The sequence below is a fragment of the Klebsiella sp. NPDC088457 genome (genome assembly GCF_044900465.1).
GTDB lineage: Bacteria > Pseudomonadota > Gammaproteobacteria > Enterobacterales > Enterobacteriaceae > Klebsiella.
The window spans coordinates 1-51,885 of the sequence record NZ_JBJDNH010000019.1 but is presented as its reverse complement, the minus strand read 5'-3'; the positions used below and the strand labels follow the sequence as shown (position 1 = coordinate 51,885).

76 protein-coding genes (1 of these 76 only partly in view) are annotated in these 51,885 nt (G+C 53.5%); 60 read left to right on the top strand and 16 right to left on the bottom strand.

Features of this window, described 5'->3' with window-relative positions; all coding sequences use genetic code 11:
- Positions 1–770 carry the 3' portion of a cytosine deaminase gene (locus ACI2JR_RS13945; RefSeq protein ID WP_132731635.1) on the top strand. It extends 553 nt beyond the left edge of the window, so only the last 770 of its 1,323 coding nucleotides appear in the window; its start codon lies beyond the left edge, outside the window; the stop codon is at positions 768–770.
- On the opposite strand, the gene tsgA is transcribed toward ACI2JR_RS13945, so the two are convergent.
- Positions 767–1,951, bottom strand: a complete 1,185-nt coding sequence (gene tsgA / locus ACI2JR_RS13940) for an MFS transporter TsgA (protein WP_132731636.1) — start codon at positions 1,949–1,951, stop codon at positions 767–769. The two genes, ACI2JR_RS13945 and tsgA, sit on opposite strands and share 4 nt — an antisense overlap.
- Before the next feature lie 276 nt (positions 1,952–2,227).
- Here tsgA and ppiA point away from each other — a divergent pair, with 276 nt between their 5' ends.
- From ppiA to ACI2JR_RS13915, 5 genes are all read left to right on the top strand, one after another.
- On the top strand, positions 2,228–2,797 hold the full coding sequence (gene ppiA, locus ACI2JR_RS13935) for a peptidylprolyl isomerase A (RefSeq protein ID WP_004868429.1): 570 nt from the start codon (positions 2,228–2,230) through the stop codon (positions 2,795–2,797).
- A 107-nt stretch (positions 2,798–2,904) separates the two neighbouring features.
- Entirely contained in the window at positions 2,905–3,072 is a 168-nt protein-coding gene (locus ACI2JR_RS13930) for a YhfG family protein (protein ID WP_132731637.1), read from the top strand.
- On the top strand, positions 3,062–3,664 hold the full coding sequence (locus tag ACI2JR_RS13925; RefSeq protein WP_462478791.1) for a putative adenosine monophosphate-protein transferase Fic: 603 nt from the start codon (positions 3,062–3,064) through the stop codon (positions 3,662–3,664). The genes ACI2JR_RS13930 and ACI2JR_RS13925 overlap by 11 nt, the downstream gene beginning before the upstream one ends.
- Before the next feature lie 32 nt (positions 3,665–3,696).
- Complete coding sequence (pabA, locus tag ACI2JR_RS13920; protein ID WP_132731639.1) at positions 3,697–4,260, top strand: aminodeoxychorismate synthase component 2; 564 nt, start codon at positions 3,697–3,699, stop codon at positions 4,258–4,260.
- Positions 4,261–4,349: 89 nt separating this feature from the next.
- Positions 4,350–5,570: an aspartate aminotransferase family protein gene (locus tag ACI2JR_RS13915; RefSeq protein ID WP_462478790.1), complete on the top strand. Its 1,221-nt coding sequence runs from the start codon at positions 4,350–4,352 to the stop codon at positions 5,568–5,570.
- On the opposite strand, the gene ACI2JR_RS13910 is transcribed toward ACI2JR_RS13915, so the two are convergent.
- Positions 5,560–7,638, bottom strand: a complete 2,079-nt coding sequence (locus ACI2JR_RS13910) for a YccS/YhfK family putative transporter (RefSeq protein ID WP_462478789.1) — start codon at positions 7,636–7,638, stop codon at positions 5,560–5,562. The genes ACI2JR_RS13915 and ACI2JR_RS13910 overlap by 11 nt on opposite strands.
- Before the next feature lie 52 nt (positions 7,639–7,690).
- Positions 7,691–8,323 (bottom strand): cAMP-activated global transcriptional regulator CRP, encoded by a 633-nt coding sequence (gene crp / locus ACI2JR_RS13905; RefSeq protein WP_000242758.1) that lies wholly within the window; start codon positions 8,321–8,323, stop codon positions 7,691–7,693.
- 305 nt (positions 8,324–8,628) lie between these two features.
- On the opposite strand from crp, the gene ACI2JR_RS13900 reads away from it, so the two are divergent.
- Complete coding sequence (locus ACI2JR_RS13900; RefSeq protein WP_462478788.1) at positions 8,629–9,033, top strand: OsmC family protein; 405 nt, start codon at positions 8,629–8,631, stop codon at positions 9,031–9,033.
- Between the two features lie 101 nt (positions 9,034–9,134).
- Here the strand turns inward: ACI2JR_RS13900 and ACI2JR_RS13895 are convergent, their stop codons facing one another.
- Genes ACI2JR_RS13895 through ACI2JR_RS13885 form a run of 3 tightly spaced genes read right to left on the bottom strand, consistent with a single transcriptional unit; the run spans position 9,135 to position 11,215 of the window.
- Positions 9,135–10,004 carry a phosphoribulokinase gene (locus ACI2JR_RS13895; protein WP_462478787.1) on the bottom strand — a complete coding sequence of 290 codons (870 nt, stop codon included), beginning with the start codon at positions 10,002–10,004 and terminating at the stop codon, positions 9,135–9,137.
- Between the two features lie 36 nt (positions 10,005–10,040).
- Positions 10,041–10,259, bottom strand: coding sequence for a YheU family protein (locus tag ACI2JR_RS13890; RefSeq protein ID WP_462478786.1), 219 nt, complete (start codon positions 10,257–10,259; stop codon positions 10,041–10,043).
- Positions 10,256–11,215, bottom strand: a complete 960-nt coding sequence (locus tag ACI2JR_RS13885; RefSeq protein WP_462478810.1) for a hydrolase — start codon at positions 11,213–11,215, stop codon at positions 10,256–10,258. Before ACI2JR_RS13885 ends, ACI2JR_RS13890 begins: the two co-directional genes overlap by 4 nt.
- 227 nt (positions 11,216–11,442) lie before the next feature.
- On the opposite strand from ACI2JR_RS13885, the gene ACI2JR_RS13880 reads away from it, so the two are divergent.
- On the top strand, positions 11,443–11,640 hold the full coding sequence (locus tag ACI2JR_RS13880) for a hypothetical protein (RefSeq protein WP_462478785.1): 198 nt from the start codon (positions 11,443–11,445) through the stop codon (positions 11,638–11,640).
- Positions 11,641–11,663: 23 nt separating this feature from the next.
- Here ACI2JR_RS13880 and ACI2JR_RS13875 read toward each other — a convergent pair whose 3' ends face one another.
- Together ACI2JR_RS13875 and ACI2JR_RS13870 are read right to left on the bottom strand one after the other, a co-directional pair.
- Positions 11,664–12,116 (bottom strand): nuclear transport factor 2 family protein, encoded by a 453-nt coding sequence (locus tag ACI2JR_RS13875; RefSeq protein ID WP_132731647.1) that lies wholly within the window; start codon positions 12,114–12,116, stop codon positions 11,664–11,666.
- A gap of 108 nt (positions 12,117–12,224) precedes the next feature.
- Positions 12,225–14,129 (bottom strand): ABC transporter ATP-binding protein, encoded by a 1,905-nt coding sequence (locus ACI2JR_RS13870; protein WP_462478784.1) that lies wholly within the window; start codon positions 14,127–14,129, stop codon positions 12,225–12,227.
- 173 nt (positions 14,130–14,302) lie between these two features.
- Between ACI2JR_RS13870 and kefG the strand changes: the two genes are divergently transcribed.
- The 4 genes from kefG (at position 14,303) to slyD (ending at position 17,552) form a co-directional block, all read left to right on the top strand.
- The gene (gene kefG, locus ACI2JR_RS13865) at positions 14,303–14,866 is read left to right on the top strand and encodes a glutathione-regulated potassium-efflux system ancillary protein KefG (RefSeq protein ID WP_132731649.1); all 564 of its coding nucleotides are present in this window, start codon (positions 14,303–14,305) and stop codon (positions 14,864–14,866) included.
- Positions 14,853–16,658 carry a glutathione-regulated potassium-efflux system protein KefB gene (gene kefB / locus ACI2JR_RS13860; RefSeq protein ID WP_462478783.1) on the top strand — a complete coding sequence of 602 codons (1,806 nt, stop codon included), beginning with the start codon at positions 14,853–14,855 and terminating at the stop codon, positions 16,656–16,658. The genes kefG and kefB overlap by 14 nt, the downstream gene beginning before the upstream one ends.
- A 14-nt stretch (positions 16,659–16,672) precedes the next feature.
- Positions 16,673–16,873, top strand: coding sequence for a YheV family putative zinc ribbon protein (locus tag ACI2JR_RS13855; protein WP_013364433.1), 201 nt, complete (start codon positions 16,673–16,675; stop codon positions 16,871–16,873).
- Positions 16,874–16,967: 94 nt separating this feature from the next.
- Positions 16,968–17,552 carry a peptidylprolyl isomerase gene (slyD, locus tag ACI2JR_RS13850; RefSeq protein ID WP_132731651.1) on the top strand — a complete coding sequence of 195 codons (585 nt, stop codon included), beginning with the start codon at positions 16,968–16,970 and terminating at the stop codon, positions 17,550–17,552.
- 192 nt (positions 17,553–17,744) lie between these two features.
- Here the strand turns inward: slyD and ACI2JR_RS13845 are convergent, their stop codons facing one another.
- On the bottom strand, positions 17,745–17,963 hold the full coding sequence (locus ACI2JR_RS13845) for a protein SlyX (RefSeq protein ID WP_462478782.1): 219 nt from the start codon (positions 17,961–17,963) through the stop codon (positions 17,745–17,747).
- A 221-nt stretch (positions 17,964–18,184) separates the two neighbouring features.
- On the opposite strand from ACI2JR_RS13845, the gene fkpA reads away from it, so the two are divergent.
- The 11 genes from fkpA to bfr all read left to right on the top strand — a co-directional run bounded on the left by fkpA (position 18,185) and on the right by bfr (position 26,590).
- Positions 18,185–19,003 (top strand): FKBP-type peptidyl-prolyl cis-trans isomerase, encoded by an 819-nt coding sequence (gene fkpA, locus ACI2JR_RS13840; protein ID WP_132731653.1) that lies wholly within the window; start codon positions 18,185–18,187, stop codon positions 19,001–19,003.
- A 368-nt stretch (positions 19,004–19,371) separates the two neighbouring features.
- Complete coding sequence (locus tag ACI2JR_RS13835; RefSeq protein WP_004868391.1) at positions 19,372–20,094, top strand: helix-turn-helix transcriptional regulator; 723 nt, start codon at positions 19,372–19,374, stop codon at positions 20,092–20,094.
- Positions 20,094–20,480, top strand: coding sequence for a sulfurtransferase complex subunit TusD (tusD, locus tag ACI2JR_RS13830; protein ID WP_132731654.1), 387 nt, complete (start codon positions 20,094–20,096; stop codon positions 20,478–20,480). Before ACI2JR_RS13835 ends, tusD begins: the two co-directional genes overlap by 1 nt.
- On the top strand, positions 20,480–20,839 hold the full coding sequence (gene tusC, locus ACI2JR_RS13825) for a sulfurtransferase complex subunit TusC (RefSeq protein WP_132731655.1): 360 nt from the start codon (positions 20,480–20,482) through the stop codon (positions 20,837–20,839). Before tusD ends, tusC begins: the two co-directional genes overlap by 1 nt.
- Positions 20,840–20,846: 7 nt before the next feature.
- On the top strand, positions 20,847–21,134 hold the full coding sequence (tusB, locus tag ACI2JR_RS13820) for a sulfurtransferase complex subunit TusB (protein ID WP_132731656.1): 288 nt from the start codon (positions 20,847–20,849) through the stop codon (positions 21,132–21,134).
- Between the two features lie 124 nt (positions 21,135–21,258).
- The gene (gene rpsL / locus ACI2JR_RS13815) at positions 21,259–21,633 is read left to right on the top strand and encodes a 30S ribosomal protein S12 (protein ID WP_002920115.1); all 375 of its coding nucleotides are present in this window, start codon (positions 21,259–21,261) and stop codon (positions 21,631–21,633) included.
- Between the two features lie 95 nt (positions 21,634–21,728).
- The gene (rpsG, locus tag ACI2JR_RS13810) at positions 21,729–22,199 is read left to right on the top strand and encodes a 30S ribosomal protein S7 (RefSeq protein ID WP_004106370.1); all 471 of its coding nucleotides are present in this window, start codon (positions 21,729–21,731) and stop codon (positions 22,197–22,199) included.
- Between the two features lie 96 nt (positions 22,200–22,295).
- Positions 22,296–24,410 (top strand): elongation factor G, encoded by a 2,115-nt coding sequence (gene fusA, locus ACI2JR_RS13805; RefSeq protein ID WP_132731657.1) that lies wholly within the window; start codon positions 22,296–22,298, stop codon positions 24,408–24,410.
- 70 nt (positions 24,411–24,480) lie between these two features.
- Positions 24,481–25,665: an elongation factor Tu gene (gene tuf / locus ACI2JR_RS13800; protein ID WP_132731658.1), complete on the top strand. Its 1,185-nt coding sequence runs from the start codon at positions 24,481–24,483 to the stop codon at positions 25,663–25,665.
- Positions 25,666–25,845: 180 nt separating this feature from the next.
- The gene (gene bfd, locus ACI2JR_RS13795) at positions 25,846–26,040 is read left to right on the top strand and encodes a bacterioferritin-associated ferredoxin (protein ID WP_132731659.1); all 195 of its coding nucleotides are present in this window, start codon (positions 25,846–25,848) and stop codon (positions 26,038–26,040) included.
- A 73-nt stretch (positions 26,041–26,113) separates the two neighbouring features.
- Positions 26,114–26,590: a bacterioferritin gene (bfr, locus tag ACI2JR_RS13790; RefSeq protein WP_132731660.1), complete on the top strand. Its 477-nt coding sequence runs from the start codon at positions 26,114–26,116 to the stop codon at positions 26,588–26,590.
- Here bfr and ACI2JR_RS13785 read toward each other — a convergent pair.
- A complete protein-coding gene (locus ACI2JR_RS13785; RefSeq protein WP_132731661.1) occupies positions 26,574–27,041 on the bottom strand; it encodes a prepilin peptidase in 468 nt (155 codons plus the stop codon). The two genes, bfr and ACI2JR_RS13785, sit on opposite strands and share 17 nt — an antisense overlap.
- Positions 27,042–27,424: 383 nt before the next feature.
- Between ACI2JR_RS13785 and rpsJ the strand changes: the two genes are divergently transcribed.
- The 31 genes from rpsJ (at position 27,425) to ACI2JR_RS13630 (ending at position 42,247) form a co-directional block, all read left to right on the top strand.
- On the top strand, positions 27,425–27,736 hold the full coding sequence (gene rpsJ, locus ACI2JR_RS13780; RefSeq protein WP_001181005.1) for a 30S ribosomal protein S10: 312 nt from the start codon (positions 27,425–27,427) through the stop codon (positions 27,734–27,736).
- A gap of 32 nt (positions 27,737–27,768) precedes the next feature.
- Entirely contained in the window at positions 27,769–28,398 is a 630-nt protein-coding gene (gene rplC, locus ACI2JR_RS13775) for a 50S ribosomal protein L3 (RefSeq protein ID WP_004868374.1), read from the top strand.
- 10 nt (positions 28,399–28,408) lie between these two features.
- Positions 28,409–29,014, top strand: coding sequence for a 50S ribosomal protein L4 (gene rplD, locus ACI2JR_RS13770; protein ID WP_000424395.1), 606 nt, complete (start codon positions 28,409–28,411; stop codon positions 29,012–29,014).
- Positions 29,011–29,313, top strand: coding sequence for a 50S ribosomal protein L23 (gene rplW, locus ACI2JR_RS13765; RefSeq protein WP_004868363.1), 303 nt, complete (start codon positions 29,011–29,013; stop codon positions 29,311–29,313). The genes rplD and rplW overlap by 4 nt, the downstream gene beginning before the upstream one ends.
- 17 nt (positions 29,314–29,330) lie before the next feature.
- On the top strand, positions 29,331–30,152 hold the full coding sequence (rplB, locus tag ACI2JR_RS13760) for a 50S ribosomal protein L2 (protein WP_002919786.1): 822 nt from the start codon (positions 29,331–29,333) through the stop codon (positions 30,150–30,152).
- 16 nt (positions 30,153–30,168) lie between these two features.
- On the top strand, positions 30,169–30,447 hold the full coding sequence (gene rpsS / locus ACI2JR_RS13755) for a 30S ribosomal protein S19 (RefSeq protein ID WP_001138115.1): 279 nt from the start codon (positions 30,169–30,171) through the stop codon (positions 30,445–30,447).
- A 14-nt stretch (positions 30,448–30,461) separates the two neighbouring features.
- Positions 30,462–30,794, top strand: coding sequence for a 50S ribosomal protein L22 (rplV, locus tag ACI2JR_RS13750; protein WP_002919773.1), 333 nt, complete (start codon positions 30,462–30,464; stop codon positions 30,792–30,794).
- A gap of 17 nt (positions 30,795–30,811) precedes the next feature.
- Entirely contained in the window at positions 30,812–31,510 is a 699-nt protein-coding gene (gene rpsC, locus ACI2JR_RS13745) for a 30S ribosomal protein S3 (RefSeq protein ID WP_002919766.1), read from the top strand.
- A 12-nt stretch (positions 31,511–31,522) separates the two neighbouring features.
- Positions 31,523–31,933 (top strand): 50S ribosomal protein L16, encoded by a 411-nt coding sequence (rplP, locus tag ACI2JR_RS13740; protein ID WP_002919759.1) that lies wholly within the window; start codon positions 31,523–31,525, stop codon positions 31,931–31,933.
- Entirely contained in the window at positions 31,933–32,124 is a 192-nt protein-coding gene (gene rpmC / locus ACI2JR_RS13735) for a 50S ribosomal protein L29 (protein WP_004868359.1), read from the top strand. The genes rplP and rpmC overlap by 1 nt, the downstream gene beginning before the upstream one ends.
- Complete coding sequence (gene rpsQ, locus ACI2JR_RS13730) at positions 32,124–32,378, top strand: 30S ribosomal protein S17 (RefSeq protein WP_004868357.1); 255 nt, start codon at positions 32,124–32,126, stop codon at positions 32,376–32,378. Before rpmC ends, rpsQ begins: the two co-directional genes overlap by 1 nt.
- Before the next feature lie 161 nt (positions 32,379–32,539).
- Positions 32,540–32,911 carry a 50S ribosomal protein L14 gene (gene rplN, locus ACI2JR_RS13725; protein WP_002919748.1) on the top strand — a complete coding sequence of 124 codons (372 nt, stop codon included), beginning with the start codon at positions 32,540–32,542 and terminating at the stop codon, positions 32,909–32,911.
- Between the two features lie 10 nt (positions 32,912–32,921).
- Positions 32,922–33,236, top strand: a complete 315-nt coding sequence (rplX, locus tag ACI2JR_RS13720; protein WP_004106345.1) for a 50S ribosomal protein L24 — start codon at positions 32,922–32,924, stop codon at positions 33,234–33,236.
- Between the two features lie 14 nt (positions 33,237–33,250).
- A complete protein-coding gene (rplE, locus tag ACI2JR_RS13715) occupies positions 33,251–33,790 on the top strand; it encodes a 50S ribosomal protein L5 (protein WP_001096202.1) in 540 nt (179 codons plus the stop codon).
- A 14-nt stretch (positions 33,791–33,804) separates the two neighbouring features.
- Positions 33,805–34,110 carry a 30S ribosomal protein S14 gene (rpsN, locus tag ACI2JR_RS13710; RefSeq protein WP_002919667.1) on the top strand — a complete coding sequence of 102 codons (306 nt, stop codon included), beginning with the start codon at positions 33,805–33,807 and terminating at the stop codon, positions 34,108–34,110.
- A 33-nt stretch (positions 34,111–34,143) separates the two neighbouring features.
- Positions 34,144–34,536, top strand: a complete 393-nt coding sequence (rpsH, locus tag ACI2JR_RS13705) for a 30S ribosomal protein S8 (protein WP_004106343.1) — start codon at positions 34,144–34,146, stop codon at positions 34,534–34,536.
- 12 nt (positions 34,537–34,548) lie between these two features.
- Positions 34,549–35,082, top strand: coding sequence for a 50S ribosomal protein L6 (rplF, locus tag ACI2JR_RS13700; protein WP_041142965.1), 534 nt, complete (start codon positions 34,549–34,551; stop codon positions 35,080–35,082).
- 9 nt (positions 35,083–35,091) lie between these two features.
- Positions 35,092–35,445, top strand: a complete 354-nt coding sequence (gene rplR / locus ACI2JR_RS13695) for a 50S ribosomal protein L18 (RefSeq protein WP_000358960.1) — start codon at positions 35,092–35,094, stop codon at positions 35,443–35,445.
- Between the two features lie 14 nt (positions 35,446–35,459).
- Positions 35,460–35,963, top strand: a complete 504-nt coding sequence (gene rpsE, locus ACI2JR_RS13690) for a 30S ribosomal protein S5 (protein WP_004106339.1) — start codon at positions 35,460–35,462, stop codon at positions 35,961–35,963.
- 3 nt (positions 35,964–35,966) lie between these two features.
- Positions 35,967–36,146 (top strand): 50S ribosomal protein L30, encoded by a 180-nt coding sequence (gene rpmD, locus ACI2JR_RS13685; protein WP_001140434.1) that lies wholly within the window; start codon positions 35,967–35,969, stop codon positions 36,144–36,146.
- Positions 36,147–36,149: 3 nt separating this feature from the next.
- Positions 36,150–36,584, top strand: coding sequence for a 50S ribosomal protein L15 (gene rplO / locus ACI2JR_RS13680; protein ID WP_004868352.1), 435 nt, complete (start codon positions 36,150–36,152; stop codon positions 36,582–36,584).
- Positions 36,585–36,591: 7 nt separating this feature from the next.
- Positions 36,592–37,917: a preprotein translocase subunit SecY gene (gene secY, locus ACI2JR_RS13675; protein ID WP_462478781.1), complete on the top strand. Its 1,326-nt coding sequence runs from the start codon at positions 36,592–36,594 to the stop codon at positions 37,915–37,917.
- Positions 37,918–37,948: 31 nt separating this feature from the next.
- A complete protein-coding gene (gene rpmJ / locus ACI2JR_RS13670; RefSeq protein ID WP_000868187.1) occupies positions 37,949–38,065 on the top strand; it encodes a 50S ribosomal protein L36 in 117 nt (38 codons plus the stop codon).
- A gap of 146 nt (positions 38,066–38,211) precedes the next feature.
- Positions 38,212–38,568 carry a 30S ribosomal protein S13 gene (gene rpsM / locus ACI2JR_RS13665; protein WP_004868349.1) on the top strand — a complete coding sequence of 119 codons (357 nt, stop codon included), beginning with the start codon at positions 38,212–38,214 and terminating at the stop codon, positions 38,566–38,568.
- A 16-nt stretch (positions 38,569–38,584) separates the two neighbouring features.
- On the top strand, positions 38,585–38,974 hold the full coding sequence (rpsK, locus tag ACI2JR_RS13660; protein WP_004138423.1) for a 30S ribosomal protein S11: 390 nt from the start codon (positions 38,585–38,587) through the stop codon (positions 38,972–38,974).
- A gap of 33 nt (positions 38,975–39,007) precedes the next feature.
- Positions 39,008–39,628 (top strand): 30S ribosomal protein S4, encoded by a 621-nt coding sequence (gene rpsD / locus ACI2JR_RS13655; RefSeq protein ID WP_004868345.1) that lies wholly within the window; start codon positions 39,008–39,010, stop codon positions 39,626–39,628.
- 25 nt (positions 39,629–39,653) lie between these two features.
- Positions 39,654–40,643 (top strand): DNA-directed RNA polymerase subunit alpha, encoded by a 990-nt coding sequence (locus ACI2JR_RS13650; RefSeq protein WP_002919219.1) that lies wholly within the window; start codon positions 39,654–39,656, stop codon positions 40,641–40,643.
- A gap of 40 nt (positions 40,644–40,683) precedes the next feature.
- Positions 40,684–41,070, top strand: coding sequence for a 50S ribosomal protein L17 (gene rplQ, locus ACI2JR_RS13645; protein WP_004868344.1), 387 nt, complete (start codon positions 40,684–40,686; stop codon positions 41,068–41,070).
- Positions 41,071–41,177: 107 nt separating this feature from the next.
- Positions 41,178–41,546 carry a DnaJ family domain-containing protein gene (locus tag ACI2JR_RS13640; protein ID WP_132731663.1) on the top strand — a complete coding sequence of 123 codons (369 nt, stop codon included), beginning with the start codon at positions 41,178–41,180 and terminating at the stop codon, positions 41,544–41,546.
- A 2-nt stretch (positions 41,547–41,548) separates the two neighbouring features.
- On the top strand, positions 41,549–41,974 hold the full coding sequence (gene zntR, locus ACI2JR_RS13635; protein WP_132731664.1) for a Zn(2+)-responsive transcriptional regulator: 426 nt from the start codon (positions 41,549–41,551) through the stop codon (positions 41,972–41,974).
- Between the two features lie 57 nt (positions 41,975–42,031).
- Complete coding sequence (locus tag ACI2JR_RS13630; RefSeq protein WP_132731665.1) at positions 42,032–42,247, top strand: alternative ribosome-rescue factor A; 216 nt, start codon at positions 42,032–42,034, stop codon at positions 42,245–42,247.
- On the opposite strand, the gene mscL is transcribed toward ACI2JR_RS13630, so the two are convergent.
- The 5 genes from mscL to def all read right to left on the bottom strand — a co-directional run bounded on the left by mscL (position 42,248) and on the right by def (position 47,015).
- Positions 42,248–42,661: a large-conductance mechanosensitive channel protein MscL gene (mscL, locus tag ACI2JR_RS13625; protein ID WP_132731666.1), complete on the bottom strand. Its 414-nt coding sequence runs from the start codon at positions 42,659–42,661 to the stop codon at positions 42,248–42,250.
- Between the two features lie 144 nt (positions 42,662–42,805).
- Positions 42,806–44,182 (bottom strand): Trk system potassium transporter TrkA, encoded by a 1,377-nt coding sequence (trkA, locus tag ACI2JR_RS13620; protein ID WP_462478780.1) that lies wholly within the window; start codon positions 44,180–44,182, stop codon positions 42,806–42,808.
- 13 nt (positions 44,183–44,195) lie between these two features.
- Positions 44,196–45,491: a 16S rRNA (cytosine(967)-C(5))-methyltransferase RsmB gene (gene rsmB / locus ACI2JR_RS13615; RefSeq protein ID WP_132731668.1), complete on the bottom strand. Its 1,296-nt coding sequence runs from the start codon at positions 45,489–45,491 to the stop codon at positions 44,196–44,198.
- Positions 45,492–45,543: 52 nt separating this feature from the next.
- The gene (gene fmt / locus ACI2JR_RS13610; protein WP_132731669.1) at positions 45,544–46,491 is read right to left on the bottom strand and encodes a methionyl-tRNA formyltransferase; all 948 of its coding nucleotides are present in this window, start codon (positions 46,489–46,491) and stop codon (positions 45,544–45,546) included.
- 14 nt (positions 46,492–46,505) lie between these two features.
- A complete protein-coding gene (gene def / locus ACI2JR_RS13605) occupies positions 46,506–47,015 on the bottom strand; it encodes a peptide deformylase (protein WP_132731670.1) in 510 nt (169 codons plus the stop codon).
- A 129-nt stretch (positions 47,016–47,144) separates the two neighbouring features.
- Between def and dprA the strand changes: the two genes are divergently transcribed.
- From dprA to ACI2JR_RS13575, 6 genes are read left to right on the top strand one after another with little or no spacing between them, the layout of a single operon-like run.
- Positions 47,145–48,269 carry a DNA-protecting protein DprA gene (dprA, locus tag ACI2JR_RS13600; RefSeq protein ID WP_132731671.1) on the top strand — a complete coding sequence of 375 codons (1,125 nt, stop codon included), beginning with the start codon at positions 47,145–47,147 and terminating at the stop codon, positions 48,267–48,269.
- Positions 48,241–48,714, top strand: coding sequence for a DUF494 family protein Smg (gene smg, locus ACI2JR_RS13595; protein ID WP_100686337.1), 474 nt, complete (start codon positions 48,241–48,243; stop codon positions 48,712–48,714). The genes dprA and smg overlap by 29 nt, the downstream gene beginning before the upstream one ends.
- Positions 48,715–48,740: 26 nt before the next feature.
- Positions 48,741–49,295 carry a topoisomerase DNA-binding C4 zinc finger domain-containing protein gene (locus tag ACI2JR_RS13590; protein ID WP_462478779.1) on the top strand — a complete coding sequence of 185 codons (555 nt, stop codon included), beginning with the start codon at positions 48,741–48,743 and terminating at the stop codon, positions 49,293–49,295.
- Positions 49,288–49,860: an L-threonylcarbamoyladenylate synthase type 1 TsaC gene (gene tsaC, locus ACI2JR_RS13585; protein WP_132731673.1), complete on the top strand. Its 573-nt coding sequence runs from the start codon at positions 49,288–49,290 to the stop codon at positions 49,858–49,860. The genes ACI2JR_RS13590 and tsaC overlap by 8 nt, the downstream gene beginning before the upstream one ends.
- 3 nt (positions 49,861–49,863) lie before the next feature.
- A complete protein-coding gene (gene aroE / locus ACI2JR_RS13580) occupies positions 49,864–50,682 on the top strand; it encodes a shikimate dehydrogenase (protein ID WP_462478778.1) in 819 nt (272 codons plus the stop codon).
- Complete coding sequence (locus ACI2JR_RS13575; RefSeq protein ID WP_462478777.1) at positions 50,679–50,936, top strand: DUF1488 domain-containing protein; 258 nt, start codon at positions 50,679–50,681, stop codon at positions 50,934–50,936. The genes aroE and ACI2JR_RS13575 overlap by 4 nt, the downstream gene beginning before the upstream one ends.
- Here ACI2JR_RS13575 and ACI2JR_RS13570 read toward each other — a convergent pair.
- Positions 50,912–51,466, bottom strand: coding sequence for a gamma carbonic anhydrase family protein (locus ACI2JR_RS13570; RefSeq protein ID WP_462478776.1), 555 nt, complete (start codon positions 51,464–51,466; stop codon positions 50,912–50,914). The two genes, ACI2JR_RS13575 and ACI2JR_RS13570, sit on opposite strands and share 25 nt — an antisense overlap.
- Positions 51,467–51,885: the final 419 nt, after the last annotated feature.

Below are 51,885 nucleotides of genomic sequence, written 5' to 3'. Positions count from 1 at the left end.
CTCACTTTGAATTCACCCGCGAGTATGGCGTTGAATCTTTGCATATTGCCTTCCGTCTGGCGCAGCAATACCAGCGACCGCTGGACATTCACTGTGATGAAATCGACGATGAGCAGTCGCGCTTTGTCGAAACGGTGGCGGCGCTGGCGTTAAAAGAGGGGATTGGCCCACGGGTCACGGCCAGCCACACCACGGCGATGCACTCCTATAACGGCGCTTACACTTCACGGCTGTTTCGTCTGCTGAAGCTTGCGGGAATCAACTTTGTCGCCAACCCGCTGGTGAACATTCATCTTCAGGGGCGGTTTGACGATTATCCGAAGCGGCGCGGGATTACCCGGGTGAAAGAGCTGATGGCGGCGGGGATTAACGTCTGCTTCGGCCACGATGACGTGTTTGACCCGTGGTATCCGCTCGGCACCGGTAATATGCTGCAGGTGCTGCATATGGGGCTGCACGTCTGCCAGCTGATGGGCTATCAGCAGATTAACGATGGCCTGAAGCTGATTACCGATAACAGCGCCCGTACCTTTGGCCTGAGCGATTACGGCATTGTCACGGGTCATCCGGCGAACCTGATTATTCTGCCGGCGGAAAATGGTTTTGAAGCGGTACGCTGCCAGGTGCCGGTGCGTTGGTCGATTCGTCAGGGAAGAGTGATTGCCACTACGCAGCTGGCACAGACGTGGATCCAGACTGACCGCGGGGGAGAGGAGCTGTTCTTTACGCGCAATAGCCCCTTTGCTGATGCAAAGGGGCCACAGGTTTAGTGAGAGGCCGCTGCCGCGTTGTGCTGGCGGTGGCGAGAGACAAAGCCGAGAATAATGCACATGATAAAGACGACGGCGTAGAGACCGTTGGCGGTGTGCAGTGCTGCCAGCGGGCCACTGGCGGCAACGATCGGGCCGGTCACCACGAAGGTCAGCATCGTGCCGATGGTGCCGCAGGTCAGGACAAAGTTCACCAGTTTCGGCGAGGCGACTTTGGTTTGCAGCGAACCGAGGGTGATGAGCGAGGTGTAGATAGCGCTGGAGAAGAAGCCGAGGGTCAGGATAAACCACGGCATATGCTCCGGCGAACCGTTGATAAACAGGTACATCAGCACCGTTGCCAGGCCAGCGAGCACCGTCAGAATACGTTGCAGATCGAAGAAGCGCAGGATGAAGCTGAATGACCACATGCCAATCATGTACGACATCCAGAAATCGCTGACCAGCTTACCGCCATCGGCAAGGCTCATACCCAGCGTCTTGGCATACTCCGGTACCCAGGAGATAAAGCCCAGCTGGCCGAGGATGTAGCACAGCGCGGCGATGGACAGGAACAGCACGCCGATGCCCCATTTTTCTTTCACCACCGGCTGGCTGTCGTGCTGCGCTTTTTTACCCAGTACCGGAAAATCACAGCCAAAAGTCAGAATAAAAATGGCCACATAAACCAGGCCAATGCAGGCATATACCCAGTACCACTCAATGCTGCGCGCCAGCAGGAAGGCGGCGACCATCGGGAAGATCATTCCCGCCATGCTGAAGAAGGAGTCGGTGAACAGCAGACGCGCGCCGCGCTGACGGCCTTCATACATATGGGTGATCAGGAAGGTCCCGATCGACATGGTGATCCCGCTGACCAGCCCCAGCACGAACATGGACGCGGAGAACAGGGCCAGACTGTGGCTGAACATCAGCCCGGCAACGGCCAGCACCATCAGGATAAAGCCAAAACGCAGCTGAGTTTTCAGCGGCACGATCTCCATCAGCCAGGCGTTCAGGAAGATAGAGATCAGGATACCGGCGTTGAGGAATGTAAAGGTGTTGCTCATACTGGAGACGGGCAGATGGAAATAATCGGCGATGTTCCCCATCACCATCCCGGTGACGATCACCAACGCGCCGGTGAGGGCGTAGGAGAAAAAGCTAATCCATGTGAGCTTGATACGGTTGCTGTTAGTCATGACTGGCCTGTGAATAAAAATGTAAAGCGCATTGACTGCGCCAGGGCGGACAGATTTTATTCATTCGAGTGATGTAAGCAAACGTTTATTATGCAATGTGTCATTATTTGCATAGATTAATGTGATGCAGATCGCTTTTATCTTGCGAATAGATGAATGAGCGTCTGGTAACAACTATTTCAGCTACGTAAAATTAGGTAAAAGGCTGGCTCAGGATGCAAAGGCTCTTTAGAATCAAGGCACTTGCTTTTTATTCTGCTCCGTTAAGGAATTCCCATGCTCAAATCAACTCTGGCGGCGGTGGTAGCCGTTTTCGCTATTTCAGCTTTCTCTCCGGCTATGGCAGCGAAGGGCGATCCGCACGTGCTGCTGACGACGTCTGCGGGCAATATTGAGCTGGAGTTAAATAGCCAGAAAGCACCGATTTCCGTGGATAACTTCCTCAAGTACGTTAACAGCGGCTTCTATAACAACACCACCTTCCATCGCGTGATCCCAGGCTTCATGGTGCAGGGCGGCGGCTTTAATGAACAGATGCAGCAAAAGCAGCCGAACCCGCCGATTAAAAACGAAGCTGATAACGGCCTGCGTAATACCCGCGGCACGATCGCCATGGCGCGGACCGCCGATCAGGACAGCGCCACCAGCCAGTTCTTTATCAACATTGCGGACAACGCCTTCCTTGACCACGGACAGCGTGATTTTGGCTACGCGGTCTTCGGCAAAGTGGTGAAGGGGATGGACGTGGCGGATAAAATTTCTCAGGTGCAGACGCACAACGTGGGGCCGTACCAGAATGTACCGTCCAAACCCGTCGTGATCCTGTCAGCGAAAGTTCTGCCGTAATCTCCTCTCTGCGCGCGGGCGACATCGCCCGCGCTGCTGGCCGCTCTGCGTAACCTGAAATTGCTGCTTATACTTGTGGCAAACGGGGGACGATAAGGGAGGCGACCATGCGTTCACTCACCGATAAGCAAAAATCCCAACTCTGGGAACAGACCCGCAATGTGAATTTTCAGGCCAGCCGTCGCCTGGAGGGCGTGGCGATCCCGCTGGTAACGCTGAGCGCCGAGCTGGCGTTGGCGCATCTTGCTGAGCTGAGGAGGCGCTATGAGCAATAAATACGGCGACGATCGCGACCCTTATCTTTATCCCGCTCTTAACGTGATGCGCAACCGCCTTGGCATTCGTCAGGCCCAGCGTCTGGAGGAGGCGGCGTGGGAATTCACCTCCCTGCGGGCGGCAACGCTGGCGCTGGGGCCGCGCGTGCGCGGGTTGCCCTATCTCTGTTTCATCCATCATCAGCTTTATCAGGATATTTTTGACTGGGCGGGGCACTTCAGAGAAGTCGATATTTACCGGGGCGACACCCCTTTTTGCCATTTTGCGTGGATAGAAAAAGAGGGCAATGCGCTGATGCGCGCGCTTGAAGAGGAGAATTACCTCAGCGGGCTTACTCGCGTTGGGTTCGTTGAGCGCCTGAGCTGGTACTACGGCGAAATCAATGTCCTGCATCCGTTCCGCCTGGGGAGCGGCCTGGCGCAGCGGATTTTCTTTGAACAGCTGGCCCTGCACGCCGGCTTTGTACTCGACTGGCGCGATATCGATCCCGACGCCTGGAGCCAGGCTAATCAGCTGGGGGCGATGGGCGATCCACAACCTCTCGAACGGATCTTTAGCAAAGTGGTAAGCGAAGCGCGCGAATCTGAGTAGAATAGCCCGGTTTTGTTTTTTCCGGAGCCACCATGATCCTGCTTATCGACAACTATGACTCTTTCACCTGGAATTTGTACCAGTACTTCTGCGAACTGGGTGCCGAGGTGCTGGTCAGGCGTAATGATGAGCTGACGCTCGAGGAGATAGCGGCGCTGGCGCCGGAGAAAATCGTGATCTCGCCAGGTCCGTGCACCCCGGATGAGTCAGGTATCTCCCTGGCGGTGATTGCACACTATGCCGGCCAGATTCCGCTGCTGGGGGTGTGCCTTGGTCACCAGGCCATCGCCCAGGTCTTTGGCGCCACGATCGTGCGGGCAGCCAAAGTGATGCACGGCAAGACCTCGCCCATTCACCACAACGGGCAAGGGGTATTCCAGGGGCTGAATAATCCGCTGACCGTTACCCGCTACCACTCGCTGTTGATTGACCCGGCGACGCTCCCGGATTGCTTTGAGGTCACGGCCCGCAGCGACAGCGGTGAGATTATGGCGATCCGCCACCGTGAGTGGGATCTCGAAGGGGTACAGTTCCACCCGGAGAGCATTCTTAGCGAGCAGGGGCATCAGCTGCTGGCAAACTTCCTCAACCGGTGATTTGTAGTTGCCATTGATTGATTTTTTATGCATATTTTGTGAGTAGATTATCACAATAATGACTGCATAACGAAGAAGGATGGCATGACATGGCAACTGAGCAACCGGTAATTACCCGCGCCATATTCGATGAAGTTATTCTGCCGATTTATGCACCTGCAGAATTCATCCCGGTAAAAGGTAAAGGTAGCCGCGTATGGGATCAGCAGGGCAAAGAGTACGTTGATTTCGCGGGCGGGATTGCGGTGACGGCATTAGGTCATTGTCATCCGGCTCTGGTCGCGGCGCTGCATGAGCAGGGCGAAACCCTGTGGCACACCAGCAACGTTTTTACCAACGAACCGGCGTTGCGCCTCGGGCGCAAGCTGGTCGATGCCACCTTTGCCGAACGCGTGGTGTTTATGAACTCCGGCACCGAAGCCAACGAAACCGCATTCAAGCTGGCGCGCCATTACACCATTACCCGCCACAGTCCGTATAAGACCAAAATCATCGCCTTCCATAACGCCTTCCACGGCCGGTCGCTGTTTACGGTCTCCGTGGGCGGGCAGCCCAAATATTCCGATGGCTTCGGCCCGAAACCGGCGGATATCGTCCACGTGCCGTTTAACGATCTGCATGCGGTGAAAGCGGTGATGGACGACCATACCTGTGCGGTAGTGGTTGAGCCAATTCAGGGGGAAGGCGGGGTGATGGCCGCGACGCCGGAGTTCCTTAAGGGGCTGCGCGAGCTGTGCGATGAGCACCAGGCGCTGCTGGTGTTTGATGAAGTGCAGTGCGGCATGGGGCGTACCGGTTCGCTGTTCGCGTATATGCATTACGGCGTGACGCCGGATATCCTCACCAGCGCCAAAGCGCTGGGCGGCGGTTTCCCGATTAGCGCCGTCCTGACGACAAACGACATCGCCAGCGCGTTCCATGCCGGCTCCCACGGTTCGACCTACGGCGGTAACCCACTGGCCTGCGCCGTGGCCGGGGCGGCGTTTGATCTGATCAATACCCCTGAGGTGCTGGAAGGCGTCAACGCGAAGCGCGCGCTGTTTGTGCAGCACCTGCAGCAGATTGACGCGCAGTTTGATCTGTTCAGCGACATCCGCGGGATGGGGCTGTTGATTGGCGCCGAGCTTAAGCCGCAGCATCAAGGCCGGGCCCGCGATTTCCTCTATGCGGCGGCGGATGCCGGGGTGATGGTATTAAACGCCGGGCCTGACGTGATGCGCTTTGTTCCTTCACTGGTGATTGACGAAAACGATATTGCCGAAGGGATGGCCCGTTTCGCTCAGGCGGTACAGCGGGTACTTAGCGCTTAACCGCGCGTAGCCAGATGCCATGATGCGGACGCTGACGCCATGCCACCGAGGAGATGGTGTGCATAGTGTTCAGATGATCGAGGATCCGCTGCAGATGCTGCTCCATGGTGCTTAACGGGCCATGGGGCACTTCCGCATTCTGCGACTCCATAATATTGACATCGCCCGCGCTGCCGGGACCGTCAGAGTCCAGCCGCTGTTGACAGCGCTGGAGCGCAATCTCACAGGATTCCAGATAACGCCGGGCCAGCTCCGGGGTCAGCATGTTGTGCTCGCGGGCGAGGGTAGTCATCGCGTTGATATGCTCGACAATAAACTGACTGTGGGTGACCCACAGTTTCATGTCGTCGAGGTATTGCGCGTTAAAACCCGGTTCCTGCATCGCCTGGTTCAACGAATTATACAGCGAGTTATGCGCCTGATTGACGCGCATGCGCTGATAGGCCAGCGCCGGTGCCTGGTGGTCGTCGCTCAGGATAAGCCTGATGGCATCCTGATCGGCCTCCAGCGCGTCATGGGCATTTTTACGCAACAGCCCGCTTTGCCACTGCGGCCACAGCCACACCATTCCGCCAAAGGCGATAAGACAGCCGATGAGGGTATCGATAAGTCTGGCGACAATAAACTGTTCACCGTTTAGCGTCAGCAGCTGCAGGGTATACACCGCGGTGACGGTAAAGCCCACCATCGCCCAGCCATAATGCTTACGAATAATCAGATAGCTCAGCAGCGTGACGATCAGCATCGCGGTCAGCGTATAGCCTTCCGGAACGTGAAAGTGCAGCGTCAGGCCGGCAATCGCCAGCCCGGCGAGGGTACCCGCCGCCCGATGAACAATACGCACCCGCGTCGCGCCGTAGCCGTTTTGGGTGACGAAAAGCACCGTCATCAGGATCCAGTAGGGTTTGGGCAGGTTCAGGGCGCTGCCCATCAGGCTGGCGGCGGTGAGCATGACGCAGATGCGCGCGGCGTTGCGCAGCGCCGGCGATTTCAACGAGAGGTAGTTCCTCAGCGCCGGCAGTAACGGCAGACGGCGTTCTTTATCGGCCATCAGATTACGGGCATACAGCGGGCGCTGGGTTCTTAGCACCTGGGCGATACGGCTAAAGTGCCAGGCGCAGAACTGCCCGACCGGGTTATCGGGATGCTGCGAGGCGATTTTCTCCAGCGCGCCGATTTGCTTGTCCATATTAAAGCGCTGCGGATAACGATGATAAAGGATGTCATCCGCCAGCACCCGCAGGCGGGCGGCAACGGTTTGCGCATTCCAGCGAATCACCGCTTCCGCATGGCTGCGTTCCACCAGCTTTTGTACTTCTTCGGGCTGATGCAGGCTGACGGAGATATGTTCCTGAAGATCCAGCGCCACCTGAAACGCCCGCAGCAGGCGTTTGTGGTCATTGTGTTGATTTGCCGCCAGCATATGCATCTGCTGATAGCACTGGGTGATCAGGTCCACGACCTTCTGCTGGCGGATGAGCAGCGGCGGCAGCGAGGTGGCCGGATCGATATGCTGAGTCAACAGGCTGTATTTGGCTTCGCAGTAGTTGGCCAGCTCGCGATAGAGCAGGCTTAGCGATTCACGTAGCGGCTGTTCGCGCCAAAGCCAGAACCAAAACCAGTTAAACAGGCCGTACCACAACGTGCCGAGAGCATAGATCAGCAGCGGCTCCCAGACAGGCATATTCCCGGCAAGGCTCAGAGTGAAGATCGCGGCAATCAGCGAGGCGGGCAAGAGTCTGGCGTGCAGGGAGCTGATTTCTGCCGTGACGCCAAGGAGTAGCGCCAGGCCGCTGAGAATTAACGGTAACGGGATATCCTGCTGCAGCAGCAGCTGGACGACCAGACTACAGCCGGCAAACAGGGAGCCGCCGACGATCAGGCGTTTAAAAAAGCGCTTATGCGGCGTGTCCAGACCGGCGACGTTGCAACAGGCAGGCACCAGCGAGAACAGCAGACCCTGTTGTAAATGACCGAGCAGGAGTCCGATTGCGACAGGCAAGCACAGCACCAGCGTTTGCCGCAGTGCATAGTTGACTTCCGGGTGGTAAATCAGCCTGCGCCACATCGAGGGGAAACAAAAACGGCGTATTGTGGGTACAACACGCCGTTTTATCGACTTAACGGGTACCGTAAACGACGATGGTTTTACCGTGCGCAGAGATCAGATTCTGATCTTCCAGCATCTTCAGAATACGGCCAACGGTTTCACGGGAACAGCCCACGATCTGACCGATTTCCTGACGGGTAATTTTAATTTGCATCCCGTCCGGGTGGGTCATGGCGTCCGGTTGTTTCGCCAGGTTCAGCAGCGTCTGAGCGATACGGCCGGTAACGTCGAGGAAGGCGAGGTTACCCACTTTTTCTGAGGTTACCTGCAGACGACGAGCCATCTGCGATGACAGACGCATCAGAATATCCGGGTTTACCTGGATCAGCTGACGGAATTTTTTGTAGGAGATTTCGGCCACTTCACATGCGGTTTTCGCACGTACCCAGGCGCTACGCTCCTGGCCTTCTTCAAACAAGCCTAATTCACCGATGAAATCGCCCTGGTTGAGGTAAGAGAGGATCATCTCTTTACCCTCTTCATCCTTGATGAGCACAGCCACAGAGCCTTTGACGATGTAGTACAACGTTTCTGCTTTTTCACCCTGGTGGATCAGCGTGCTTTTAGATGGGTACTTATGAATATGGCAATGAGACAAGAACCATTCGAGGGTAGGGTCTGTTTGCGGTTTGCCAAGCACCATGCGCGGTTATCCTCTGTTATAAGCTATCTCCGGGTGCCGACACTACACGGCATCCGGGCATGCAATCGTATTGTTTCCCTATGCCTGGGAAACGGCTGGTGAGTTTTCTTCAGCCTGTAATGTGAACTCCTCTGCATACATGCAGTACATCAATGTAATACTGTAGCATCCCGACTGTTTTAGCATAGCTTTCGCCGCATGTCTCCTGGTGTCTCGCTTCAGCATGACGCAGGTCGCCTTCCGTTGCGAGAATTGTTATGTGCGCGTAATCTGTCAGGAAAATTGCAACCTTGGAGTTAAATTTTATGCAAGCTCGTGTGAAATGGGTTGAAGGGTTAACCTTCATCGGAGAGTCCGCGTCAGGCCACCAGGTTCTGATGGACGGCAACTCCGGGGATAAAGCGCCAAGCCCGATGGAGATGGTGCTGATGGCGGCGGGCGGATGCAGCGCGATCGATGTCGTGTCGATTTTGCAGAAAGGGCGTCACAATGTGAGCAACTGTGAAGTGAAGCTGACGTCTGAACGCCGGGAAGAGGCGCCGCGCCTGTTTACCCATATCAACATGCATTTTATCGTCACCGGAAATGAGCTGAAAGAGGCGGCCGTCGCTCGTGCGGTGGACCTGTCGGCGGAGAAATACTGCTCGGTGGCGCTGATGCTGCAAAAAACGGTGAATATCACCCACACCTATGAAGTGGTGGAAGGCTAAGCAGCCTTTCCCGGAGAGCGGCGCAAACGCCTTATCCGGGAGCCGTGAGTGAAGAACGAAAACCCCGCTTAGCGCCAGGCGCCCGGGGTCTTTTAACGTGGTTAACTGATTTTCTTCCCTTCCATCAGCCGTTCGACCAGCGGCGCCATGATGAGCTCCATTGCCAGCCCCATCTTTCCGCCCGGCACCACCAGCGTATTGATATGCGAGATAAACGACCCCTGCAGCATCGCTAACAGCCACGGGAAATCGATATCCTGCAGATTGCGGAAATGAATCACCACAAAGCTTTCATCCAGCGACGGGATGCCTTTCGCCGCAAACGGGTTGGAAGTATCGACGGTGGGGACGCGCTGGAAGTTGATATGGGTACGCGAGAACTGCGGGGTGATGAAGTTGATATAGTCTTCCATCGAACGCACCACGGAGTCCATCACCGCTTCACGGGAATGGCCGCGTTCGCTGGTATCGCGGATCAGCTTCTGAATCCACTCCAGATTGACGATCGGCACTACGCCGACCAGCAGGTCGACATGCTGTGCCACGTTGTGCTGCGGCGTTACCACGCCACCGTGCAGGCCCTCATAAAACAGGACATCGGTAGGTTCCGGTAGCGGCTGCCATGGCGTAAACGTACCTGGCACCTGATTCCACGGCACCGCTTCATCATAGGTATGCAGATATTTCCGCGACTGGCCGGTGCCGTTGCGCCCGTATTCGAGAAAGGTATTTTCGAGCAGGCTGAAGTCGTTCGCTTCCGGACCGAAATAGCTGATGTGCTTTCCCTGATCGCGCGCTTTGCGGATCGCCATGTCCATTTCCGGGCGGGTATAGCGATGAAAGCTATCGCCTTCTACTTCGGCGGCGCGCAGGTTCAGCTGCGCGAAGATTTTACGAAAGGCGAGGCTGGTGGTCGTGGTTCCCGCGCCGCTGGAGCCTGTGACGGCAATCACCGGATGTTTGGCAGACATAACAACTCCCAGATTAAACGATGGTGTGGCGCCGCCTTAGCCGTGAAACTGCTTGCGGGGCATGATGTTGACCGTCTCGTGCAGTTCTGACCACACCAGCACGGCTTCTCCGCTTCTCAATTGTTGTTTGACGCCGGCGACTTTATCCGCCAGCGAGCGTTCATGTTCACCATAATCGGTGCCTTCGCGCAACACAAAGCTTTCGATCAGGTTATCCAGCGTTTCGGGATCCAGATCGTGCCAGGGAATAATCATTTTTGTGCTCCTAACCAACGGGTTAACCAGTCCGGAATCCGTTTTTCCAGCCACATTTCCGGCTTGCGTAGCGTGCCGCCGACAAACCCGACGTGGCCGCCTTGCTCCGTCAGCTGATATTCCACATTAGCCGGCAGCCGTTCCTGCGGCGGGATGGAGTGGTGATCCATAAAAGGATCGTCCTTGGCGTGAATGATCAGCGTCGGCCTGGTGATATCGCTTAAGCGCGGCATCGCACTGCACTGGCGGTAGTAGTCCAGCGCATCCGCAAAACCGTGAATTTTGGCGGTAATCATATCGTCAAACTCACGGATACGGCGCATGCCTTTAAGCTGACGTAAATCAACCGGCAGTGAGCCAGGATACGCCTTTAGCTTACGCGCGGCGTTGGCCTTTAGCAGGTTAAGCAGGTAGCGCTGATAGACCCGGGAGAAGCCCTTATCCATATGGTAGCTGCAGGCTTCCAGCATGAAGGGGGCCGATACGATCACCGCCGCATCGAGCGGAACGTTATCCCCTTCTTTGGCCAGCAGGCAGCCCAGCATATTCCCCCCCAGCGAATAACCGACCGCGGCGGTAGGGACGACGCCGAACTCGCGGCGCAGCCAGTGCAGGAACCAGGTGCCATCCTCGGTTTCGCCTGAATGATAGATGCGGTTGTTACGGTTAGGTTCGCCGCTACAGCCGCGAAAATGCATGACCACGCCGAGCCAGCCGCGCTGCATCGCCGCATGAATAAGGCCGTGGGCATACGGGCTATGCAAGCTGCCTTCCAGACCATGAAACACGACCAGCCGCGGTTTGTGCTGCGCCTGAACGGGGTTTTCGCTCCACGCCAGATCGACAAAATCACCGTCCGGCAGCTCGAGACGCTGCCAGTGCGGCGTGAAGCCTAGCTTACGGCGGATCAGGCGTGGCAGCATGGTTTGCAGATGACGATTGCCCACGCCGCGCATCGGGTGAAACTCGCGCGAATCATCGGCGGGGGGAGTCATTTCTGTAGGGGTGATTTCAACCATAGCACCAGAGCAATTAAGAAACTTGAGAACATTATACCGCGCATGAAGTGCGCAGGTTAGACGATATGTGGTCTTGTCGCCAGCGCTATAGGTTACACGAAATTGAGCCGGGTGATGACTGGCGTGCGCGCTGTCAGTAATTAACGCCGCCGGGAGTCTACAGGTTGCGGGTCGCTCTGCCGGGAGAGATCAAACCTGTACTGTCGAAAGCGATCTCCTGCAGTTTGCAAAAAATGCCACCGCGTTTTCATCAGGTGACCACGTTGATTAGCCGCCAGTTGCCACGCCTGTATTGCGCTTATCAGGGCGATAACGCCCTGCAGGCTATGGCGGAGAACCGCGCCGGAGAAACAGCCATCTGACGAAAGATGGCTGCGCGATGGGCTTAAAACATGCTGTTACCGCTGGCCGTTTTTTCCGGAACGGTCTGGATAACGTCCCAGTGCTCAACGATCTTGTTTTGCGCATCGAGGCGGAAAATATCGATTATCGCGCGGGTCACTCCCGGCTCGCGACCGGTGGAGGCAACGTGCAGAACCACATAGTCGCCGTCGACAATCACCCGCTTAATTTCGCTATGGGAGTTCGGGAACTTATCTTTCAGAAAGGCGATAAACTGGCGAAAGCCTTCGGGCCCGTTCTGCGCACCGGGGTTGTGCTGGATATACTCCTTGCCGAGGTAGGTTTTAGCGGCATCAAAGTCTTTATCGTTCAGCGCCTTATTATAAAAAGCGATGACATTTTCTTTATTCTTTAATTCACTCCCGGTGTAGGCGGCAAAGGCGGTATGGCTCAGGGCGCAAAGGAGTGAGAGGGAGATAAGCGTTTTTTTGACCATGGCAATTCCTCTTCGCAGATGAGTGGCGGTCGTTGGCAGGGGCCAATAACGGCGCGCTGCCATAAACCGCGCCGTTGCGTTTAAACTCTTGTCTTAGCATAGGCCGCCTCAGCCTTCCATCAGCATCTGTTCCAGCTGCTCCTGGGCATCCAGCCAGGCCATTTCGCACTCTTCCAGCCCGGATTTCGCGCTGGCCTGCTGCTGCAGACAGGCGGTCAGCTCCGCTTTGCGGGAGGCGTCATACAGGCCGCTGTCGCCTAACTTCTCTTCTGCCTCGGCGAGCCGGGCGTTAAGCTTATCCATCTCTTTTTCGAGGCGGGCAATCTCTTTGCGTAGCGGCTGGGTGAGGGTCCGCAGTTCGGCTTCCCGGCGCTTCTGGTCTTTACGGGCCTGAGCGCTGTTGCCATTATCTTTTACGGCTTCTGACGACGGGCTTTCCTGCTTTTGCGAATCGCTGAGCCACTGCTGATAGTCCTCGAGGTCGCCATCGAACTGTTCGACTTTACCGTCGTGTACGAGGTAGAGATCGTCGGTGGTGGAACGTATCAGATGGCGATCGTGCGAGACCACCACCAGCGCGCCTTCGAAATCAATCAGCGCTTCGGTTAAAGCCTGGCGCATATCGAGGTCGAGGTGGTTGGTCGGTTCATCCAGCAGCAGGAGGTTAGGGCGCTGCCAGACGATTAACGCCAGCACCAGACGCGCTTTTTCACCGCCGGAGAAGCGCTGCGTCTCTTCGTTGACCTTGTCACTCTGGAAGCCAAAACCGCCGAGGTAGTCGCGTAGCTTCTGCTCCAGCTCCTGCGGCGCCAGCCGCGCCAGATGCTGCAATGGCGATTCGTCCGCCCGCAGGAACTCCAGCTGATGCTGGGCAAAGTAGCCAAGCTTGATGCCTTTCGCCAGGCCAATCTCACCGTGCAGCGGCTGGAGTTCACCGGCCAGCAGCTTGATCAGCGTTGATTTACCGGCACCGTTGCGGCCTAACAACCCGATCCGCGAACCGGGGACCAGATTCAGCTTGATGGAATCCAGAATGATACGCTCACCATAACCGGCGCTGACCTTTTCCATTTTCAGCAGCGGGTTGGGCAGGCTCTCCGGAGCGCGGAAGCTAAAGTGGAACGGGTTATCAACGTGCGCCGGGGCGATAAGCTCCATGCGCTCCAGCATCTTAATACGGCTTTGCGCCTGCTTGGCCTTGGTGGCTTTGGCGCGAAAACGGTCAATGTAGCTTTGCAGATGGGCGACGCGCAGCTGCTGGCTTTCATACATTGACTGCTGCTGTGACAGGCGGGTGGCGCGCTGCACTTCAAACGAGCTGTAGTTGCCGGTATATTCGAACATCGTTTGCTGTTCGATATGAATAATTTTATCAACGATCGGATCGAGGAAGTCGCGATCGTGCGAGATCAGAATCAACGTGCCGGTATAGCCTTTAAGCCATTTTTCCAGCCAGATGACCGCGTCGAGATCGAGGTGGTTGGTTGGTTCATCAAGCAGCAGCAGATCGGAGCGGCAAATCAGCGCCTGCGCAAGGTTCAGGCGCATACGCCAGCCGCCGGAAAAGTCGCTGACCGGGCGTTCGAGCTGTTCATTGCTGAAGCCGAGTCCGTGCAGCAGGCTGGCCGCGCGCGCGCGGATGGTCCAGGCATCGATGGCATCCAGCTTACCGTGCACCGTCGCGATGGCATGGCCATCATTACGCTCATTGGCCTGATGTAAATCGGCCTCGAACTGGCGGTATTCGCGATCGCCGTCGATGACATACTCAATGGCCGGCTGCGCCAGGGCCGGGGTTTCCTGATTCACCCACGCCAGTTGCCAGGTGCCCGGAAAGGTCATACTGCCGCCGTCGGCGCTAATCTCGTTTTTCAAAAGCGATAGCAGCGTGGATTTACCGCAGCCGTTTTTACCCACCAGACCGACCTTCTGTCCAGGGTTGATGGTGGCGGTGGCGTTGTCCAGTAGGACCCGTACGCCGCGACGAATTTGTAACGAGGAGAAAACAATCATAAGGCGCCGTATGTTCTGACTATGTTAGTTTGTCATTATGATAATGTAATGTGGCAGCAAGTTGCTCCACCGGGCCGCAATGGTAGCCCAAAACGAAGACGATACACAAAGTCATTCTGGTTGCGTCGGGACGCAGCCGTTATACAGGCCACCAGAAGACATTCGGGAGGGGAATGATGTCTCAGACAGCGAAGGTTTTGCTGCTGTATGCCCACCCAGAATCTCAGGATTCCGTGGCCAACCGGGTTTTACTTGAACCGGCATTACAGTTGCCAAACGTCACCGTGCACGACCTTTATGCGCACTACCCAGATTTTTTTATCGATATTGCCCATGAGCAGGATCTCCTGCGTCAGCATGAGGTGATCGTTTTTCAGCACCCGCTCTATACGTGGAGCTGTCCGGCGCTGCTGAAAGAGTGGCTGGACAGAGTCCTGACCCGCGGCTTTGCCAGCGGCGCCGGAGGGAATCAGCTCGCGGGAAAGTACTGGCGCAGCGTGATTACTACCGGGGAGCCGGAGAGCGCCTACCGACGTGACGCCAACCGTTATCCAATGAACGATATTCTGCGTCCTTTTGAACTGACCGCCGGCATGTGCCGGATGCACTGGATGAGCCCGATTATTGTCTACTGGGCCCGTCGGCAATCGCCTGACGACCTGAAAAGCCATGCGCGTGCTTATCGTGACTGGCTGGCTAACCCCATCGCGGCAGGAGGGAATAATGGCGGGAGCTGATCTGCTGTTAGCTGGAGTGCTATTTCTGTTTTCTGCCGTGGTTGCGGTGCCGCTGGCCGCCAGGCTCGGCATCGGCGCGGTGTTAGGCTATCTGCTGGCCGGTATTGCGATTGGCCCGTGGGGGCTGGGATTTATCAGCGATGTCGATGAGATTTTGCATTTCTCCGAACTGGGCGTCGTGTTTCTGATGTTTATCATCGGGCTTGAGCTCAACCCGGCGAAACTCTGGCGCCTGAGAAGTTCTATCTTTGGCGTCGGGGCGGCGCAGGTGGTATTAAGCGCGGGGATCCTCGGCGGCCTGCTGATCCTCACCGGTTTTACCTGGCAAGCGGCGGTGGTTGGCGGTATTGGTCTGGCGATGTCGTCAACGGCGATGGCGCTGCAGCTGATGCGCGAGAAAGGAATGAGCCGTAGCGAATCCGGGCAACTGGGGTTTTCGGTGCTGCTGTTTCAGGATCTTGCCGTAATTCCCGCCCTGGCTCTGGTACCGCTGTTAGCCGGTTCCGGCGACGACCATTTTGATTGGGTTAAGATTGGGATGAAGGTGCTGGCCTTCGCAGGCATGCTGGTTGGCGGCCGTTACCTGCTCCGACCGGTGTTCCGTTTTATCGCCGCTTCCGGCGTTCGCGAGGTATTTACCGCCGCGACGCTGCTGCTGGTGCTGGGTTCGGCTCTGTTTATGGATGCGCTCGGCCTGTCGATGGCGCTGGGCACCTTTATCGCCGGCGTCCTGTTGGCTGAGAGTGAATATCGCCACGAGCTGGAGATCGCCATTGAGCCGTTTAAAGGGCTGTTGCTCGGGTTATTCTTTATCTCCGTCGGGATGGCGTTGAATCTGGGCGTGCTGTACACCCATTTACTTTGGGTGGCGGCAAGCGTCGCCGCGCTGGTGGCGGTAAAAAGCCTGGTGCTGTATGTCCTGGCGCGGGTATATGGTCTGCGGAGCTCGGAACGGATGCAGTTTGCCGGAGTGTTGAGCCAGGGGGGCGAATTCGCCTTTGTGCTATTCTCGATGCCCGCCTCGCTGCGGCTCTTTGAAAACGATCAGATGGCGTTGTTGCTGGTGACGGTTACGCTGTCGATGATGACCACGCCGCTGCTGATGACACTCATCGATAACATCCTCTCCCGGCGCTTTAACCCGTCGGAGGAGGAAGATGAGGTCCCGTGGGTCGAAGACGATAAACCGCAGGTCATTATTGTCGGGTTTGGCCGCTTCGGGCAGGTAATCGGCCGTTTGTTGATGGCCAATAAAATGCGTATTACCGTGCTGGAGCGCGATATCAGTGCGGTTAACCTGATGCGCAAGTATGGCTATAAAGTCTATTTTGGCGACGCGACGCAGCTGGAGCTGCTGCGCTCGGCGGGAGCGGAAGATGCGCAGTCGATCGTTATCACCTGTAACGAGCCGGAAGATACCATGAAGCTGGTGGAGATGTGCCAGCAGCATTTCCCGCATCTGAATATCCTGGCGCGCGCGCGTGGTCGCGTTGAGGCCCATGAGCTGCTGCAGGCCGGCGTCGTGCAATTCTCACGTGAAACGTTTTCCAGTGCGTTAGAACTGGGGCGTAAGGCGTTGATTAGCGTAGGTATGCATCCACACCAGGCGCAGCGTGCGCAGCTGCACTTTCGTCGGCTGGATATGCGAATGCTTCGTGAGTTAATGCCGGTCAATACTGATACTCTGCAGGTATCACGCGTCCGGGAAGCTCGCCGGGAGCTGGAAGAGATTTTCCAGCGCGAGATGCAGAAAGAGAGCAGGCAGCTTGACGGCTGGGATGAGTTTGAATAAAGGGTCAAATGATTATGGCAGTGCGTAAACGTTTTATTGCCGGCGCAAAATGTCCGGCGTGCCAGGCGCAGGATTCACTGGCGATGTGGCGTGAGAATAATGTCGATATTGTTGAGTGTGTTAAGTGTGGCCACCAGATGCGCGAGGCGGATAAAGAGGCGCGCGAGCACGTACGCAAAGATGAGCAGGTGATTGGCATTTTTCATCCGGACTAGCGTTATCGGCCGCCTTTTTTTAAGCTAGAGGGTACACGGCTGCAGAATTCCGCTACAATCTGCGCCACTATTCTTCCCATGCTCAGGAGATATCATGAAAGTAGCAAAAGACCTGGTGGTCAGCCTGGCCTATCAGGTACGTACAGAAGACGGTGTGTTGGTTGATGAGTCTCCGGTAAGCGCGCCGCTGGACTACCTGCATGGTCACGGCTCCCTGATTTCCGGCCTGGAAAACGCGCTGGATGGTCATGAAGTGGGCGACAAATTTGACGTCGAAGTCGGCGCTAACGATGCGTACGGCCAGTACGACGAAAACCTGGTTCAGCGTGTTCCTAAAGACGTCTTCATGGGCGTTGATGAACTGCAGGTCGGTATGCGTTTCCTGGCGGAAACCGACCAGGGTCCGGTTCCGGTTGAAATCACCGAAGTTGATGACGACCACGTGGTGGTTGACGGTAACCACATGCTGGCTGGCCAGAACCTGAAGTTCAACGTTGAAGTGGTCGCAATTCGCGAAGCGACGGCGGAAGAGCTGGAGCACGGCCACGTCCACGGTGCCCACGGCCACGATCATGACCACGATCATGATGGTTGCTGCGGCGGTCACGGCCATGATCACGACCACGGTCACGAACATGGTAAAGGCGGTTGTGGTAACGGCGGCTGCGGCTGCCACTAATACCCGTCGTCTTTCAAGCCGCAGGCGCGTAGGCTTCGCTTTCAGCCGCCGGTGACATAGTTCGCTATGCTTGCGGGGATTGTTAAGCTGCCGCCTGCCTGTGACTCGAAATTTTTAGGGTATGCAATCCGGTAGAGGTAGCGCTGCCGGATATAAAAAAGCGGGGAAACCCGCTTTTTTTACGCCTCAATCTCAATAATGCGGAGGGGGCGTTTCTTCAGTCTGTGATGCGATGTGCGATGATTGGGTGGCTTTCAATTTTTCAACCATCAGTCGCATATGTTCCCGCATCTTCGCCATTTCGATCTCATGGGCGGTGACGGTCTTGTTGAGGTCTTCAATGGTGATTTCCTGAAACGCCAGCCGGCTTTCCAGCTCCGCCAGGCGACTCTCCAGTGTACTGTTGTGCATGAGTAACCTCTTCTGTCTTATCTCGCGGGCGGATTCTACTGAACTTTCACCATCCGTGCAGTAAGGTAACGTAAGACAGGAAACTAATTTATACAAAAATAGTCTGAAAAGTGGCGATATTCAGGAAGGTCCGTATGTAGATTTGTCCTGCAACGTTCTATAGTACGTTTTTTGCTTTTTAAGATAACCTGGGGTGAGATGCCCCGGCCCTGGAGAAATGGATGAAATCACTGTTTAAAGTAACGCTGCTGGCGACCACGATGGCTGTCGCCCTGAATGCACCGCTGACCTTTGCGGCTGATACTGCTGCGAAGACGGCCCCTGCAACGGATAGCAAAGCGGCATTTAAAAATGACGATCAAAAATCCGCTTATGCGCTAGGTGCATCCCTGGGACGTTACATGGAAAACTCCCTGACTGAACAAGAAAAACTGGGCATCAAGCTGGATAAAGATCAGCTGATCGCGGGCGTACAGGACGCTTTTGCTAATAAGAGCAAGCTGTCCGACCAGGAGATCGAACAGACTCTGCAAACCTTCGAGACTCGCGTAAAAACCGCTGCCCAGCAGAAAATGGAAAAAGACGCTTCTGAGAACGATGCTAAAGGCAAAGCCTATCGCGACACCTTCGCGAAACAGAAGGGCGTGAAAACGTCTAAATCCGGCCTGCTGTACAAAGTTGAGAAAGAAGGTACCGGCGATGCGCCGAAAGACAGCGATACGGTGGTCGTGAACTACAAAGGTACGCTGATTGACGGTAAAGAGTTCGACAACTCCTACACCCGTGGCGAGCCGCTCTCCTTCCGTCTGGATGGCGTGATCCCAGGCTGGACCGAAGGCCTGAAAAATATCAAGAAAGGCGGGAAAATCCAGCTGGTGATTCCGCCGGATCTGGCTTACGGCAAAACCGGCGTACCGGGTATTCCGGCTAACTCCACGCTGGTCTTCGACGTAGAACTGCTGGATATCAAACCGGCACCGAAAGCCGATGCCAAGCCGGAAGCCGCCGCTGAAGCACAAGGCGCAGACGCTAAGAAGTAATCTGGTTTAAGCCGCCGCCCTTACAGGCGGCGGCTTTTTTATTTGGGGCAGATATAATTAAAACTGGAAAGTGCCTCAAGCGCTGTATTACTTTAGATAGCTTAATCTTAATAATGATGATGAGCCTGCCCTGACAAGCTACACTTCATCCTTCAAGCTGCCCCTACGTTGGCTGCATCCGCTTATTCCGGCAACCCACTGGAATCAGCCCTGGGAATGGATAAGAGATAACCTTGTCTCTTACCGCAACCAGCCGCCGGCTGGTCAAATTCGTTATTGACGAATTTGTCTCAGACTTGCCGCCTCAACGCACCTTGAACGGTTTGGTGTAAAAAATGACAGGCTCCTGAAAAGGAGTGCTTTTTTTCATGTCCAGGTCGCTTTTAACCAACGAAACCAGTGAGCTTGACCTGCTGGATCAACGTCCTTTCGACCAGACCGACTTCGATATCCTAAAATCCTATGAAGCGGTGGTGGACGGGTTAGCGATGCTCATTGGTTCCCATTGTGAGATCGTGTTGCATTCTTTACAGGATCTGAAATGCTCCGCTATCCGCATCGCCAACGGTGAACATACCGGTCGTCAAATCGGCTCGCCTATCACCGATCTCGCACTGCGTATGCTGCATGATATGACGGGCGCCGATAGCAGCGTGTCCAAATGCTACTTTACGCGCGCCAAAAGCGGCGTCCTGATGAAGTCTGTGACGATCGCGATTCGCAACCGCGAACATCGGGTGATCGGCCTGCTGTGCATCAACATGAATCTTGATGTCCCGTTCTCCCAGATAATGAGCACCTTTATTCCGCCGGAAACGCCGGAGGTGAACTCTCAGGTCAACTTTGCCTCGTCTGTCGACGACCTGGTCGCACAAACGCTGGAATTCACGATTGAAGAGGTGAATGCCGATCGCAACGTGTCCAATAATGCTAAAAATCGTCAGATTGTGCTGAACCTCTACGAGAAAGGGATCTTTGATATCAAAGACGCCATCAACCAGGTTGCCGATCGGCTGAATATCTCCAAACACACGGTGTACCTCTATATCCGCCAGTTCAAGAGCGGCGATTTCCAGGGGCTCGATAAGTAATGCGTTTTGCCATCACGGTGACGGGGCCGGCCTACGGTACGCAGCAGGCCAGCAGCGCCTGGCAGTTTGCCCAGGCGGTTGTCCAGGAGGGGCACGAGTTAAGCTGCGTGTTCTTCTATCGCGAAGGCGTCTACAACGCCAACCAGCTGACGGCGCCAGCCAGCGATGAGTTCGACCTGGTACGCGCCTGGCAGCGGCTGCATGACGAGCATGCGGTTGCGTTGCACATCTGCGTGGCGGCAGCGTTGCGCCGCGGGGTGACCGATGAGCGGGAAGCCAGGCAACTGGGCTTAGCGGGTCATAACCTGCAACCTGGATTCACGCTGAGCGGCCTGGGCGCGCTGGCTGAAGCCTCGTTAACCTGCGATCGGATGGTGCAGTTCTGATGAAACGCGTAGCCTTTGTTTTTACTTCCGCCCCTCACGGGAGCGCCGCGGGTAGGGAAGGTCTGGATGCGCTGCTGGCAACCTCAGCTCTGACCGATGAGCTCGGCGTTTTCTTTGTCGGCGATGGGGTATTTCAGATTCTGGCGGGGCAGCAACCATCGACGGTGCTTGCGCGCGACTATATCGCCACCTTTAAGCTTCTGCCGCTGTATGATATTGAACAGTGCTGGATGTGCGCCGCTTCGGCCCGTGAACGCGGCCTGAGCCCTTCCGCCGCCCTGGTGGTTGATGCCGCGTGGCTGGAACCCGAAGCGCTGCGCGCCCGACTCGATGATTTCAATGTGATCTTGCGTTTCTGAGGCCTGAATGCTCCACACTCTCAGCACTTCCCCGTGGCATACCGATCTGCGCGCAATGCTGCGCCTGGTCAAGGATGGTGACGATCTTCTGCTGCTTTCCGATGGCGTCATCGCGGCTATCGCCGGTGGACAGTTCCTTGAAATCCTGCAGTCTGCCCCCATAACCATTCATGCTCTGCAGGACGATATCAATGCCCGCGGGCTGGCTGGTCAAATTGCGGACAGTGTCGTCAGGGTTGGCTATACTGATTTCGTCAGACTATCGGTCAAACATCCAGGTCAGTTGTCCTGGTAATGGCGGGATCGTTGTATATTTCTTGACACCTTTTCGGCACCGCCCTAAAATTCTGCGTCCTCATATTACATGAGGCGATTTATTACGTGTTTACGAAGCAAAAGCTAAAACCAGGAGCTATTTAATGGCAACAATTAACCAGCTGGTACGCAAACCACGCGCACGCAAAGTTGCAAAGAGCAACGTGCCTGCACTGGAAGCCTGCCCGCAGAAACGTGGCGTATGTACTCGCGTATATACTACCACTCCTAAAAAACCGAACTCCGCACTGCGTAAAGTTTGCCGTGTTCGTCTGACTAACGGTTTCGAAGTCACCTCCTACATCGGTGGTGAAGGTCACAACCTGCAGGAACACTCCGTGATCCTGATCCGTGGCGGTCGTGTAAAAGACCTTCCGGGTGTTCGTTACCACACCGTTCGTGGTGCGCTTGACTGCTCCGGCGTTAAAGACCGTAAGCAAGCTCGCTCCAAGTATGGCGTGAAGCGTCCTAAGGCTTAATGGTTCTCCGTTAAGTAAGGCCAAACGTTTTAAATTAATGTCAAACTAAACTCTTTGAGTTTTGGACAATCCTGAATTAACAACGGAGTATTTCCATGCCACGTCGTCGCGTCATTGGTCAGCGTAAAATCCTTCCAGATCCTAAGTTCGGATCAGAACTGCTGGCAAAATTCGTCAATATCCTGATGGTAGATGGTAAAAAATCTACTGCAGAAGCAATCGTATACAGCGCGCTGGAGACCCTGGCTCAGCGCTCTGGTAAAAATGAACTGGAAGCTTTCGAAGTCGCTCTGGACAACGTTCGTCCGACCGTCGAAGTTAAGTCCCGCCGCGTAGGTGGTTCTACTTACCAGGTTCCAGTTGAAGTCCGTCCGGTTCGTCGTAATGCCCTGGCAATGCGTTGGATCGTAGAAGCTGCTCGTAAACGTGGTGATAAATCCATGGCTCTGCGTCTGGCGAACGAACTTTCTGATGCTGCAGACAACAAAGGTACTGCAGTTAAGAAACGTGAAGACGTTCACCGCATGGCAGAAGCCAACAAGGCGTTCGCACACTACCGTTGGTAATCCCTTCGGAGTCATAGTCACCAGGCGGGCGCTTCAGGTAAGTCGCCCGTGCTGGATAACTTAACTGAACGCCTAAAGAAACAAACGAGGAATCAAATGGCTCGTACAACACCCATCGCACGCTACCGTAACATCGGTATCAGTGCGCACATCGACGCCGGTAAAACCACTACTACCGAACGTATTCTGTTCTACACCGGTGTAAACCACAAAATCGGTGAAGTTCATGACGGCGCAGCAACCATGGACTGGATGGAGCAGGAGCAGGAGCGTGGTATTACCATCACCTCCGCAGCGACTACTGCATTCTGGTCTGGTATGGCTAAGCAGTATGAACCGCATCGCGTTAACATCATCGACACCCCGGGGCACGTTGACTTCACTATCGAAGTAGAACGTTCCATGCGTGTTCTTGATGGTGCAGTAATGGTTTACTGCGCAGTTGGTGGTGTTCAGCCGCAGTCTGAAACCGTATGGCGTCAGGCAAACAAATATAAAGTTCCGCGCATTGCGTTCGTTAACAAAATGGACCGCATGGGTGCGAACTTCCTGAAAGTTGTTGGTCAGATCAAAACCCGTCTGGGCGCGAACCCGGTTCCGCTGCAGCTGGCAATTGGTGCTGAAGAAGGTTTCACCGGTGTTGTTGACCTGGTGAAAATGAAAGCCATCAACTGGAACGAAGAAGACGCAGGCGTCACCTTCACTTATGAAGATATCCCGGCAGACATGCAGGAACTGGCTGAAGAATGGCACCAGAACCTGATCGAGTCCGCTGCAGAAGCTTCTGAAGAGCTGATGGAGAAATACCTGGGTGGTGAAGAACTGACTGAAGAAGAGATCAAGAAAGCTCTGCGTCAGCGCGTTCTGAACAATGAAATCATCCTGGTAACCTGTGGTTCTGCGTTCAAGAACAAAGGTGTGCAGGCGATGCTGGATGCGGTAATTGATTACCTGCCATCCCCGGTTGATGTTCCTGCGATCAACGGTATTCTGGACGACGGTAAAGACACGCCGGCCGAACGTCACGCTAGCGATGAAGAGCCGTTTGCTGCTCTGGCATTTAAAATTGCTACCGACCCGTTCGTGGGTAACCTGACCTTCTTCCGTGTGTACTCCGGTGTGGTTAACTCTGGTGATACCATCCTGAACTCCGTGAAATCTGCACGTGAGCGTTTCGGTCGTATCGTTCAGATGCACGCTAACAAACGTGAAGAGATCAAAGAAGTTCGCGCGGGCGACATCGCTGCAGCTATCGGTCTGAAAGACGTCACTACTGGTGATACCCTGTGTAACCCAGATGCGCCGATCATTCTGGAGCGTATGGAATTCCCTGAGCCGGTAATCTCCATCGCCGTTGAACCGAAAACCAAAGCTGACCAGGAAAAAATGGGTCTGGCTCTGGGCCGTCTGGCTAAAGAAGACCCGTCTTTCCGCGTATGGACTGACGAAGAATCTAACCAGACTATTATCGCCGGTATGGGTGAGCTGCACCTCGACATCATCGTTGACCGTATGAAGCGTGAATTCAACGTTGAAGCGAACGTCGGTAAACCTCAGGTTGCTTACCGCGAAGCGATTCGCGCGAAAGTTACCGATATCGAAGGTAAACACGCCAAGCAGTCTGGTGGTCGCGGTCAGTATGGTCACGTTGTGATCGACATGTACCCACTGGAGCCGGGCTCAAATCCGAAAGGTTACGAGTTCATCAACGACATCAAAGGTGGTGTAATTCCTGGCGAATACATCCCGGCCGTTGATAAAGGTATCCAGGAACAGCTGAAAGCTGGTCCGCTGGCGGGTTACCCGGTAGTTGACCTCGGTGTGCGTCTGCACTTCGGTTCTTACCACGACGTTGACTCCTCTGAACTGGCGTTTAAACTGGCCGCTTCTATTGCCTTCAAAGATGGCTTTAAGAAAGCGAAACCAGTTCTGCTTGAGCCGATCATGAAGGTTGAAGTAGAAACTCCGGAAGAGAACACTGGTGACGTCATCGGTGACCTTAGCCGTCGTCGTGGTATGCTGCGTGGTCAAGAATCCAACGTGACTGGCGTTGTGATTCACGCTGAAGTTCCGCTGTCTGAAATGTTCGGATATGCAACTCAGCTGCGTTCTCTGACCAAAGGTCGTGCTTCTTACTCCATGGAGTTCCTGAAGTATGATGACGCGCCGAACAACGTTGCTCAGGCCGTAATTGAAGCCCGTGGTAAATAAGCCGTAGGGTTAAAACCAAAATCCCGTGCTCTCTCCTGATGGGGAGAGCGCTATAGTAAGGAATATAGCCGTGTCTAAAGAAAAATTTGAACGTACAAAACCGCACGTCAACGTCGGTACTATCGGCCACGTTGACCATGGTAAAACTACTCTGACCGCTGCAATCACTACCGTTCTGGCTAAAACCTACGGTGGTTCTGCTCGCGCATTCGACCAGATCGATAACGCGCCGGAAGAAAAAGCTCGTGGTATCACCATCAACACTTCCCACGTTGAATATGACACCCCGACTCGCCACTACGCACACGTAGACTGCCCGGGCCACGCCGACTATGTTAAAAACATGATCACCGGTGCTGCTCAGATGGATGGCGCGATCCTGGTTGTTGCTGCGACTGACGGCCCGATGCCGCAGACCCGTGAGCACATCCTGCTGGGTCGTCAGGTAGGCGTTCCGTACATCATCGTGTTCCTGAACAAATGCGACATGGTTGATGACGAAGAGCTGCTGGAACTGGTTGAGATGGAAGTTCGTGAACTGCTGTCTCAGTACGATTTCCCGGGCGACGACACTCCGATCATCCGTGGTTCTGCTCTGAAAGCGCTGGAAGGCGACGCAGAGTGGGAAGCGAAAATCGTTGAACTGGCTGGCTTCCTGGATTCCTACATCCCGGAACCAGAGCGTGCGATTGACAAGCCGTTCCTGCTGCCGATCGAAGACGTATTCTCCATCTCCGGTCGTGGTACCGTTGTTACCGGTCGTGTAGAGCGCGGTATCATCAAAGTGGGTGAAGAAGTTGAAATCGTTGGTATCAAAGAGACTGCTAAGTCTACCTGTACCGGCGTTGAAATGTTCCGCAAACTGCTGGACGAAGGCCGTGCGGGTGAGAACGTTGGTGTTCTGCTGCGTGGTATCAAACGTGAAGAAATCGAACGTGGTCAGGTACTGGCTAAGCCGGGTTCCATCAAGCCGCACACCAAATTCGAATCTGAAGTTTATATCCTGTCCAAAGACGAAGGCGGCCGTCATACTCCGTTCTTCAAAGGCTACCGTCCGCAGTTCTACTTCCGTACAACTGACGTGACTGGCACCATCGAACTGCCGGAAGGCGTAGAGATGGTCATGCCGGGCGACAACATCAAAATGGTTGTTACCCTGATTCACCCGATCGCGATGGACGATGGTCTGCGTTTCGCAATCCGTGAAGGCGGCCGTACCGTTGGCGCGGGCGTTGTTGCTAAAGTTCTGAGCTAATCCGTTAGTTCTGAATTAAAAAGGGCGCTCAGGCGCCCTTTTTGCTGTCTGCAATTTGGTATTGATCAGCACTGCGTTAATACTATAAAAGTGCTCAGCTACGAATATTTAATAAACCGACTATTGTAATCATAACTATTCTCATTTACACTTTTGAGCATAAATTGAACGGGAGTCGGTATGTACGTTTGTTTGTGTAATGGTGTAAACGATAAAAAAATTCGTCAGGCCGTACGTCAATTTCATCCTCAATCTTTTCAGCAATTGCGAAAGTTCATTCCTGTTGGAAATCAATGCGGTAAGTGCGTCCGTGTCGCCCGCGAGATTATGGAAGATGAATTAACCCGCATGCCGGAATACCAGGAGATCGCCTAAGCGCTCAGGCTTTTCTTTGACATCTATATAGCCCGAACTACGCTTCAATAAGTGGAAGCGGAGGGACTATATAATGAAAGGTGATGTCAAAATCATAAGTTATCTCAATAAATTATTGGGAAATGAGCTTGTCGCGATAAATCAGTACTTTCTTCATGCCAGAATGTTCAAAAACTGGGGCCTGATGCGCCTCAACGATGTTGAATATCATGAGTCCATCGATGAAATGAAACACGCTGATAAATACATCGAGCGCATTTTATTTCTTGAAGGCATCCCCAACCTGCAGGATCTCGGAAGACTGGGCATCGGTGAAGATGTCGAAGAGATGTTGCAATCGGATCTGAGACTGGAACTGGAAGGCGCAAAAGATCTGCGCGAAGCTATCGCTTACGCCGACAGCGTCCACGACTATGTCAGCCGTGATATGCTCATTGAAATCCTCACTGACGAGGAAGGCCATATTGACTGGCTGGAGACCGAACTGGAGCTGATTGGTAAAATTGGGCTGCAAAACTATCTTCAGTCGCAGATCAAAGTGGCTGACTGACCAGCGTTTGCCACTCACACCAAAAACCCGCTGCAGCCAAAAAAGGGCCAAACGGCAGCGGGTTGCTCAATGACCTGCGGGTCCTGGCGAAAATAACCCTCAACACTATTACCCCGCCGGCCAGAAGCGTGGCCATCAGCACCAGCTGCGGCAGTACCCGCCAGCCATGCCATGCGCCGAGCGCCGCCAGTAATTTCACATCACCATAGCCTAACCCTTCATAGCCGCGGATCCCACGGTAGAGCCAGTAGAGGCATGCAAAAGCCAGATAGCCGCCAATAGCGCCCCAGGCGGCAAGCTCGAGGTGCGCCGGGTCGAGACAAAGATAATAAAGCAGCCCGCCCCAGAGCAGGGGACAGGTCAGGCGGTCGGGAAGTACCCCGTCGCGCAGATCGCACCAGCAGAGCGCCAATGATAATCCGCTGTAGAAAAGTAAGAAGGGGAGAGTCATATCTGTGGGGGCTCCTGGCGTGAGGTCGCATGTGCAGAGTGTGATGGAGAAAGGGGGGCGGCGGCAAAGAGCAGATCCCGCTATTGCGAGCGACCATCCACGGTGTTTACCTGTTTTCCATCAGCGACAGTCCCCGCTCGCCGGCGTACGCAAAAATGATTGCCGATTTTCTACGCAGCACTTGCTTCGGGTCTGAATTTGCGTATAATGCGCGGGCCTGTCAAAATTGGCAGGCCGGTTCGATATGAACCCTGGTAGTGCTTTTGGCTATCAAACAATGTTCCCAATTGGGGAACTATGTAAGAACGGTTACACTCTCCCATCAATCGTAATGGGTATGAGGAGTAACCATTTCGTCTATAAATAATTGGAGCTCTGGTCTCATGCAGAACCAAAGAATCCGTATCCGTCTTAAAGCGTTTGATCATCGTCTGATCGATCAATCAACCGCGGAAATCGTCGAGACTGCCAAGCGCACTGGTGCGCAGGTCCGTGGTCCGATCCCGCTGCCGACCCGCAAAGAGCGCTTTACCGTTCTGATTTCTCCGCACGTCAACAAAGATGCGCGCGATCAGTACGAAATCCGCACTCACAAGCGTCTGGTTGACATCGTTGAGCCAACTGAGAAAACCGTTGATGCTCTGATGCGTCTGGATCTGGCTGCCGGTGTAGACGTGCAGATCAGCCTGGGTTAATCAGGTCATCGAGCGATTGAGAGGTTGAAACAATGATTGGTTTAGTCGGTAAAAAAGTGGGCATGACCCGCATCTTCACTGAAGATGGCGTATCTATCCCAGTAACCGTAATCGAAGTTGAAGCAAACCGTGTTGCTCAGGTCAAAGACCTGGCTAACGATGGTTACCGCGCAATTCAGGTTACCACCGGTGCTAAAAAAGCTAACCGTGTAACCAAGCCGGAAGCTGGTCACTTCGCTAAAGCTGGCGTAGAAGCTGGCCGTGGTCTGTGGGAATTCCGTCTTGCTGACGGCGAAGAATTCACCGTAGGTCAGAGCATTAGCGTTGAACTGTTTGCTGACGTTAAAAAAGTTGACGTAACCGGTACCTCTAAAGGTAAAGGTTTTGCTGGTACCGTTAAGCGCTGGAACTTCCGTACCCAGGACGCGACTCACGGTAACTCCTTGTCTCACCGCGTTCCGGGTTCTATCGGTCAGAACCAGACTCCGGGCAAAGTGTTCAAAGGCAAGAAAATGGCAGGTCAGCTGGGTAATGAGCGTGTCACCGTTCAGAGCCTGGACGTAGTACGTGTTGACGCTGAGCGCAACCTGCTGCTGGTTAAAGGTGCTGTCCCGGGTGCAACCGGTAGCGACCTGATCGTTAAACCAGCTGTGAAGGCGTGAGGAGATAGCAATGGAATTAGTATTGAAAGACGCGCAGAGCGCGCTGACTGTTTCCGAAACTACCTTCGGTCGTGATTTCAACGAAGCGCTGGTACACCAGGTTGTTGTTGCTTATGCAGCTGGTGCTCGTCAGGGTACTCGTGCTCAGAAGACTCGTGCTGAAGTAACTGGTTCAGGCAAAAAGCCGTGGCGCCAGAAAGGTACCGGCCGTGCGCGTTCAGGTTCTATCAAGAGCCCGATCTGGCGTTCTGGTGGCGTAACCTTCGCTGCGCGTCCGCAGGACCACAGTCAAAAAGTTAACAAAAAGATGTACCGCGGCGCGCTGAAAAGCATTCTGTCCGAACTGGTACGTCAGGATCGTCTGATCGTTGTCGAGAAGTTCTCTGTTGAAGCGCCTAAAACTAAGCTGCTGGCACAGAAACTGAAAGACATGGCTCTGGAAGATGTGCTGATCATCACCGGTGAGCTGGACGAAAACCTGTTCCTGGCTGCGCGCAACCTGCACAAGGTTGACGTACGCGATGCAACTGGTATCGACCCGGTTAGCCTGATCGCCTTCGACAAAGTCGTAATGACTGCTGATGCTGTTAAGCAAGTTGAGGAGATGCTGGCATGATTCGTGAAGAACGTCTGCTGAAGGTGCTGCGCGCACCGCACGTTTCTGAAAAAGCGTCTGCTGCGATGGAAAAAACAAACACCATCGTTCTCAAAGTTGCTAAAGACGCGACCAAAGCAGAAATCAAAGCTGCTGTGCAGAAACTGTTTGAAGTCGAAGTCGAAGTCGTTAACACCCTGGTCGTTAAAGGGAAAGTTAAACGTCACGGACAGCGTATCGGTCGTCGTAGCGACTGGAAAAAAGCTTACGTCACCCTGAAAGAAGGCCAGAATCTGGACTTCGTTGGCGGCGCTGAGTAAGTCGGAGGAGTAATACAATGGCAGTTGTTAAATGTAAACCGACATCTCCGGGTCGTCGCCACGTTGTTAAAGTGGTTAACCCTGAGCTGCACAAGGGCAAACCTTTTGCTCCGTTGCTGGAAAAAAACAGCAAATCCGGTGGTCGTAACAACAATGGCCGTATCACCACCCGTCATATCGGTGGTGGCCACAAGCAGGCTTACCGTATTGTTGACTTCAAACGCAACAAAGATGGTATCCCGGCAGTTGTTGAGCGTCTTGAGTACGATCCGAACCGTTCCGCGAACATCGCGCTGGTTCTGTACAAAGATGGCGAGCGCCGTTACATCCTGGCCCCTAAAGGCCTGAAAGCTGGCGACCAGATTCAGTCTGGCGTTGATGCTGCAATCAAAGCAGGCAACACCCTGCCGATGCGCAATATCCCGGTTGGTTCTACCGTTCACAACGTAGAAATGAAACCAGGTAAAGGCGGTCAGCTGGCTCGTTCCGCTGGTACTTACGTTCAGATCGTTGCTCGCGACGGTGCTTATGTCACCCTGCGTCTGCGTTCTGGTGAAATGCGTAAAGTCGAAGCAGACTGCCGCGCTACTCTGGGCGAAGTTGGCAATGCTGAGCATATGCTGCGCGTACTGGGTAAAGCAGGTGCTGCACGCTGGCGTGGTGTTCGTCCTACCGTTCGCGGTACTGCGATGAACCCAGTCGACCACCCACATGGTGGTGGTGAAGGTCGTAACTTTGGTAAGCACCCGGTATCCCCGTGGGGCCTGCAGACCAAAGGTAAGAAGACCCGCAGCAACAAGCGTACTGATAAATTCATCGTACGTCGCCGTAGCAAATAATTTTAGAGGATAAGCCATGCCACGTTCTCTCAAGAAAGGTCCTTTTATTGACCTGCACTTGCTGAAGAAGGTAGAGAAAGCGGTGGAAAGCGGAGACAAGAAGCCCCTGCGCACTTGGTCCCGTCGTTCAACGATCTTTCCTAACATGATCGGTTTGACCATCGCTGTCCATAATGGTCGTCAGCACGTTCCAGTTTTTGTTTCCGACGAAATGGTTGGTCACAAACTGGGTGAATTCGCACCGACTCGTACTTATCGCGGCCACGCTGCTGATAAAAAAGCGAAGAAGAAATAAGGTAGGAGGAAGAGATGGAAACTTTAGCTCAACATCGCCATGCTCGTTCTTCTGCTCAGAAGGTTCGCCTTGTCGCTGACCTGATTCGCGGTAAGAAAGTGTCGCAGGCCCTGGATATTCTGACCTACACCAACAAGAAAGCTGCTGTACTGGTCAAGAAGGTACTGGAATCTGCCATTGCTAACGCTGAACACAACGATGGCGCTGACATTGACGATCTGAAAGTTGCGAAAATTTTCGTAGACGAAGGCCCGAGCATGAAGCGCATTATGCCGCGTGCGAAAGGTCGTGCAGATCGCATCCTGAAGCGCACCAGCCACATCACTGTGGTTGTGTCCGATCGCTGAGACTCTGGAGACTAGCAATGGGTCAGAAAGTACATCCTAATGGTATTCGCCTGGGTATTGTCAAACCATGGAACTCTACCTGGTTCGCGAACACCAAAGAATTCGCTGACAACCTGGACAGCGATTTTAAAGTACGTCAGTTCCTGACTAAAGAACTGGCTAAAGCGTCCGTATCTCGTATCGTTATCGAGCGTCCGGCTAAGAGCATCCGTGTGACCATTCACACTGCTCGCCCGGGCATCGTTATCGGTAAGAAAGGTGAAGACGTAGAAAAACTGCGCAAGGTCGTCGCGGATATCGCTGGCGTTCCTGCACAGATCAATATCGCCGAAGTTCGTAAGCCAGAACTGGACGCTAAATTGGTTGCTGACAGCATCACTTCTCAGCTGGAACGTCGCGTTATGTTCCGTCGTGCGATGAAGCGTGCTGTACAGAACGCAATGCGTCTGGGCGCTAAAGGTATTAAAGTTGAAGTTAGCGGCCGTCTGGGCGGCGCGGAAATCGCACGTACCGAATGGTACCGTGAAGGTCGCGTACCGCTGCACACTCTGCGTGCTGACATCGACTACAACACCTCTGAAGCGCACACCACTTACGGTGTAATCGGCGTTAAGGTATGGATCTTCAAAGGCGAGATCCTGGGTGGTATGGCTGCTGTTGAACAACCGGAACCGGCTGCTCAACCTAAAAAGCAGCAGCGTAAAGGCCGTAAATAAGGAGCGTCGCTGATGTTACAACCAAAGCGTACAAAATTCCGTAAAGTGCACAAAGGCCGCAACCGTGGTCTGGCGCAGGGTACGGATGTTAGCTTCGGCACTTTCGGTCTGAAAGCTGTTGGCCGTGGTCGTCTGACTGCACGTCAGATCGAAGCAGCACGTCGTGCTATGACCCGTGCAGTTAAGCGTCAAGGTAAGATCTGGATCCGTGTATTCCCGGACAAACCGATCACCGAGAAGCCGCTGGAAGTTCGTATGGGTAAAGGTAAAGGTAACGTGGAGTACTGGGTTGCCTTGATTCAGCCGGGTAAAGTCCTTTATGAAATGGACGGCGTACCGGAAGAGCTGGCCCGTGAAGCCTTCGGCCTGGCAGCAGCGAAACTGCCTATCAAAACCACCTTTGTAACTAAGACGGTGATGTAATGAAAGCAAAAGAGCTGCGTGAAAAAAGCGTTGAAGAGCTGAACGCTGAGCTGCTGAACCTGCTGCGTGAGCAGTTCAACCTGCGTATGCAGGCTGCGAGTGGCCAGCTGCAACAGACTCATCTGCTGAAGCAAGTGCGTCGCGATGTTGCACGCGTTAAGACTTTACTGACTGAGAAGGCGGGTGCGTAATGACCGATAAAATCCGTACTCTGCAAGGTCGCGTAGTTAGCAATAAAATGGAGAAATCCATCGTTGTTGCTATCGAACGTTTTGTGAAACACCCGATCTACGGTAAATTCATCAAGCGTACGACCAAACTGCACGTACATGACGAGAACAACGAATGCGGTATCGGTGACGTGGTCGAAATCCACGAATGCCGTCCGCTGTCCAAGACTAAGTCCTGGACGCTGGTTCGCGTTGTAGAGAAAGCGGTTCTGTAATAGAGCCTGCATTCTCAACGAATAAACGGCTCAGCGATGAGCCGTTTATTTTTTCTACCCATATCCGATTTCCGGTGTTATAATGCCGCGCCCTCGATATGGGGATTTTTAACGGCCCGATTTTGGGTCTCAGTAGTAGTTGACATTAGCGGAGCACTAAAATGATCCAAGAACAGACTATGCTGAACGTCGCCGACAACTCCGGTGCACGTCGCGTAATGTGTATCAAGGTTCTGGGTGGCTCGCACCGTCGCTACGCAGGCGTAGGCGACATCATCAAGATCACCATCAAGGAAGCAATTCCGCGTGGTAAGGTCAAAAAAGGTGATGTGCTGAAGGCGGTAGTGGTGCGCACCAAGAAGGGTGTTCGTCGCCCGGACGGTTCTGTCATTCGCTTCGATGGTAATGCATGCGTTATTCTGAACAATAACAGCGAGCAGCCCATCGGTACGCGTATTTTTGGGCCGGTAACTCGTGAGCTTCGTACCGAGAAGTTCATGAAAATTATCTCTCTGGCACCAGAAGTACTCTAAGGAGCGAATCATGGCAGCGAAAATCCGTCGTGATGACGAAGTTATCGTGTTAACCGGTAAAGATAAAGGTAAACGCGGTAAAGTTAAGAATGTCTTGTCTTCCGGCAAGCTCATTGTTGAAGGTATCAACCTGGTTAAGAAACACCAGAAGCCGGTTCCGGCTCTGAACCAACCAGGCGGCATCGTTGAAAAAGAAGCTGCTATTCAGGTTTCTAACGTTGCAATCTTCAATGCGGCAACCGGCAAGGCTGACCGTGTAGGCTTTAGATTCGAAGACGGCAAAAAAGTCCGTTTCTTCAAGTCTAACAGCGAAACTATCAAGTAATTTGGAGTAGTACGATGGCGAAACTGCATGATTACTACAAAGACGAAGTAGTTAAGAAACTCATGACTGAGTTTAACTACAATTCTGTCATGCAAGTCCCTCGGGTCGAGAAGATCACCCTGAACATGGGTGTTGGTGAAGCGATCGCTGACAAGAAACTGCTGGATAACGCAGCAGCTGACCTGACAGCAATCTCCGGTCAAAAGCCGTTGATCACCAAAGCACGCAAATCAGTTGCAGGCTTCAAAATCCGTCAGGGCTATCCGATCGGCTGTAAAGTAACTCTGCGTGGCGAACGCATGTGGGAGTTCTTTGAGCGCCTGATCACTATTGCTGTACCGCGTATCCGTGACTTCCGTGGCTTGTCCGCCAAGTCTTTCGACGGTCGTGGTAACTACAGCATGGGTGTCCGTGAGCAGATCATCTTCCCAGAAATCGACTACGATAAAGTCGACCGCGTTCGTGGTTTGGATATTACCATTACCACTACTGCGAAATCTGATGAAGAAGGCCGCGCTCTGCTGGCTGCCTTTGACTTCCCGTTCCGCAAGTAAGGTAGGGTTACTTAATGGCTAAGCAATCAATGAAAGCACGCGAAGTAAAGCGCGTGGCTTTAGCTGATAAATTCTTCGCTAAACGCGCTGAACTGAAAGCTATCATCTCTGATGTGAACGCAACCGACGAAGATCGTTGGAATGCTGTTCTCAAGCTGCAGACTCTGCCGCGTGATTCCAGCCCGTCTCGTCAGCGTAACCGCTGCCGTCAAACAGGTCGTCCGCATGGTTTCCTGCGGAAGTTCGGGTTGAGCCGTATCAAGGTCCGTGAAGCCGCCATGCGCGGTGAAATCCCGGGTCTGAAAAAGGCTAGCTGGTAATTGTCACCAATTGAATCACGGGAGTAAAGACAGATGAGCATGCAAGATCCGATCGCGGATATGCTGACCCGTATCCGTAACGGTCAGGCCGCGAATAAAGCTGCGGTCACCATGCCTTCTTCCAAGCTGAAAGTGGCAATTGCCAACGTGCTGAAGGAAGAAGGCTTTATTGAAGATTTTAAAGTTGAAGGCGACATCAAGCCGGAACTGGAACTGACTCTTAAGTATTTCCAGGGTAAAGCTGTTGTAGAAAGCATTCAGCGTGTCAGCCGCCCAGGTCTGCGCATCTACAAACGTAAAGATGAGCTGCCTAAAGTTATGGCGGGTCTGGGTATCGCAGTTATTTCTACCTCTAAAGGTGTTATGACTGATCGTGCAGCGCGCCAGGCTGGTCTTGGTGGCGAAATTATCTGCTACGTAGCCTAATCGGAGGAAAAAATGTCTCGTGTTGCTAAAGCACCGGTCGTTGTTCCTGCCGGCGTTGATGTAAAAATCAACGGTCAGGTTATTACGATCAAAGGTAAGAATGGCGAGCTGACTCGTACTCTCAACGATGCTGTTGAAGTTAAACATGCAGATAATGCACTGACCTTCGGTCCGCGTGATGGTTTCGCAGACGGTTGGGCTCAGGCTGGTACCGCGCGTGCCCTGCTTAACTCAGTAGTTATCGGTGTTACCGAAGGCTTCACTAAAAAGCTTCAGCTGGTTGGTGTAGGTTATCGTGCAGCGGTCAAAGGGGATGTAGTAAACCTGGCTTTAGGTTTCTCTCATCCTGTTGAGCATAAGCTGCCGGCCGGTATCACTGCAGAATGCCCGACTCAAACTGAAATCGTGCTGAAAGGCGCTGATAAGCAGGTGATCGGTCAGGTTGCAGCAGATCTGCGCGCCTACCGTCGTCCTGAGCCTTATAAAGGCAAGGGTGTTCGTTACGCCGACGAAGTCGTGCGTACCAAAGAGGCTAAGAAGAAGTAAGGTAACACTATGGATAAGAAATCTGCTCGTATCCGTCGTGCGACCCGCGCACGCCGCAAGCTCCAGGAGCTGGGTGCAACTCGCCTGGTGGTACATCGTACCCCGCGTCATATTTACGCACAGGTCATTGCACCAAACGGTTCTGAAGTTCTGGTAGCTGCTTCTACTGTAGAAAAAGCTATCGCTGAACAACTGAAGTACACCGGTAACAAAGACGCGGCTGCAGCTGTGGGTAAAGCTGTTGCTGAACGCGCTCTGGAAAAAGGCATCAAAGATGTTTCCTTTGACCGTTCCGGGTTCCAATATCATGGTCGTGTCCAGGCACTGGCAGATGCTGCCCGTGAAGCTGGCCTTCAGTTCTAAGGTAGAGGTGTAAGATGGCTCACATCGAAAAACAAGCTGGCGAACTGCAGGAAAAGCTGATCGCGGTTAACCGCGTATCTAAAACCGTTAAAGGTGGTCGTATTTTCTCCTTCACAGCTCTGACTGTAGTTGGCGACGGTAATGGCCGCGTAGGTTTTGGTTACGGTAAAGCGCGTGAAGTTCCAGCAGCGATCCAGAAAGCGATGGAAAAAGCCCGTCGCAATATGATTAACGTCGCGCTGAACCACGGCACCCTGCAGCACCCGGTTAAAGGTGTTCACACGGGTTCTCGTGTATTCATGCAGCCAGCTTCCGAAGGTACCGGTATCATCGCCGGTGGTGCAATGCGCGCCGTTCTGGAAGTTGCTGGAGTTCATAACGTTCTGGCTAAAGCATATGGTTCCACCAACCCGATCAACGTGGTTCGTGCAACTATTGATGGCCTGGAAAATATGAATTCTCCAGAAATGGTCGCTGCCAAGCGTGGTAAATCCGTTGAAGAAATTCTGGGGAAATAAACCATGGCAAAGACTATTAAAATTACTCAAACCCGCAGTGCAATCGGTCGTCTGCCGAAACACAAGGCAACGCTGCTTGGCCTGGGTCTGCGTCGTATTGGTCACACCGTAGAACGCGAGGATACTCCTGCCGTTCGTGGTATGGTCAACGCGGTTTCCTTTATGGTTAAAGTTGAGGAGTAAGAGATGCGTTTAAATACTCTGTCTCCGGCCGAAGGCTCCAAAAAGGCGGGTAAACGCCTGGGTCGTGGTATCGGTTCTGGCCTCGGTAAAACCGGTGGTCGTGGTCACAAAGGTCAGAACTCTCGTTCTGGCGGTGGCGTACGTCGCGGTTTCGAAGGTGGTCAGATGCCTCTGTACCGTCGTCTGCCGAAATTCGGCTTCACTTCTCGTAAAGCTATGATCACTGCAGAAGTTCGTCTGTCTGATCTGGCCCACGTAGAAGGCGATGTAGTCGACCTGAACACGCTGAAAGCAGCTAACATTATCGGTATTCAGATTGAGTTCGCGAAAGTGATCCTTTCTGGCGAGGTAGCTCGTCCGGTAACTGTTCGTGGCCTGCGCGTGACTAAAGGTGCTCGTGCTGCTATCGAAGCTGCTGGCGGTAAAATTGAGGAATAAGTAGCAGATGGCTAAGCAACCGGGATTAGATTTTCAAAGTGCCAAAGGTGGACTTGGCGAACTGAAACGCAGACTTCTGTTTGTTATCGGTGCGCTGATTGTGTTCCGTATTGGTTCTTTTATTCCGATCCCTGGTATTGATGCCGCTGTACTTGCCAAACTGCTTGAGCAACAGCGAGGCACCATCATTGAAATGTTCAACATGTTCTCTGGTGGTGCTCTCAGCCGTGCTTCTATCTTTGCTTTGGGTATCATGCCGTATATTTCGGCATCGATCATAGTCCAGCTGCTGACGGTTGTTTATCAGCCGTTAGCAGAGCTGAAGAAAGAAGGGGAGTCTGGTCGTCGTAAGATCAGCCAGTACACCCGCTACGGTACTCTGGTGATATTCCAGTCGATCGGTATTGCTACCGGTCTGACGAATATGCCTGGTATGCAGGGCCTGGTGATGAATCCAGGCTTTGCATTCTATTTCACCGCTGTTGTAAGTCTGGTCACAGGAACCATGTTCCTGATGTGGCTCGGCGAACAGATTACTGAACGTGGTATCGGTAACGGTATCTCGATCATTATCTTCGCTGGTATCGTTGCGGGTCTCCCGCCAGCCATCGCCCACACTATCGAGCAAGCGCGTCAAGGCGACCTGCACTTCCTCCTGTTGCTGTTGGTTGCAGTATTAGTATTTGCCGTGACTTTCTTTGTTGTATTCGTTGAACGTGGTCAACGCCGCATTGTGGTGAACTACGCTAAGCGTCAACAGGGTCGTCGCGTCTATGCTGCACAGAGCACACATTTACCGCTGAAAGTGAATATGGCAGGGGTCATCCCGGCAATCTTCGCTTCCAGTATTATTCTGTTCCCAGCGACCATCGCGTCATGGTTCGGGGACGGTACCGGTTGGAACTGGCTGACAACAATTTCGCTGTATTTGCAGCCTGGGCAACCGCTTTATGTGTTACTCTATGCGTCTGCAATCATCTTCTTCTGTTTCTTCTATACGGCGTTGGTTTTCAACCCACGTGAAACAGCAGATAACCTGAAGAAGTCCGGTGCATTTGTACCAGGAATTCGTCCGGGAGAGCAAACGGCGAAGTATATCGATAAAGTAATGACTCGCCTGACTTTGGTTGGTGCGTTATACATTACCTTTATCTGCCTGATCCCGGAGTTCATGCGTGATGCAATGAAAGTGCCGTTCTACTTTGGTGGAACCTCGCTGCTTATTGTTGTCGTTGTGATTATGGACTTTATGGCTCAAGTGCAAACTCTGATGATGTCAAGTCAGTACGAGTCTGCATTGAAGAAGGCGAACCTGAAAGGCTACGGCCGATAATTGGTCGCCCGAGAAGTTACGGAGAGTAAAAATGAAAGTTCGTGCTTCCGTCAAGAAATTATGCCGTAACTGCAAAATCGTTAAGCGTGATGGCGTCATCCGCGTGATTTGCAGTGCCGAGCCAAAGCATAAACAGCGCCAAGGCTGATTTTTTCGCATATTTTTCTTGCAAAGTTGGATTGAGCTGGCTAGATTAGCCAGCCAATCTTTTGTATGTCTGTACGTTTCCATTTGAGTATCCTGAAAACGGGCTTTTCAGCATGGTGCGTACATATTAAATAGTAGGAGTGCATAGTGGCCCGTATAGCAGGCATTAACATTCCTGATCAGAAACATACCGTAATCGCGTTAACTGCTATTTTCGGTATCGGCAAGACCCGTTCTAAAGCCATCTGTGCTGACACGGGTATCGCTGAAAATGTTAAGATCAGTGAGCTGTCTGAAGAACAAATTGAATCCCTGCGTGAAGCAGTAGGTAAATTTGTCGTTGAAGGTGATCTGCGCCGTGAAATCACCCTGAGCATCAAGCGTCTGATGGACCTTGGTTGCTATCGTGGTTTACGCCATCGTCGTGGTCTTCCGGTTCGCGGTCAGCGTACTAAGACCAACGCACGTACCCGCAAGGGTCCGCGTAAACCGATCAAGAAATAATCGGGGTGATTGAATAATGGCAAAGGCACCAGTTCGTGCACGTAAGCGTGTAAGAAAACAAGTCTCTGATGGCGTGGCTCATGTCCATGCTTCTTTTAACAACACCATCGTTACCATTACCGATCGTCAGGGTAACGCACTGGGTTGGGCAACAGCCGGTGGTTCCGGTTTCCGTGGTTCTCGCAAATCCACTCCGTTCGCAGCTCAGGTTGCAGCAGAGCGTTGCGCTGAAGCCGTAAAAGAATACGGCATCAAGAATCTGGAAGTTATGGTCAAAGGTCCGGGTCCGGGTCGCGAATCTACCATTCGTGCACTGAACGCCGCTGGTTTCCGCATCACTAATATTACTGATGTGACTCCGATCCCTCATAACGGTTGTCGTCCGCCGAAAAAACGTCGCGTATAACGCGTTCGTTTCTAGGATTGTTGGAGAAAGAAAATGGCAAGATATTTGGGTCCTAAGCTCAAGCTGAGCCGTCGTGAGGGCACAGACCTGTTCCTTAAGTCTGGCGTTCGCGCGATCGATACCAAGTGTAAAATTGAACAAGCTCCTGGCCAGCACGGTGCGCGTAAGCCGCGTCTGTCTGACTATGGTGTGCAGTTGCGTGAAAAGCAAAAAGTTCGCCGTATGTACGGTGTGCTGGAGCGTCAGTTCCGTAACTACTATAAAGAAGCAGCTCGTCTGAAAGGCAACACCGGTGAAAACCTGTTGGCTCTGCTGGAAGGCCGTCTGGACAACGTTGTATACCGTATGGGCTTCGGCGCGACTCGTGCTGAATCACGTCAGCTGGTTAGCCACAAAGCTATCATGGTAAACGGTCGTGTTGTTAACATTGCTTCTTATCAGGTTAAAGCGAACGACGTTGTTAGCATTCGTGAGAAAGCGAAAAAGCAATCTCGCGTGAAAGCCGCTCTGGAGCTGGCTGAGCAGCGTGAAAAGCCAACCTGGCTGGAAGTTGATGCTGGCAAGATGGAAGGTACGTTCAAGCGTCAGCCGGAACGTTCTGATCTGTCTGCGGACATTAACGAACACCTGATCGTCGAGCTTTACTCCAAGTAAAGCTTAGTACCAAAGAGAGGACACAATGCAGGGTTCTGTGACAGAGTTTCTAAAACCGCGCCTGGTCGATATCGAGCAAGTGAGTTCGACGCACGCCAAGGTGACCCTTGAGCCTTTAGAGCGTGGCTTTGGCCATACTCTGGGTAACGCACTGCGCCGTATTCTGCTCTCATCGATGCCGGGTTGCGCGGTGACCGAGGTTGAGATTGATGGTGTACTGCACGAGTACAGCACCAAAGAAGGCGTTCAGGAAGATATCCTTGAAATCCTGCTCAACCTGAAAGGGCTTGCGGTGAGAGTTCAGGGTAAAGATGAAGTTATCCTTACTTTGAATAAATCTGGCATTGGCCCTGTGACCGCAGCCGACATTACCCATGACGGTGATGTCGAAATCGTCAAGCCGCAACATGTGATCTGCCACCTGACCGATGAGAACGCTGCGATTAGCATGCGTATCAAAGTTCAGCGCGGTCGCGGTTATGTGCCGGCTTCTGCCCGAATTCATTCGGAAGAAGATGAGCGCCCAATCGGCCGTCTGCTGGTCGACGCATGCTACAGCCCGGTAGAGCGTATTGCCTACAATGTTGAAGCAGCGCGTGTAGAACAGCGTACCGACCTGGACAAGCTGGTCATCGAAATGGAAACCAACGGCACAATCGATCCTGAAGAGGCGATTCGTCGTGCGGCTACCATCCTGGCAGAACAACTGGAAGCTTTCGTTGACTTACGTGATGTACGTCAGCCGGAAGTGAAAGAAGAGAAACCAGAATTCGATCCGATCCTGCTGCGCCCTGTTGACGATCTCGAATTGACTGTCCGCTCTGCTAACTGCCTCAAGGCAGAAGCTATCCACTATATCGGTGATCTGGTACAGCGTACCGAGGTTGAGTTGCTGAAAACGCCGAACCTGGGTAAAAAATCTCTTACTGAGATTAAAGACGTGCTGGCTTCACGTGGTCTGTCTCTGGGCATGCGCCTGGAAAACTGGCCACCGGCAAGCATTGCTGACGAGTAACCGGATCACAGGTTAAGGTTTTACTGAGAAGGATAAGGTCATGCGCCATCGTAAGAGTGGTCGTCAACTGAACCGCAACAGCAGCCATCGCCAGGCTATGTTCCGTAACATGGCTGGTTCGCTGGTTCGTCATGAAATCATCAAGACGACCCTGCCGAAAGCGAAAGAACTGCGTCGCGTAGTTGAGCCGCTGATTACTCTTGCCAAGACTGATAGCGTAGCTAATCGTCGTCTGGCATTCGCCCGTACTCGTGATAACGAGATCGTGGCAAAACTGTTTAACGAGCTGGGCCCGCGTTTCGCGAGCCGCGCCGGTGGTTACACTCGCATTCTGAAGTGTGGCTTCCGTGCAGGCGACAACGCGCCGATGGCATACATCGAGCTGGTTGATCGTGCTGAGCTGAAAGCAGAAGCTGCTGCAGAGTAATCTGTAGTAACGTAAAAAAACCCGCCTCGGCGGGTTTTTTTATATCCTCGTTATCCCTGCTTCACTACAATATCTGTATTCTTTTTGTTCATTCCCGGAGCCGTATTATGTGGTTACTGGATCAGTGGGCAGAACGCCATATCCTTGATGCCCAAAGCAAAGGTGATTTCGACGATCTTCCTGGCCGCGGCGAACCGCTAACGTTGGATGACGACCTCAATATACCGCCTGAATTACGCGCCGGCTATCGGTTGCTCAAAAACGCCGGCTGTTTACCTCCCGAACTTGAGCAGCGTAAAGAAGCGGTGGCGCTGGTTGATTTACTTAAAGCCGTGCGTCCAGATGACCCACAATACGCCGAACTTAGCCGTCGACTTGCCCTGCTTGAGCTCAAGCTGCGTCAGGCCGGACTTAATACCGACTTTCTGCGCGGCGAATATGCCGACAGGCTTCACACTAAGATTGATAAGGAGTAAGCATGTACCGTATTGGTGAACTGGCGAAGCTTGCTGATGTAACGCCTGATACCATCCGCTACTATGAAAAGCAGCAGATGATGGCTCATGACGTGCGTACCGAAGGGGGATTTCGCCTCTATACCGATAATGATCTTCAGCGCCTGCGTTTTATCCGCTATGCCCGGCAGTTGGGCTTTACTCTGGAAGCGATCCGCGAACTGCTTTCGATCCGTGTCGATCCTGAACATCATACCTGCCAGGAATCAAAAGGCATCGTACAGGCGCGGCTGAGTGAAGTTGAAGCGCGGATTAAAGAATTACAGACGATGCGGCGCTCCTTACAAAGACTCAACGATGCATGTTGCGGCAGTGCTCACAGCAGCGTGTATTGCTCTATTCTCGAGGCGCTTGAACAGGGGGCCAGCAGTGGCGCTACAGGGCGTTGATTTTTTCACCGCGCGGATCTACACTCGCGTCGATTTCATTTACTACCAGGAGAAACGATGAGTCGCTATCAGCATACGAAAGGGCAAATAAAAGATAATGCCATCGAAGCACTGTTGCATGACCCGTTATTCAGACAAAGAGTTGAGAAAAATCGGAAGGGGAAAGGAAGCTACCAGCGTAAAGATAAACATGCAGGTCGGAATGACCGGGAGGCCAGTGGCAAAAGAGTGATTCACTTTTTTACCACTGGCTTTCTGCTTTCTGTCGTTTGATTAAGAACGGTTATTCTGTTCTTTCAACAGGTCACGAATCTCACTTAACAGCACTTCTTCTTTCGTCGGCGCCGGCGGCTCAGCTGGGGCCTCCTGCTTTTTACGGTTCAGGTTATTCATCAGTTTGATGGCCATGAAAATGGCAAATGCCACGATCACGAAATCAAAGACGTTCTGAATAAATACCCCGTAGTGCATCACGACAGCCGGGACATCGCCCTGGGCATCGCGTAAGGTGAAGGCGAACGATTTAAAATCAATTCCGCCAATGAGCAGACCAAGCGGCGGCATAATAATATCGGCAACTAAAGACGATACAATTTTACCGAAAGCCGCACCAATGATGACACCCACTGCCAAATCAACAACATTCCCGCGCATCGCGAAGTCGCGAAACTCTTTTAAAATACTCATTCTACTCTCCTTGAACCAGCTGACAGGATAAGTTTATCAAATGTATTTCTATTTTCCATTGCTGTTGAATAATTGCTAAAAAATATTATCCATTGATAAATAAAGGGTAATGAAAATGGGCGCCATATAGGCGCCCGAAAGCAATTACAGGAAGAAAGGACTCGGCTGGAAAAGACGTTCGACGTCGGATATAAATTTTTTGTCGGTCAAAAACATAATGACATGATCGCCCTGTTCGATACGCAGATTATTATTGGCGATCATCACATCATTGCCACGCACGACGGCGCCAATGATCGTCCCAGGTGGCAGCTTGATCTCATCGATCGAGCGGCCCACTACCCTCGAGGTACTCTCATCGCCGTGGGCAACCGCTTCGATGGCCTCCGCTACCCCGCGGCGCAGGGAAGAGACGCCAACAATATCGGCTTTACGCACATGGCTGAGCAGCGCAGAAATGGTGGCTTGCTGAGGCGAGATCGCAATATCAATAACACTCCCCTGAACCAGATCGACATACGCTTTCCGCTGAATCAACACCATCACTTTTTTGGCGCCCATTCGCTTGGCTAGCATGGCGGACATGATGTTCGCTTCGTCATCGTTAGTGACGGCAATGAACAGATCGACTTGATCGATATGCTCTTCCGCCAGTAACTCCTGATCCGAGGCGTCACCATAAAAGACGATGGTATTTTGCAGTTTCTCGGCCAGCTCAGCGGCACGTTGTTGATCGCGCTCGATAAGCTTAACGCTGTAATCCTTCTCCAGCCGATGGGCGAGCCCCGCGCCGATGTTTCCACCGCCAACCAGCATGATGCGTTTATAGGGTTTTTCGAGACGTTGCAGTTCGCTCATTACGGCACGGATGTGCTGCGAGGCGGCAATAAAGAACACTTCGTCCCCGGCTTCAACAATCGTTGAACCCTGCGGGCGAATAGGCCTGTCGTGACGGAAAATAGCGGCTACGCGGGTATCGATATGCGGCATATGCTCGCGCATTGTCGAGAGCGCATTACCGACCAGGGGGCCGCCATAGTAAGCTTTCACGACCGCCAGGCTGACTTTCCCCCCGGCAAAGTTAACCACCTGCAGTGCGCCAGGGTACTCAATAAGCCGGTAGATACTGTCGATAACTAACTGTTCCGGTGCGATCAGATGGTCGATAGGCACCGCTTCTGAATGGAACAGTTTTTCGGCGTCACGTACGTAGTCCGGAGAACGAATGCGGGCGATACGATTAGGCGTATTAAACAGAGAATAGGCGACCTGGCAGGCCACCATATTGGTTTCATCTGAACTGGTTACCGCCACCAGCATATCCGCATCATCGGCACCGGCTTCGCGTAGAACACGGGGATGAGAACCGTGTCCCTGGACCACACGAAGGTCAAATTTATCCTGCAGGCTGCGCAGGCGGTCACCATTGGTGTCGACTAAGGTGATGTCGTTGTTCTCTCCGACGAGGTTTTCCGCGAGAGTTCCGCCTACCTGTCCGGCGCCCAGAATAATAATCTTCATCAGCTGTGATCCATTATTTCCGATGTTTGATCAGCTTAGCGTAAAAGAAGCCATCACCTTCTTCTGCCCCAGGCAAATTTTGCACGCCGGGTTGTTCAGGCGAGCCGGTGGTGCTGAGTTCCGCATCAGGCGTCCGCTTCAGGAAAGCGGCAATCTGCTGGCTGTTTTCTTCCGGGAGGATGGAACAGGTCGCATAGACCAGGGTTCCGCCAGGTTTCAGGTGTGACCATATTGCATCGAGAATCTCCGCCTGTAGTTGGGCCAGTTCAGCGATATCGCGATCGCGTCGTAACCATTTAATATCCGGGTGACGACGGATAACTCCAGTCGCCGAGCAGGGAGCATCGAGCAGAATCCGGTCGAATTGTTCATCCTCGCACCATTGGGCTGGATAGCGGCCATCGCCTTGTTTAACCTGCGCCTTCATGCCGAGGCGTTTCAGATTATCGTAGACGCGGGACAGGCGCTGCTCATCAATATCTACCGCCAGCACGCTCGCCTGCGGTGCGACTTCCAGAATATGCGTCGTTTTGCCCCCGGGGGCGGCACAAAGATCGAGGATTCTCTCTCCGTTTTCCGGTGTCAGATAGCGCATGCAGCCCTGGGCTGACGCATCCTGTACAGTGACCCAGCCCTGGTCGAAACCGGGTAATGCATGAACGGGCGCTGGCGTTGCCAGGCGAACAGCATCGGGATAATCAGGATGGGCAAAACCTTGTAAACCGGCCTCTGCCAGCAGCTTAAGCCACTCATCGCGCGAATGGTGATGACGGTTAACCCGCAGCCACATCGGTGGACGCTGGTTATTAGCTTCCACAATCGCCTGCCATTGCTGTGGCCAGGATTTCTGCAGACGCTTGAGCAGCCATGCCGGATGGAGAAAACGGCTGTCGCTTTGGGCAAATTCAGCCAGCAATGTTTCCTGTTGACGCTGAAACTGACGTAAAACACCGTTGATCAGCCCTTTCAGCTGCGGGCGCTTGATGGCTACCGCGCCTTCCACGGTCTCAGCCAGCGCGGCATGGGGGGGAATGCGGGTGTACAGCAGCTGATAAAATCCCACCATAATCAAATAGTGAATGGTGCGCTGTTTGCCGGCCATCGGGCGAGCCATCAGCTTGTTAACCAGCCATTCCAGTTGGCTAAGAGTACGCAGGACGCCAAAGCAAAGTTCCTGCAGCAGCGCTTTGTCCTTTTCACCCACTTTTTGCTGTAACGGCGGAAGAACGTTGCTGAGTGACTGTCCTTGTTCGACAACCTGCTCAACGGCTTGCGCCGCCAGACTGCGTAAATTAAGATTTTTTTTCATAACCGCAAAAATAAAAATGCCCGGTAAATCCGGGCTTTAGAAGTGACGACCGTCAGGAAAGACGGTTACCGGGGATAAACCACTCCCGACGAGAATTTAGCAGATCCTGAGCGCTCATCGCTTTTTTACCCGCAGGCTGCAGCGATTCCAGGTTCAGAATGCCATTGCCGGTTGCAACCTGGATACCTTGCTTGCCGGCGGCGACAATTGTGCCAGGCTCAGCGCTGCTGGTGTCGGCGATGACGGATGCCTGCCAGACTTTCACCGGTTGTTGATCAATTTCCAGCCAGCTCATTGGCCATGGGTTGAACGCCCGGATGCAGCGCTCAAGCTGTGCTGCGGAAAGTGACCAGTCGAGACGGGCTTCTTCTTTACTGAGCTTCTCAGCATAAGTGGCTAAGGCTTCATCCTGGACTTCAGGCTGAGCGACCCCGCTTGCTACCTGGGCCAGGGTTTCCAGCAACCCTTGTGGGCCGAGAGCGGCCAGTTTGTCATACAGACTGGCGCTGGTATCTTCCGAAGTGATGGGGCAGGAGAGTTTATACAGCATATCACCGGTATCCAGACCGACATCCATCTGCATGATGGTGACGCCGGTTTCGGCATCACCCGCCCAGAGTGAACGCTGAATCGGCGCAGCACCACGCCAGCGGGGCAACAAAGAACCGTGGACGTTGATGCAACCCTGACGCGGCATATCGAGAACCGCCTCTGGTAGAATGAGCCCATAGGCCACGACGACCATGACATCGGCATTAAGCGAGGCAACCAGCTGCTGGTTTTCCTGCGGGCGCAAAGATGCGGGCTGGAATACCGGCAGATTATGAGCTTCTGCGAGGACTTTGACCGGGCTGGGCATCAGCTTTTTGCCGCGACCGGCGGGGCGATCGGGCTGAGTAAACACGCCAACCACCTGGTGCTCGGACGACAACAGCGCATCAAGATGACGCGCTGCAAAATCGGGGGTTCCCGCAAAGATAATACGTAGTGATTGTGGCACGTTAGTCCTTGTCCTCAGGCACGCGTACGCAAACGATCCAGTTTTTCAACTTTCTGGCGAATACGCTGTTGTTTCAGCGGCGACAGATAATCGATAAACAGTTTGCCTACCAGGTGATCCATTTCATGCTGGATGCAGATAGCCAGAAGACCATCAGCTGCCAGCTCAAAGGACTGTCCTTCACGATTCAATGCGCGAATCTTCACGGTTTCAGCACGCGGCACCAGCGCACGCTGTTCCGGAATGGATAAGCAGCCCTCTTCAATGCCCGTCTCACCGTCTTTTTCCAACAGTTCCGGGTTAATTAATACCAGCTGCTGTTCACGGTTTTCGGAAACATCGATGACGATAATGCGCTGATGGATATCCACCTGCGTTGCAGCCAGACCAATACCTTCTTCGGCGTACATCGTCTCGAACATATCATCGACGATACGCTGAATTTCCGCATTCACTTCTTTAACCGGTTCAGCGACTTTGCGAAGGCGCTCGTCCGGGATATGTAACACTTGCAAAACTGCCATAAAGATCCAGAGTCGTATTCAGGAGTTGATAAGATTATTACCTCTATTCTAGACAAAACCCCCTGCAATTGACAGTCTCGCTGTCCAATCGCAAAGATTGTCAAAGCCGCTTATGGCAGGGGGATAAGGATGACGCCCACAGAGATTTGGCTGCGCCTGATGATGGTGAATAACCTGTACGGCGACAATATGGTGATGGCTGCCCGGCGGATGTGTACAGCCCCTGCGCTTGATAGTGAAATGTTGCGTACCTGCGGGCTGAGTGTGGCGCAGGCGACGCAATTTCTGAGCTGCAGCCAACATGATATCGATTCGACATTAGTGTGGCTGGAGCAGCCTGAACACCATCTGCTGCTGGCGGATGACTCCCGCTATCCCCCGCAGCTGCGCGCGATTAGCGATTATCCTGGCGCGCTGCTGGTTCGCGGGGATTTGGCTGTTCTGAGCAGTGTGCAGCTGGCTATTGTCGGCAGCCGTTCACATTCCTGGTATGGGGCACATTGGGGTAAACAGTTCAGCGCCATCCTGGCACATCACGGTATAACGATTACCAGCGGTCTGGCGATCGGTATTGATGGCGTCGCTCACCGGGGGGCGCTTGAGGCAAACGGGAAAACCGTTGCCGTGCTCGGGAATGGACTGGGCTCGGTTTATCCGCGTCGCCATACCGCATTAGCACAACAGATCGTGGAGAGCGGAGGTGCATTGCTTTCTGAGTTCCCTCTGGCCGCCTCTCCTCTGCCGGGGAACTTCCCGCGTCGTAACCGGATCATCAGCGGGCTCAGCATGGGGGTGCTGGTGATCGAGGCGGCGTTGAAAAGCGGCTCGCTGGTGACCGTACGCTGCGCATTGGATCAAGGACGAGACGTTTTTGCACTGCCTGGACCCGTGGGGAGTCCTGGTTCCGAGGGGCCACATTGGTTAATGAAGCAAGGCGCCATTCCCGTCACTTCCGCGGAAGATATCGTTGAATATTGTCAGCAGGTGCTGAGATGGCTCCCGGATGTGCCTGACAACAGAAATAATTGCATGGATCAGCCTCCTGTAGCATTGCCATTTCCAGAGCTCCTGGCTAACGTAGGAGATGAGGTAACACCTGTTGACGTTGTCGCTGAACGTGCCGGCCAATCTGTGCCAGTGACCGTAGCTCAGCTACTTGAACTGGAGTTAGCAGGCTGGATCGCAGCTGTACCCGGCGGCTATGTCCGATTAAGGAGGGCAAGCCATGTTCGACGTACTGATGTATTTGTTTGAGACTTACATCCAAAACGAAGCAGAAATGCGTGTGGATCAGGATCGACTGACCCGGGATCTGACCGATGCAGGATTCGATCGGGAAGATATCTATAATGCGCTGATGTGGCTCGAGAAACTGGCTGATTATCAGGAAGGTCTCGTCGCACCCATGCAGCTTGCTTCTGACCCGCTCTCTTTGCGGATTTACACCGAAGAAGAGTGCCTGCGTCTGGATGCCAGTTGCCGAGGATTTTTGCTATTCCTCGAGCAAATTCAGGTGTTGAACCTCGAAACGCGAGAAATGGTGATTGAGCGCGTGCTGGCGCTGGATACAGCAGAATTCGATCTGGAGGACCTGAAATGGGTGATCCTGATGGTACTGTTTAATATTCCAGGCTGCGAAAATGCCTATCAGCAAATGGAAGAATTACTCTTCGAAGTAAATGAAGGTATGCTGCATTAATCTTATTGCAGCAACATCGAGTTGTTATGACCAAATCAGCACTGTTTTCGGTGCGTAAAAACGAGCCCTGCCCGCAGTGTGGGGCTGAACTGGTAATCCGCTCCGGGAAACACGGGCCGTTTCTCGGCTGCTCCCACTATCCGGACTGTGACTATGTCCGTCCTCTGAAAAGTCAGGCGGACGGACATATCGTAAAAGTGCTGGAGGGGCAAGTGTGCCCGTCCTGCGGCGCTGTAATGGTGCTACGCCAGGGGCGCTTTGGTATGTTCATTGGCTGTAGCCGTTATCCGGAATGTGAACATACTGAAACTATTGATAAGCCTGATGAAACGGCGATTGCGTGTCCGCAGTGTGGCCAGGGGCAGCTGGTCCAGCGCCGTTCCCGTTTCGGAAAAACCTTTCATTCCTGCGATCGTTACCCCGATTGCCAGTTCGTTATCAACTTCACACCGGTAGCGGGTGAATGCCCGGAATGCCATTATCCGCTATTAATCGAAAAGAAAACGGCGCAGGGCGTCAGACGCTTCTGTGCCAGTAAACAATGTGGAAAGCCGATCCCGGCGGAACAAATCAGTGAATAATAACCTGCACTCAGAAACCGTCGCCCATGCCGTGGCGGTTTTGCATAATGAACATGTCATCGCCTATCCGACGGAAGCCGTTTTTGGCGTTGGCTGCGATCCTGACAGCGAAACGGCGGTTATGCGCCTGCTTGAGCTCAAACAGCGCCCCGTTGATAAGGGACTGATTCTGATCGCCGCCAGCTTTGAACAGCTGACACCCTATATTGATGATTCGCAGCTCAGCGATGAACAACGAGCCGTAATTTTCTCCTGCTGGCCGGGGCCGGTGACCTTTGTCTTCCCGGCTCGCGCCACGACGCCGCGCTGGTTGACCGGGCGCTTTGACTCCCTGGCGGTTCGCGTGAGCGATCATCCGCTGGTGGTTGAACTGTGCAAGGCCTATGGTAAACCGCTGGTCTCAACCAGCGCGAATCTGTCCGGCCAGCCACCTTGCCGTACTACTGCCGAAGTGCAGGCTCAGTTCGGCGCCGGTTTCCCGGTGGTCGATGGTGCAACGGGCGGTCGTCAAAACCCGTCTGAAATTCGCGATGCCCTGACGGGCGAACTCTTTCGCCAGGGATAAGTTATGGAAACCTACGCAGTCTTCGGAAACCCGATCGCCCACAGTAAGTCCCCCGCTATTCACCAGCACTTTGCGCAGCAGTTGCAAATTACACACCCGTATGGGCGCATACTGGCACCGCTGGATGAATTTACCAGTACGCTGAATACTTTCTTTGCTGAAGGGGGAAAGGGGGCCAACGTTACCGTCCCGTTCAAGGAAGAGGCGTTTTCCCGCGCGGATGAACTGACCGAACGAGCGGCGTTGGCGGGGGCGGTCAATACTCTCAAGCGGCTGGAAGACGGGCGTTTGCTGGGGGACAATACCGATGGTATTGGGCTACTGAGCGATCTGGAGCGGCTTGGTTTTATTAAACCGGGTTGCCGGGTATTGCTTATTGGCGCCGGTGGCGCATCGCGCGGCGTGTTGCTGCCGCTTTTATCGCTGGATTGCGCGGTCACTATCGTCAACCGCACCAGCTCCCGTGCGCATCAGCTGGCAACGCTGTTTGCCCATACCGGTAGCGTTTGTGCCGTGGAAATGGCGTCGCTGGCCGGGCTCGAGTTCGATCTCATTATTAATGCGACCTCCAGCGGTATTGGTGGTGAAGTGCCGGCCATCCCGTCCTCTTTAATCGGCCCGCATGTCTATTGCTATGACATGTTTTATCAGAAGGGCAATACGCCGTTTTTGAGCTGGTGCCAGCAGCACGGAGCTAAAATGTGTGCTGATGGGTTAGGGATGCTGGTGGCCCAGGCTGCCCACGCGGTGCTGCTGTGGCATGGCGTTCTGCCGGATATTGCGCCGGTGATTCATGCGTTGCACAAGGAACTGAATACGTGAATCAGGCCATTCAGTTTCCTGACCGTGAAGAGTGGGATGCCGGGCGGCAATGCGTCACCTTCCCGGTGCTGGTTAATGGTATGCAACTCACCTGCGCTATCAAAGGTGAAATATTAGGCCAGCGCTTTGGGGGGGAAGATCCCGCGCAGTGGCTGGCCGTGTTTCGCGAGCATCGCTGGGATCTGGAAGAAGAGGCTGACGAATTGATCCGCGAGCAGCAGGAGGACGATCAAGGCTGGGTTTGGTTCTCCTGATCCAGATAATCGTTTTTCCATTGCACATAGTTGTTTGCTGAATAGAGCAGTCCCGCCCGCTCCGCTTCCGTCAGGGAGCGGATTTGCTTAACCGGGTTGCCAAAATAGAGATAGCCGCTTTCCAGCCGCTTGTTCTGCGGTACAAGGCTGCCGGCGCCAATCATGACATCATCTTCTACCACTACGCCATCCAGCAAAATGGAACCCATCCCTACCAGCACCCGATCGCCGATAGTGCAGCCATGCAGCATCACCTTATGACCGACGGTGACATCGTTGCCAACGATCAGTGGATTGCCTTGCGGGTTATAAGCAGATTTATGCGTAACGTGCAGAACGCTACCGTCCTGAATATTGGTACGGGCACCGATTTCCACATAGTTAACATCGCCGCGAATGGCGACCAGTGGCCAGATACTGACATCATCAGCCATTCTGACATCGCCGATTGCCACGCTGGTGGCATCGATCATCACCCGCAGGCCTGTTTGCGGGAATAAATCTTTATAAGGACGTAAATTGGCGGACATGATTACCTCAATAAACCGGAGTTGTACGAAGACTTTGGTGGCTTTTTCCGCCATCTGCAACCCTTTATTGTGGTGAAAATTGAGCAAACTGGACAATAACGCGACGAAAAGGGTGAAAAACCATCACTTGGAAAAAAAGATCGATAAAAGGCTTGTGCAAAAAACTGGGATCCCTATAATGCGCTCCCACTGACACGGCACATGTGAACGAGTTCACAGAGTAAGCCGGGTCGGCAGAGAAAAAATCCTGAAATTCAGGGTTGACTCTGCAAGAGGAAAGCGTAATATACGCCACCTCGCGACAGAGCGCACAGCGCCGTCGCAACTGCTCTTTAACAATTTATCAGACAATCTGTGTGGGCACTCAAAGTGACATGGATTCTTAACGTCTTCGGACGAAAAATGAATACCAAGTCTCT

Bases quoted from the DNA above. Each gene is read 5' to 3' on its own strand.
- tsgA (WP_132731636.1), bottom strand. From the start codon at position 1,951: ATGACTAACAGCAACCGTATCAAGCTCACATGGATTAGCTTTTTCTCC.
- aroE (WP_462478778.1), top strand. From the start codon at position 49,864: ATGGAAACCTACGCAGTCTTCGGAAACCCGATCGCCCACAGTAAGTCC.
- ACI2JR_RS13890 (WP_462478786.1), bottom strand. From the start codon at position 10,259: ATGATTATTCCCTGGCACGATCTGGATCCCGAAACGCTGGATAACCTG.
- rplF (WP_041142965.1), top strand. From the start codon at position 34,549: ATGTCTCGTGTTGCTAAAGCACCGGTCGTTGTTCCTGCCGGCGTTGAT.
- ACI2JR_RS13630 (WP_132731665.1), top strand. From the start codon at position 42,032: ATGAGTCGCTATCAGCATACGAAAGGGCAAATAAAAGATAATGCCATC.
- def (WP_132731670.1), bottom strand. From the start codon at position 47,015: ATGGCAGTTTTGCAAGTGTTACATATCCCGGACGAGCGCCTTCGCAAA.
- rplN (WP_002919748.1), top strand. From the start codon at position 32,540: ATGATCCAAGAACAGACTATGCTGAACGTCGCCGACAACTCCGGTGCA.
- rplB (WP_002919786.1), top strand. From the start codon at position 29,331: ATGGCAGTTGTTAAATGTAAACCGACATCTCCGGGTCGTCGCCACGTT.
- rpsH (WP_004106343.1), top strand. From the start codon at position 34,144: ATGAGCATGCAAGATCCGATCGCGGATATGCTGACCCGTATCCGTAAC.
- ACI2JR_RS13910 (WP_462478789.1), bottom strand. From the start codon at position 7,638: ATGTGGCGCAGGCTGATTTACCACCCGGAAGTCAACTATGCACTGCGG.
- rplO (WP_004868352.1), top strand. From the start codon at position 36,150: ATGCGTTTAAATACTCTGTCTCCGGCCGAAGGCTCCAAAAAGGCGGGT.
- rpmJ (WP_000868187.1), top strand. From the start codon at position 37,949: ATGAAAGTTCGTGCTTCCGTCAAGAAATTATGCCGTAACTGCAAAATC.
- tusD (WP_132731654.1), top strand. From the start codon at position 20,094: ATGCGTTTTGCCATCACGGTGACGGGGCCGGCCTACGGTACGCAGCAG.
- rpsQ (WP_004868357.1), top strand. From the start codon at position 32,124: ATGACCGATAAAATCCGTACTCTGCAAGGTCGCGTAGTTAGCAATAAA.
- ACI2JR_RS13870 (WP_462478784.1), bottom strand. From the start codon at position 14,129: ATGATTGTTTTCTCCTCGTTACAAATTCGTCGCGGCGTACGGGTCCTA.
- pabA (WP_132731639.1), top strand. From the start codon at position 3,697: ATGATCCTGCTTATCGACAACTATGACTCTTTCACCTGGAATTTGTAC.
- fusA (WP_132731657.1), top strand. From the start codon at position 22,296: ATGGCTCGTACAACACCCATCGCACGCTACCGTAACATCGGTATCAGT.
- mscL (WP_132731666.1), bottom strand. From the start codon at position 42,661: ATGAGTATTTTAAAAGAGTTTCGCGACTTCGCGATGCGCGGGAATGTT.
- rplD (WP_000424395.1), top strand. From the start codon at position 28,409: ATGGAATTAGTATTGAAAGACGCGCAGAGCGCGCTGACTGTTTCCGAA.
- rpsL (WP_002920115.1), top strand. From the start codon at position 21,259: ATGGCAACAATTAACCAGCTGGTACGCAAACCACGCGCACGCAAAGTT.
- ppiA (WP_004868429.1), top strand. From the start codon at position 2,228: ATGCTCAAATCAACTCTGGCGGCGGTGGTAGCCGTTTTCGCTATTTCA.
- trkA (WP_462478780.1), bottom strand. From the start codon at position 44,182: ATGAAGATTATTATTCTGGGCGCCGGACAGGTAGGCGGAACTCTCGCG.
- ACI2JR_RS13900 (WP_462478788.1), top strand. From the start codon at position 8,629: ATGCAAGCTCGTGTGAAATGGGTTGAAGGGTTAACCTTCATCGGAGAG.
- rsmB (WP_132731668.1), bottom strand. From the start codon at position 45,491: ATGAAAAAAAATCTTAATTTACGCAGTCTGGCGGCGCAAGCCGTTGAG.
- rplP (WP_002919759.1), top strand. From the start codon at position 31,523: ATGTTACAACCAAAGCGTACAAAATTCCGTAAAGTGCACAAAGGCCGC.
- slyD (WP_132731651.1), top strand. From the start codon at position 16,968: ATGAAAGTAGCAAAAGACCTGGTGGTCAGCCTGGCCTATCAGGTACGT.
- rpsK (WP_004138423.1), top strand. From the start codon at position 38,585: ATGGCAAAGGCACCAGTTCGTGCACGTAAGCGTGTAAGAAAACAAGTC.
- ACI2JR_RS13925 (WP_462478791.1), top strand. From the start codon at position 3,062: ATGAGCAATAAATACGGCGACGATCGCGACCCTTATCTTTATCCCGCT.
- ACI2JR_RS13855 (WP_013364433.1), top strand. From the start codon at position 16,673: ATGGCAGTGCGTAAACGTTTTATTGCCGGCGCAAAATGTCCGGCGTGC.
- ACI2JR_RS13785 (WP_132731661.1), bottom strand. From the start codon at position 27,041: ATGACTCTCCCCTTCTTACTTTTCTACAGCGGATTATCATTGGCGCTC.
- ACI2JR_RS13640 (WP_132731663.1), top strand. From the start codon at position 41,178: ATGTGGTTACTGGATCAGTGGGCAGAACGCCATATCCTTGATGCCCAA.
- rpsJ (WP_001181005.1), top strand. From the start codon at position 27,425: ATGCAGAACCAAAGAATCCGTATCCGTCTTAAAGCGTTTGATCATCGT.
- crp (WP_000242758.1), bottom strand. From the start codon at position 8,323: ATGGTGCTTGGCAAACCGCAAACAGACCCTACCCTCGAATGGTTCTTG.
- rpsE (WP_004106339.1), top strand. From the start codon at position 35,460: ATGGCTCACATCGAAAAACAAGCTGGCGAACTGCAGGAAAAGCTGATC.
- rplC (WP_004868374.1), top strand. From the start codon at position 27,769: ATGATTGGTTTAGTCGGTAAAAAAGTGGGCATGACCCGCATCTTCACT.
- tusB (WP_132731656.1), top strand. From the start codon at position 20,847: ATGCTCCACACTCTCAGCACTTCCCCGTGGCATACCGATCTGCGCGCA.
- ACI2JR_RS13885 (WP_462478810.1), bottom strand. From the start codon at position 11,215: ATGCGCGGCGTGGGCAATCGTCATCTGCAAACCATGCTGCCACGCCTG.
- rpsN (WP_002919667.1), top strand. From the start codon at position 33,805: ATGGCTAAGCAATCAATGAAAGCACGCGAAGTAAAGCGCGTGGCTTTA.
- rpsG (WP_004106370.1), top strand. From the start codon at position 21,729: ATGCCACGTCGTCGCGTCATTGGTCAGCGTAAAATCCTTCCAGATCCT.
- smg (WP_100686337.1), top strand. From the start codon at position 48,241: ATGTTCGACGTACTGATGTATTTGTTTGAGACTTACATCCAAAACGAA.
- bfd (WP_132731659.1), top strand. From the start codon at position 25,846: ATGTACGTTTGTTTGTGTAATGGTGTAAACGATAAAAAAATTCGTCAG.
- dprA (WP_132731671.1), top strand. From the start codon at position 47,145: ATGACGCCCACAGAGATTTGGCTGCGCCTGATGATGGTGAATAACCTG.
- ACI2JR_RS13835 (WP_004868391.1), top strand. From the start codon at position 19,372: ATGTCCAGGTCGCTTTTAACCAACGAAACCAGTGAGCTTGACCTGCTG.
- ACI2JR_RS13930 (WP_132731637.1), top strand. From the start codon at position 2,905: ATGCGTTCACTCACCGATAAGCAAAAATCCCAACTCTGGGAACAGACC.
- kefB (WP_462478783.1), top strand. From the start codon at position 14,853: ATGGCGGGAGCTGATCTGCTGTTAGCTGGAGTGCTATTTCTGTTTTCT.
- zntR (WP_132731664.1), top strand. From the start codon at position 41,549: ATGTACCGTATTGGTGAACTGGCGAAGCTTGCTGATGTAACGCCTGAT.
- ACI2JR_RS13915 (WP_462478790.1), top strand. From the start codon at position 4,350: ATGGCAACTGAGCAACCGGTAATTACCCGCGCCATATTCGATGAAGTT.
- ACI2JR_RS13845 (WP_462478782.1), bottom strand. From the start codon at position 17,963: ATGCACAACAGTACACTGGAGAGTCGCCTGGCGGAGCTGGAAAGCCGG.
- rplQ (WP_004868344.1), top strand. From the start codon at position 40,684: ATGCGCCATCGTAAGAGTGGTCGTCAACTGAACCGCAACAGCAGCCAT.
- rpsD (WP_004868345.1), top strand. From the start codon at position 39,008: ATGGCAAGATATTTGGGTCCTAAGCTCAAGCTGAGCCGTCGTGAGGGC.
- rplX (WP_004106345.1), top strand. From the start codon at position 32,922: ATGGCAGCGAAAATCCGTCGTGATGACGAAGTTATCGTGTTAACCGGT.
- rplR (WP_000358960.1), top strand. From the start codon at position 35,092: ATGGATAAGAAATCTGCTCGTATCCGTCGTGCGACCCGCGCACGCCGC.
- rplE (WP_001096202.1), top strand. From the start codon at position 33,251: ATGGCGAAACTGCATGATTACTACAAAGACGAAGTAGTTAAGAAACTC.
- ACI2JR_RS13875 (WP_132731647.1), bottom strand. From the start codon at position 12,116: ATGGTCAAAAAAACGCTTATCTCCCTCTCACTCCTTTGCGCCCTGAGC.
- ACI2JR_RS13590 (WP_462478779.1), top strand. From the start codon at position 48,741: ATGACCAAATCAGCACTGTTTTCGGTGCGTAAAAACGAGCCCTGCCCG.
- secY (WP_462478781.1), top strand. From the start codon at position 36,592: ATGGCTAAGCAACCGGGATTAGATTTTCAAAGTGCCAAAGGTGGACTT.
- fkpA (WP_132731653.1), top strand. From the start codon at position 18,185: ATGAAATCACTGTTTAAAGTAACGCTGCTGGCGACCACGATGGCTGTC.
- kefG (WP_132731649.1), top strand. From the start codon at position 14,303: ATGATGTCTCAGACAGCGAAGGTTTTGCTGCTGTATGCCCACCCAGAA.
- tusC (WP_132731655.1), top strand. From the start codon at position 20,480: ATGAAACGCGTAGCCTTTGTTTTTACTTCCGCCCCTCACGGGAGCGCC.
- rpsC (WP_002919766.1), top strand. From the start codon at position 30,812: ATGGGTCAGAAAGTACATCCTAATGGTATTCGCCTGGGTATTGTCAAA.
- rplV (WP_002919773.1), top strand. From the start codon at position 30,462: ATGGAAACTTTAGCTCAACATCGCCATGCTCGTTCTTCTGCTCAGAAG.
- ACI2JR_RS13570 (WP_462478776.1), bottom strand. From the start codon at position 51,466: ATGTCCGCCAATTTACGTCCTTATAAAGATTTATTCCCGCAAACAGGC.
- ACI2JR_RS13650 (WP_002919219.1), top strand. From the start codon at position 39,654: ATGCAGGGTTCTGTGACAGAGTTTCTAAAACCGCGCCTGGTCGATATC.
- rpsS (WP_001138115.1), top strand. From the start codon at position 30,169: ATGCCACGTTCTCTCAAGAAAGGTCCTTTTATTGACCTGCACTTGCTG.
- bfr (WP_132731660.1), top strand. From the start codon at position 26,114: ATGAAAGGTGATGTCAAAATCATAAGTTATCTCAATAAATTATTGGGA.
- rpmC (WP_004868359.1), top strand. From the start codon at position 31,933: ATGAAAGCAAAAGAGCTGCGTGAAAAAAGCGTTGAAGAGCTGAACGCT.
- rplW (WP_004868363.1), top strand. From the start codon at position 29,011: ATGATTCGTGAAGAACGTCTGCTGAAGGTGCTGCGCGCACCGCACGTT.
- rpmD (WP_001140434.1), top strand. From the start codon at position 35,967: ATGGCAAAGACTATTAAAATTACTCAAACCCGCAGTGCAATCGGTCGT.
- ACI2JR_RS13895 (WP_462478787.1), bottom strand. From the start codon at position 10,004: ATGTCTGCCAAACATCCGGTGATTGCCGTCACAGGCTCCAGCGGCGCG.